The sequence below is a fragment of the Aliidiomarina sanyensis genome (assembly GCF_003987175.1).
GTDB lineage: Bacteria > Pseudomonadota > Gammaproteobacteria > Enterobacterales > Alteromonadaceae > Aliidiomarina > Aliidiomarina sanyensis.
Map to the genome: position 1 here is coordinate 1 of NZ_PIPM01000008.1, position 57,012 is coordinate 57,012.

The window sequence follows — 57,012 nt, forward strand, 5'->3', positions numbered from 1 at the left end:
TGCGGTTCAGCTAGTGATTCCCCTTACCGGGCTCACAGAGGACTCTCACCTCCAAGTCATCCTGTCAGTACCACCTGTACAGGAATAGCACCCGTCAGGGCGCAACGCGCCGTGCCCGGCGCACAACATAAAAAGCGCATCGAAACGATGCGCTTTTTTATATGGACCGCGGTGGATGCCATTATTCAAGGATCACCTTGACGTCACCTACGCCAACATCCGCATGAATGGAATACTCCCCTTCCCCGCGACCTGAAGCCCGTTCAGTCACAATCGCCCGGGTACTCTGATGCTCAAGAGCCCCTTGAATACTCGCAGCACCCACACCCGCATTGACGGCGATCTGTCCAGCGGACTCACGGGGAGCACGGACTGTCACATCCCCAACCCCCATATTCACATCAACACGTGTTGCACCAACTCGCGCATCAAGCATCCCGACTCCCATGTCGACCTCAAGATGACCATGTGCGGGCAAACTTAAGTAAAAGGTTGCTTCAACATTATTTTCTTGAAAAGAAATACGTACCCGATCACCTCGGGTTTGAATGGTTACGTCCATGTCACTCACATCTTTCGTGCGACGAAGCATACCACTTCGTTTACCTTCAAACTCCACCCGCAACGTGGCTTCCTCACCCTCACCTTGCGTGATGTACACTGATCCCACGGCATTATGGACTTGCACATGTGTGATCCCTGCCATTGGGATGGTATGTTCCACGCTCTTCGTATTGGCATGCACCACCGTCGCTGCCAACATGGATACGACAGCGAAACTGGCAAGAATCAATAACTTTAATGCTCTCATCTGATATTCCTCTTCTTCGTTATGTACCAGAGGCCCTGGCGTAAATCCGAATGGGCCATTGACTAAATAAAAGCAAAACGCATACCAATAAGCTTATCTCATTGTAATGTAATGATTTAATCTTGAATACTCGATAAGACAGCGATCCAATTATGGCTTAAAAGACGAAAATGTGATGAAATTCTTACTCCACTTTGCAAAACACATCGCCTTTTCAATGACAAACACCTGGTCGTTACAAACACTCGCCTACGCTCGCTCTCCTTATCGCCAGAAATTTGCGATTCCCCGTCAACCCGGTTTAGTGAAACACGCGGTGGGTACAATAGAGTTTCTTCCTGAATTTAATCATGAAGATTTTGTCCGCGGCTTAGACGATTTTAGTCACTTATGGATTCACTTTATTTTTCATGAGACGGTCAAAAAAGGTTGGAGTCCTTTGGTGCGGCCACCTCGGTTGGGAGGCAATGTACGCAAGGGTGTATTCGCCACTCGCTCGACGTTTCGGCCTAATCCGATTGGTCTTTCGGTCGTTGAATTGATTGATATTGAGTATCGTCCCAACTTACGTCTGAAGGTGCGCGGCCTTGATCTCCTCGATCACACCCCCGTGATCGATGTAAAGCCTTACCTTCCCTATGCAGATGCATACCCAAACGCGCGAGGAGGCTATGCAGACCACCGTCCAACCACCGGATTACGCACTGAGTTTAGCACCGAAGCGCTGCATCAAATTGCGCAAGAACAGATTGAGTTCCCTCATTTAAAAGCGTTCATTGAGGAGGTTTTGGCGCAGGATCCCCGTCCTGCATATCAAAAAGATGCTCATCTGGCCAAAGATTACGGAATGCATTTGTATCATTTCAATATAAAGTGGCGCGTCGAGGACAATCTGAATTACGTATTTTCAATCGAAGCAGAGTAACCCGGTCATTTCTTCCACAAAACTATTGGTTGCCTTGCGTCTCCCCTGCTAGAATGCCCGCTTTACAACAGGACATCAGGACGAGAATCCCCGCCATGCGCACGAGTCAGTACCTACTTGGAACCGTCAAAGAAACCCCTGCCGATGCAGAAGTTATTAGCCATCAACTGATGCTCCGTGCGGGCATGGTCCGCAAGGTGGCCTCGGGCCTATATACATGGACGCCGACGGGCTTACGGGTACTTCGCAAAGTTGAGCAGGTTGTTCGTGAGGAAATGGAAAAGGCCGGAGCCATCGAAATCTTAATGCCAATGGTTCAGCCGGCTGACTTGTGGGAAGAGTCTGGTCGCTGGGAAGACTATGGTCCAGAACTTCTACGCTTGAAAGATCGGCATCAACGTGACTTCGTATTGGGACCGACCCATGAGGAAGTCATCAGCGAATTGGTTCGCAAGGAAATCAGCAGCTACAAACAGTTGCCGATGAACCTGTTCCAGATCCAAACCAAGTTCCGTGATGAAATTCGTCCTCGCTTTGGTGTGATGCGATCACGTGAATTCATCATGAAAGATGCATACTCATTCCACACCACGCAAGCGTCACTTGAGGCGACATATCAAGCGATGTACCAAGCGTACTGTAATATCTTCACGCGACTAGGCCTCGATTTCCGTCCTGTGATTGCCGATACCGGCTCGATTGGTGGAAGTGTATCCCATGAGTTTCACGTGCTCGCAGGTTCTGGAGAAGACGATATCGCATTTTCGGATGATTCAGATTATGCCGCGAACGTTGAGCTTGCAGAAGCCATCGCGTCCTTAGATGCGGCACCTGCTGCAGCACGTAATCTGGAAAAAGTGGCGACCCCGAATGCAAAAACAATTACCGCACTCGTCGAGCAGTTTAATTTGCCGATTGAACAAACCGTCAAGACACTCATTGTTCACGCGGCAGACGACGACGGAAAGCCAAGCAAGGACTTGGTTGCTCTCATTATCCGCGGCGACCATACGCTGAATGATATCAAAGCAGCAAAGCACTCGAAGGTGGGCTCACCCTTGCAATTTGCCAGCGACGAGAAGATTCGTGAAGTAATCGGTGCTAGCCCAGGCTCGCTCGGCCCGGTCGGTCTCGGGATCCCGTGTATTGTGGATCGCAGCGTTGCGTGTTTGGCTGATTTCGCAGCCGGTGCGAACGAAGATGGCTTCCACTATTTCGGGATTAACTGGGGACGGGATCTTGCCCTTCCAGAAATCGCCGATTTACGCAATGTCGTCGCAGGTGATCCGAGTCCAGACGGCAAAGGGACCCTTGGGATCGCTCGCGGTATTGAGGTTGGCCATATTTTCCAACTCGGCACCAAGTACAGTGATGCGATGAAAGTCGGTGTCTTGAATGAAGATGGCAAACATCAAAATCTGATCATGGGATGCTATGGGATTGGTATTTCACGGATTGTGGCTGCGGCAATTGAGCAGAATCACGATCAATACGGAATTAAATGGCCTGCGTCCATGGCACCATTTGATGTCGTCGTTTTACCGATGAATATGCACAAATCAGCGCGCGTTCAGGAAGTTGCAGAGCAACTCTATGCTGATTTACGCGCGGCTGGTTTTGATGTGCTCTTTGATGATCGAAAAGAGCGACCCGGTGTGATGTTTGCGGATATGGAACTGGTCGGTATTCCGCATACCATTGTCATTGGTGAGCGGAACCTCGATGAAAAAGCAGTGGAATATAAAAATCGCAGAACCGGCGAAAAAGAAACCCTGAAAATTGAAGCAGTCATTGAATTCCTGCGACAAACAAAATAAAAAAGAATACAAAAAACGCCATTCAACTGAATGGCGTTTTTTGTGAAAGAAATCACATCAACTAGGGATTAGCGATCTTCACCCGCTAGTGGATCGACGTAGTGTAGATGCATGTCCCACGGGAAATGAATCCAAGTGTTTTGATCGATATCCGCTTCGTATTCATCCACTAACGGAAGTCCTTCCGGTTTTGCGTAAACCGTGATGAATTTCGCCTTTGGTAGTCGCTTGCGTAAAAAACGCAATGTATTTCCAGTATCCACCAAGTCATCCACGACCAAAAACCCCGCACCATCTTCGGTACATGAAATATCTTTGAGCATTTCAGGCTCTGCGCTTTGCGTTTGATGGGCATAGCTTCGAACACACACACTTTCAACCACCCGCAAATTTAATTCACGTGCGATAATAGCACCCGGCACGAGCCCACCACGACTCACGGCGATCACCCCACGCCACTGTTCCGCAGGTAGCTGTCGACGAGCGAGCTCCCGTGTAGCGCGATGAAGCTCTTCCCAAGAGACAAAATATTCGTGTTTTTCATGCAATCCCATGAGTTCTCCTTTTGTGATAGGATTCGCCGCGTGGTGCGTATACGAAGTAGCGATCAGTATATCATCCGCCTCGCATTAAGTGCGCGGCTCGCAAATAAAAGCCCTTGATATAAAGCAAGAAACATTTGGAAATAGGAAACAACCATGCCAAAAGCTCTGTTTATTGACGCCCAAGGCGGCGAATACGAACTCGATGTTCCGGTCGGCCAGACCCTCATGGAAGCTGCAACCGACGCGATGCTCGACGGAATCATCGGCGAATGTGGTGGCGTCATGTCATGTGCGACCTGCCACGTTTACGTCGATCAAAATTGGCTCGGTAAACTCCAACCCGCAGATGATATCGAAGAGAGTATGCTGGACGTAGCACGTGAGCCAAAAGATAACAGCCGTCTGAGCTGTCAAATCACCATGAGTGAAGAGCTCGATGGCATCGTTGTTCACATGCCGCGCTCACAGTTCTAATCTGAGCCCTCGGCATCCTCGACCGCAACCATGGTGCGGTCGTGGTACCCAGTGATCACTGCAATGAAGCCCGCGAGCTCATCATCGAGCGTTGCGTCACCGGTGTCCACTCGCAAAGGGCGTCCTTCGAGAGCCTGAAGTTTCCGCTTTGTCGCCACCACATCAATATGCTCGCGTCCAACCATACGAATCACCTCGGGCGTAAGTTGCTGATTCCCGCGGCCGAAAATATGGCCTTGCCCACCGATCAGTGTGACCACTAAATACACCCGCTGACCCACAGCTCTCGCCTCCGCGACAAGGGCCTCAAGTTGCGAACCCGTTACATCCTGAGCAATCACCGCGCCGCGCGAGATGACATCCACCCCGAGCAGCGTGTTGGGTAAACCCAACTCATCCATGATGAAAGCCACCGTGGAACCCGAGCCCATAATGTACAAAGCGTCATCATCCATGCGCTCAATCACATCTGCAGCGATGTCCGCTAACACGAGTTCATCACTCTCGCGACCGCCAATCTTTACCGCTTGCATATATTCAAGTTCCCCAGGAACCTGAAGTTCTCCAAAGCGCTTCGCGCGCACGGCCCCCCTCCGATAGGCCTCCTCGTCGAGGTCCATTACATCAGCACTCCGCAAAGTTGTCAGTTCACCTTGCAATAAGGCACGCAAAACTTTGCCTGCAGCTGCGGGCGACACCGCATAGACCGCAGAGTGAATCTTTACGCCTGCAGGAATTCCAACCGCAGGCAGCTGCTGTTCCCCGAGAGCTCTTACCACGTCGCGAGCGGTTCCATCGCCACCGGCAAAAACCAACAAATCGAGATGCTCCGCACACAACGCTCGCACGGCCGCTTGGGTATCTTCCGCTTCGGTTTGAGTATTCTTTGGCGTGTAGACTACATCATAGGCAAATCCAAGCGCACGCAAGACATCTGCTCCCATGTTCCCAGCAGCCGTTGCAAAACGAATCCTATCTTTAAATAGCAACAGGGGTTGAAGCGCGGTCTTAACACGCTCAGGAGCACGCAACTTAGCACCACGTGCCAGAGCCTCTTGACGCGTCACAGGCCCGTCACTCCCTTTGAGCGCGACTGAGCCACCAATTCCAGCATAGGGATTGATCACTAGTCCTAGTCGAAACTCATGCACAGCATCTTTCCTTTTCAATACGTTCGGGAGGGAGGATACAGGACTGTCCACTTCGTTTAGCCCGCTCGTGTTCCACCGCACGCAGTTTTTGGGCAGCTTCGAGCAGTTGCGCGTGGGTCCAGCGCTCTTGTCCTGTTGCCTCGAGAAGTTTCGGCAGGAATTGCTCAACACGTGGCGGAAGTCCGTTTAACCAGCGTGCCAATGCACAATCAAGGACCCGATTCGTAAATGCCACCCGATCAGGAGGACAATCACCACTAAGATTATCGAGGCTCACTTCAAAGGCGACCCCTGCGGCCAAACTCAGGATCCATTCCATTGCTTGTGGTTGCACTTCCACTGCTTCAAATGCCGCTTGCTGGCTTGGCGTGCGCCCATCCGGTGCATACCAATAACCATAGTCAAGAAGATGGCGACGAACTTTTCCGGCAAGCATCCAATGGGCAATTTCGTGCAGACTCGAACGCACGTAATCATGCGCGAAGAAAATACGATGGTAGGGATAGCGATTCGAATTAGGCGCATACAAGGGTTCTGTAGCTCCCCCAATCAGAACCGTCTGCTCACTGTCTTGAAAGCATGAATTGAACAGGCGGATCATGTGATCCGCCTGTAATGGGGTGCTATGCGTCTGACTTACTTCAGTCGACGTCATGCTGCCATTTCACTCCTAATCGTAAACTTGAAATTCGAGCCCGTCAGTCCACCATTCGGGTGCTTCTTCACCCTTTAGATAATGATCGAAGAACTCGAGCATCTTGATGGTGTAGTCGATTTTATTCGCAAACTGCTGTAAGTGATGCGGCTCACCTTCATAGTGCAACATCACCACAGGTTTATCCAACCGACGGAGCGCTAAATAATACTCGATTCCTTGCTCCCATGGAACGGCCTCATCTTTATCGCCGAACTGAATTAGCATGGGAGTATTAATCCGATCTGCAAAAAACACCGGGCTATTTTTTATATACGGGTCAAGGTCCTCAAACATGCTGACTCCAAGTCGACTTTGTCCCTTCTCGTACTGAAATTGACGTGCCAGTCCGGTGCCCCAACGAATTCCGCTGTATGCGCTCGTCATATTCGAGACCGGCGCACCCGACACCGCTGCAGCAAACATGTCCGTTTCGGTGACAACAAAAGCGGTTTGGTAACCGGACCAGCTGTGGCCATGGAGACCGATGGCATCCGGATCCGCAACGCCCATTTCGATGATCTTCTCAACGCCAGGAACTAAGGATTCGGTCGCGCTTGGGCCTGGAGCCCCGAGACGGAAATGAACATCCGGCAGAAACACCACATACTCTTGGCCCACATAGAATGGGAAATTCGGGCGGTGATTTACCCGCATTTGGTTCCAATGGTAGAGACGTTGTGAGAATTTCTCGTAGTAATATACCAACACAGGATAGGTCCGATTGGGATCGTAGTTATCCGGCTTGATTAACACCCCTTGAAGTGGCTCACCACGGGTCGACTCCCACTCCACCAATGAGGCATGCCCCCACATGAATTCATCACGCTGTGGATTCACGTCCGTCAATTGGCGCGCTTCGCTCATATCTGCACGTGCTGTCCAAATATCTGGGAAGGTACGAAAGTTTTCTTGTGTATAGAACAACGTTTCACCATCATCACTTCTCGCAAGATAACGCCACGTCGACTCACCATGAATCAATTCTCGCAAGCTCGCGCCCGATGCGTTGACCGTTAACTGGTGGAACCCACTGGTTTTGTCTCGCTCATTATAGGCACGTAAAAGAATGGGCTGGCCGGTCTCAATCACATCCAGATCCCCAGTATCCGTGAGGCGATACTGCTGCTGTTGATCACGCCCAATCCGAGTTAAATTCACCGCCTGATTGTGTGCACCGGCTGCTAGAGGAACCTGCCAGATATCGAAGCGGTCGTACATCCACACCGCATCGCCATCTGCTAAGAATCCGCCAACCCCATAGTTTACTGGTTGCATTGGACGATCATTTTCCTCATCGACCCAAGAAACACCCGCATTGGTGGCCAATGCATGCACGCTGCCATTTTCAACATCAAATGCATTTAATTGAGCGTCTTGAATGAATACAACGTATCGGCCATCTGGAGACAACGCACCGCGCTCAAAGGATGGAAGTCCACTGGCTACTTTTTGCCGTGCCCCCGTCCGAAGATCCGAGACATACAAGTCATGATAGAAACCATCCCACGTGATCGCTCGGCTGTAGGGTCGGCTATCTCGGATCAGCATATGACTCGGGTGATCAGTCGGAATCGCGTTCTCACGCAAGTCGGTCGTCAATGTGATCAGCTGGTTATTTTCAATGTGCAGCACCGACAAAGTCGTGGCCCGATTTAAGTTCCGCTGGGACTGACGTTGATGGGGAATAATCATGTCATCATCCCCATGCCACACTTGCAGCCGACGGTCACTCCGCAGTCGTTCGATGTCAAACAAGTCGTCCACTGTTTGTGGACGTTGGGCGCTCTCAGGCGTCTTCTCCGGCGTTGGACGATGCCCAATGAACAAACGAGCGCTATCGTCACTCCAGCGCTGCGGGCTGTGCTCCGACAGAATGTGCTGTTCGAGCATCACGTTAAGCTCATGAGCCCCTGTGCCTTGCTGCCAAAGCCACAAGCTTTGTGGTGTTTCTCGGTAGTCACTCTCCTTCGATGCGACATGAAAGGCGAGCTTTTCACCATTTGGTGCAAAACTAAACCGATTGTATTGCGCATCGTCACTCTCGTGCAGTGTGGTTCCACGATGATTTTCGGTGTTGTATAACACGACCGCTGTGGTTTGCGTGGTCGTTGCATCCTCGCCCTCGCCTTCTGTTTCTTTGCGAATTTGCTGATATACAAAGCGCGAACCATAGGGCGCGACCGTGAATTGACTCACATTTTTGATTTGCGTCTGTTCCTGTGTCGCCAGATCAATCAGGCGAAGCAATCGCCCCTCCGCTGAACCGGCCTCCTTGCTATAATCCTCGTCGTGCTGCAGAAGCAAAAAGCGACCATCGCCAGTAAAGGCTGCATGACTGACCTGATCAAACTGACGTTTACTTGCGCCCTGCACATCGACCACTACCGCATGATGATACAAAGCCCGGAGTTCTTCACGACTCTCAGCGCGTTCACTCTCTAGCAAAGTTGGCTGACGGGTAAAAACAACCCAGTCACCATTCGCACTCACCTTTGGATCAAATGCGCTGGCTACTGAAATCGTAGTTCCATCCGCGACTCGAACAACAATCCCTTCACGGTCACCAAAATCAGGAGTCGCAGAAAAGGCAATCGTCGCACCATGTTTATCCATTTGGCGCTGTTCAATTTCACGGAATTGCATGACGTCGGTCAACGCAAGAGGCCGCGCTTGCTCTGCGAGCACAGGGGCGGTAACTGTGGCTGTAAGACCTGCCACAAGGGCAAACGGGAGACTATACTTAAACCATCGCTTCATGAGGAAACCCTTATTGCTTTATTTCCTCCATTATTACGATCAATTGCTCGAGATACCACGCTGTTGACCGTCTTGACCACACCACTGACCGAGATTCAACGTTCTGAGGATTGGACGCGCCGTGTGTACCGAGTCATCAGAATAGCCGCAAGCATACCCACGGCGGTAAAGAGTGCCGCAAGTTCAAATGTCTGCGTCGCGCCAGCCCCCTGTTGCCACAACAGTCCGGCAAACCAAGCCCCAATCGCACCACCGCCCCCCATGCCAATGCTCACATAGAAAGCTTGCCCTCGGCTGTGCTGTTCATTGGGAAAGTACTGATGAATAAATCGCATGGCCGCACTGTGATGCAGCGCAAAACTAAACGCATGGAGTAATTGAATCAAAATAAGCCAAACCAGGACATCGGCAACATGAGCCAGCATAAACCAACGCAGTGCAGTAATTCCCAAACACAGGGCGATAACATTGGCGACATCAAATCGAACGAGCAACCTTCCTGCGACAAAGAACATCCCCACTTCGGCGACAACCCCAAGCGCAATCAGCGCACCCACTGACATTGGCGCATATCCTAATCCCGTCAAATACAGCGCGAAAAACGCGTAAAACGGCGCAAAACTCACTTGTAAACAGAGACTTGATATCATGAAAAATACAAAAGGTTTCCGACACACACGCTGCCAAAATGCCTCAGAAGGTGCGGCGTCAGGAGCAATCACCGACCGTTCCGGCTCCTGTAAACGGAGTGACATCCAGGCCAGCGGGAGTAACATCACAGCGGCTATCCAAGGATATGCTTGGGCACCGCCCCAGGCTAAGAGCTCCGCAGCAAAAAGCGCGACGACGATAAAACCGAGGCTGCCACCCAGTCGGATACGACTGTACAAATGGTGGTGCGGACCGAGCGAACTGAGCGTAACGACTTCCAATTGAGGGAGAATGGCGGACCAGAAGAAGCTAATCAAAGCCAAGCCGAGCGCAACACTCCAATAACTCGACAACTGACTCATAATCACGAGCAGGCCAACCGAGAGAAAAACACCCAGTTGAATGGCCGGAAGGAGACGACCGAGCCGGTCCGAAAGCGATGCCCAGACCGGTGGACCAATAATTCGACAAATCGTTGACAGCGCGATCAGCTCGCCGATTTGACGTGAGTCAAATCCAAGACCGTCCAAATACACGGCCAAGTACGGAACAAGCAAAGCGAGCACCGCAAAGTAACCAAAGTATGACCAACTCAGTCGACGACATTGGCGGCGAAACGATGTACTAAATTGCCGGTCCTGAATTCCCAGCATGATTTAACGCAGAATAGGTGTGGGCGTTGTGACGTCGCCATTTTGAGCACGTTGACGAAGCATGTGGTCCATGACCACGAGCGCGACCATCGCTTCGGCGATCGGCACCGCACGAATTCCGACACAAGGATCATGGCGTCCCTTGGTGATCACCTCTTGGGGCTTCCCAAACCGGTCAATCGTTTGACCTGGAATTCGAATACTCGAGGTTGGCTTCAGAGCGAGCTCAGCGACTAGCGGTTGACCTGTGCTGATTCCCCCGAGGACCCCACCTGCATGATTCGATAAAAATCCCTCCGGTGTCATGGCATCTCGGTGTTCTGAACCGCGTTGTTCAACCACATCAAATCCCGCACCAATTTCGACTGCTTTAACCGCATTAATCGACATCAGAGCTTTCGCAGTATCCGCATCTAAACGATCAAAAACCGGCTCACCTAAGCCAGGGGGAAGTCCGATCGCTTCCACACGAATTCTTGCGCCAATCGAATCGCCCTCTTTCTTTAAGTCACGGATCAGTGCGTCCAACGCGACAATCTTTTCAGGATCTGGAAAAAAGAAATCATTTTCTCGAACCACGCTCCAATCAAGCTGTTCGGCTCGTACGTTGCCCATCTGTACCATGGCTGCTCGGATTTCGATGCCTTGTTCTATCAGCCACGCCTGTGCAATCGCTCCTGCTGCCACGCGCATGGCGGTCTCTCGTGCTGAGGAGCGACCGCCTCCCCGGTAATCACGGTGGCCATATTTGTGTTCATAGGTATAGTCTGCGTGTCCAGGGCGAAATAGGTCCTGAATATCCGAATAATCTTTACTGCGCTGGTCGGTGTTTTCAATCAACAGGCCAATGGGTGTTCCGGTGGTTTTCCCTTCGAAAACCCCAGAGAGAATTTTTACCGCATCGGCTTCGCGACGCTGAGTGGTATAACGATTGCTACCTGGCTTGCGACGATCAAGATAGGTTTGAATCATGGCTTCAGTGACCGCTAAACCGGGAGGGCAGCCATCCACGATCGCACCCAAAGCAGCACCGTGGCTTTCCCCAAAGGTCGTCACACGAAAAAGCTCACCGAAGGTATTCGCACTCATATTCTGTTGTCCTGTGATTCAAAAAGTTAAAAGGTTTCCGCTATCGTTGATGGTCGCCAGAGAATTCACGTGCGTGGGCTTCAAGTTGAGCTTTGCTTAGCGCAAAAACACCCTCCCCACCCCGTTCAAAACTCAGCCAAACAAATGGAACCTCGGGCCACAACGCTTGCATATGCACCATGCTATTGCCCACTTCACAGATCAATAAACCATCGTCGTTCAGATAATTCGGGGCCTCGAGCAAAATATGTCGCACTAAATCTAAGCCATCATCGCCCGCTGCAAGCCCTAGCTCCGGCTCATGATGGTACTCGGGCGGGAGATCATCCATATCCTCAGCATCTACATACGGTGGATTGGTGACAATTAAGTCGTAGCGGCGGCCAGAGAGACTTTTAAACCCGTCTGATTCGATCGCCTCAACCCGATCGCTCAAGCCGTGCTCTTCAATATTCATCCGCGCGACATCGAGCGCATCTACGCTGATATCGACTGCATCGACGACCGCATCTGGAAAAGCATAGGCGCAAGCGATAGCAATACAGCCTGAACCCGTGCAAAGATCAAGAATATGGTCAGGCGGTACGGTCAGCCACGGTTGGAATTCTTGTTCTATTAGTTCAGCGATCGGAGAGCGAGGAACCAACACACGTTCGTCAACATAAAAAGGTAAGCCAGCAAACCATGCCTTGTGGACCAAGTAAGCAGCCGGCACCTTATCGCGAATGCGACGAGCCAACAAAGCGGCTAATTGGGTTTTCTCCTCAAACGTGAGGCGGCAGTCTCGATACGCGCGAATCTCATCAAAATGCAACGAAGTCACCTCAGAGAGTAACAACAGCCCCTCTTCCCACCCATCGTTGGCCCCATGGCCAAAGTAAACATCGGCACCATGCAGAGCGGAAGCAATGTACCGTTGCCAATCGGCAATGGTGAGTAAATCATCGGTAAGTTGAGAAAATTGATGTGTCACACAGAATCCTTATCGAGAGCACCTAAATCGTGGCTAGCGCAAAAGCACCGTATGAAGCGCTTTAGGGTAGGCTTTTGACGTTCATTTGCCTATTATAACGACCTGAGCCAAGCTATCACCCTTTATTCACGTGAATTTCCCATGAGACGGCCCGAAAAATCAAGCAAACGCACGTCACGCGCATCGAAATACACCCTGAGTCCCGAAGAGCGGGACGAGTTTCGGGCAGCCCTAGAGAATGTCAAGCCGCTGGTCGATGACCATATGACACATCATCACCCAACACGAGTCACCCCCGCGCAACGAGCTCGGCGTCGCAGCGCACAGGCGCACAATCGACAACATGCGACGGACCCGTTTTCCGATGCGTTTATGCCAGCCTTGCCTGAAGGAATTCTAGCTTGGGTTGCCGACGATGAACCAGCCTATCTCACCAAACAACTTCGGAGAAATGATTTTCTCCCCGGCATGGTGCTCGACCTCCATGGCTACACCCGCGAGCGAGCTCGCAGAGAACTCGCAGAAGCCATTACGGCGTGCGTCCACGAAGGCCTCAACTGCCTGAATGTAATTCATGGGATTGGTCATGGTGTATTGCGCCAGCATGTGCCGGGCTGGCTGATGCAACATCCGGATGTTCGTGCATTCCATCAAGCCCCGTTGGAATGGGGAGGACAAGGCGCATTATTGGTCTTGCTACGAATTGCAGACTGAGACTCGTCGAACCGACATCAATCGCGCGGAGGCGCTTGCATTTCCTGCAGTTTTCCAAGCATTGCGAGGGGTTCTACGTCCATCACGGCGAGCCCTGCCGTTGGAAACAAGGGGGGCTGCACGGACGTGTCTAGGTAGCCAACAAGGTAACATACAAAAGGCATATGCGAGACCACGAGGACAGTCGCGGCGGGTTCAATCTGCAAGCGCGCCAACAATGCGCCAGCAAAGGCTTCAGGATCTCCTTCCGGAGTAATTTCTGAGGATACTTCCACCACTTCAGCAGCAATGTGAGCGGCAACTGCATTCCACGTTTGTTGCGCACGCACGTAAGGACTCGTAATCACGAGATCAATTTGGCCTACGTGCGCTTCCAACCATAACGCGATTTGTTCAACCTCACGCCGCCCACGTTCACTCAACTCACGTTCGGCATCCGGCTGCAAGTAACCTCGTTCGAAACGTGCAGGGAGCGCATCACCATGGCGCATGACAAATAATTTCATTTAATCACCCTGCGCATCTGTATCGCCTGATGCACGACGCTGGCGGTCAGGCCGGCCACCGGTCACTTTATCTGCACGTCCATCGGCTTTCGCTTGTTCGGCGCGGCGACGACGAATCTCTTTTGGATCAGCAATCAATGGGCGGTATATTTCAATGCGATCGCCGGCACGAGGAACGTCCGTAAGCTTGCAGGTTTTATTCCAAATCCCAACCGCTTGCGTGTCAAGATCGATCTCGGGAAAAAATAACCGGATGTTTGACCGTTCAATAGCCTCCGCGACCGTGACACCTTGCGGTACGGATACATTCACAATCTTCTGTTTTTCCGGTGTCCCGTAAACAACCTCGAGACTGATCATGGACTCACTCAACGCCCGACTCCCGAATCATGCTGTACCATAAACCTGCTTTGCTCGCTGCGCGAACGCATCAACCATTCGTGATGTCACTTCATTGAATACTTTCGCGAAGGCAAAATGGAGTAATTTACTGGAGAACTCGAACTCAAGCTCCAGCGTCACTTTACACGCATCAGGCCCAAGCTCCTTGAAGGTCCAGCCACCTCCAAGCCGTTTGAAAGGCCCTTGAACAAGCTCCATATCAATTCGATGCTCGTTGACCAGCGTATTTTTCGTCGTAAACGCGTGTCGAATCCCCGCCTTGCTGATCGATAACTCAGCCACCATATGGGTATCGGATTCTTCCAGGATTCGCGCGGCCGCGCATCCGGGAACGAACTCTGGATATGCAGCAACGTCATTGACCAAATCGTACATCTGACGACAACTATAATGTACCAGGGCGCTTCGTTGAATTTGAGGCATGCTTACACGTCTCTCGGCTTTAAATGCTTGGCGGTTACAAAAGTGCCGCATTCTAACTTTTTTGAACAATCCCTGCATCTTTTGTGATTTTTCTTTTCAGTATGCAAGCGATGCGTATAATACGCGGCATGAAACAGAAAAAAAATCACTCAAACACCATCGCTCTGAATAAGAAAGCCCGCCACGAATATTTCCTTGAAGATAAATTTGAGGCTGGGATTGAATTGCAGGGCTGGGAAGTTAAAAGCATCCGAGACGGAAAGGTAAACATTTCCGACAGTTACGTCATCTTAAAAGATGGCGAGGCCTATCTTTTGGGTTCACAAATACAGCCGTTGAATCAAGCCTCTTCGCATGTGGTCTGCGATCCAGACCGCACTCGCAAATTGCTTTTAAAGAAACGCGAGCTGAACTCCCTCATTGGGAAAGCTGAACGTGAAGGCTATGCGATTGTTGCCACCGCAATGTATTGGAAAAAATGCTGGGTCAAGGTAGAGATTTACCTAGCAAAAGGGAAAAAGACACACGATAAGCGCGATACCATTAAAGATCGCGATTGGGCGCGCACGAAAGAACGGATGCTTAAGCATCAGGTCCGGTAAGGACAGCAGCGCGCCGTCTCGATGGTGCGATGCACGCTTTTAAAACAGCTCATCGCACCAGCAACTCCCCTGAATGTTCTGCCACTCACCCATACCATCGCATGCAGCGCTCGCTATGCAAGACCACGCACTCATGCGAAACGCTTCGTTACAACTCCCGCCAAATTCCTGAACCTGAACTGTCTCACCACTGGTGCGTTGCGGAAACGTTACATGGCCCATCATCGCTGGAGACGATTGCGCAATAGGAAAGGCATGCATTGAGGCGGCACAGGTGCTCGCAGCTCGCCACGAAAATGCAACTGGGAGCTCCGTATACACGGCAGTATTTTTTCCGCTATGCAACCTGACCTGAAGTTCACCTTGCCGCAATTCTCCCGCGGCAACCTGCGCCTCGATGGTGCATTCAAATTGCCCACCAGAATGTGGTGGAGCCGCACTGTCGAGACAATCAGTCGTCATGCCTGGAAAGACTGATATCGAAGCATCACAGCCATGCACGCATAGGTCTGTGATGACGTGAATTGAGGCTTGAAACTGGCCTGCCGATTTGGACTGAACACAGCCAACACAATTCCAAGTTTCCACCGTGGGTGCTTCGGGTGCCCGACACCATTGATTGTCAAACCAACATGCATGCAAGGCATCGAAGAGTGAACCCGCTCCCGCGTGGGCAAATCCGATGGACGAAGCCACTCCACCCTGCATCAAGAGGTTTTGTTTTACTTCAATCGAATCTGCTACGACACGATCACCAGAGAACTGAGCACTTTGGACTTGGTTGAACACGCCTTCAGGGGCTCCAATCTCCTTGGTGGTCATAGATGACGGCATCAACACACGTCCTTCAAGATCCATCGTTTCTAGCACGGAAATTTCAGCCTTGTGTGTCTCAATACTGCCAATGTTGCCGCGATTTGCAGAGATTACACGTCCATTTGCATCGATCATCTGTGCGGTGGTGAAGCTAGCTTCGCCTGCATGAACCTGCGCTTGATACCACGCATCGCGAATATTCGCTTGCTCCACGGTTAATTCGCTGATCGAACTTACCTGCCCAATCACTGAGGTCGTTTCGAACTGATTCCCGTGGGCTGCCATTGCTGTTGACTGTCCTGCAAACACGGACTGTGCTTTCATCTCAACGAAGTGTGCAGATGCAAGATCCCCTTGTGTTGCCCAAAGCGTTCCAATATATGCGAGGGCGTTTGCTGAAACTGCCCCTACCAAAACTAAGTCATGGAGCTGCATGGATAAATCGGTCAACATGGAAGATGAGTATTCGGGCTGAGGTTGAAAGCGCTCAAGGAAGCGTAATATCTCAGGATTACTGTCATCGTCAGGGGACGGTACTGCAACGTGGAGGAAATCCCCGTCCAATTTACTTCCCAGAATAAAGGGCTGAACGCGCGCCTGCAGTGCATCATTTGAAAGTCGGATTTTCAGAGCCGGTGCGGGCTCTGTTGTAACCTGCACATCACGCACATATGCGGCAATTTCAGTCCCTTCCATGAGATCCTGAGATGTAGGCCACTCATCGTAATGCGTGCGAAAGTGAAAACTCCAGAGGCGAGCGCGATGAATTGTTTCGATGAGTATTTCAAACCGCTCTGCCATGAGTCGTTGATGCTGGGCGGCCATCAATGATAATGCACCGCCCATTAATCCAAGCAGCAATCCAAGTACTGCGATGAGCATGTAGCCGCGATTGTATCCTTCACCACGTCGCATCGAGCTGTCCTTGCACCTGAAATAACCACTCAAGAAAAGCGGGTTGAAGAATATCTCCATGCTGACGGGCCTCGATTAACGTCGCAGTTGCAGTGCGTAATTGAGTAACCGCTAGGTTGTGCCACGCCTCCTGTAGATCGGGCTCGAGCTTTACAACCTGTAGGAAGGCGCGTTCAGCGGCCGGTAGCCGCTGATGCCTCAGATGAATTTGACCGAGCAGGAACCACGCCCGAACGCGTTTTGGTTCACGCTTCACCAACTGATTCAAATAGCTCTCAGCACTGACAAAATCACCTTGATGATATGCTTGCAAAGCTGCTAACTCCCATGCCTGCATCGTGTCTGCTGGTGCGCTACGAACTGACTCGGTGCTCGCACACCCGAGGATTGACATACTCATCAAACAGACCACAAGCACCGCACGGGATCCCGTGAGCGCCTTATTCCATTGGAAGATAAGACCTGCGCGAAGCACCTCACGCGGTCTTCGTTTCCTTAGTGATAGTTGGTTCATGACACATCCTTGTTTATCGAACATAAGTATTCATTCCGTGTTTAACTCAATCCCGAGCGTCACCCTTGGTAAAATATTCTCGAAGGGCGCGATACCGAACGACATCTTCGCTCGCCACCTCGAAAACGCTCGCGGCCTTCCAACACACCCGAATTTGATTTGCGGCGACATTGAGATCTTCTCTGACCATATTTCCTTGCGCATCAATCCATAGAAGATTCAAAGCCTGTTTCATGCCGATGGTATGGATGATTCGGCAAGGGTATAGCCAGACTCCTTGCTCCTCTGAGGTCCGCCCAAACCACCCGCCCAACCGCGAAAAGAACGTACACGCGCCTTTGATTCTTAGTGAGATCTCCGACGTCACCTTGGCCTCACTGCCACCACAGCTTACCAATCAACACCGCTATCACTGGGAGTAACGTTGCCGGGAAAATAAATATGACTAAGGGCATTAACAGCTTGACCGGTAACTCCTGGGCTCGCTTCTCGACATCTTCTGCAATCATCAATCGAAAGTTATCTGCTTGCTCATTGAGGAGCTGAACGACAGCGCCTCCTTGCGTGTGTGCTTGCACAATGACTCGCGTAAACAAGGTCACTTGTGGATGGTTACAACGCACCTGGAAATCCTCGAATGCCTCGGTCAACGAGGCTCCCGCCCGATGTTGTCGGACGATCTGCGCAAACTCGAATGCGATCGGTTGATCTGAAAAATGATGCGCGATGTGCTTCAACGCATGGAGTACCGTCACTCCAGCCCCCATTTGTAATGCAATCATATCAAGACCACCTGGTAGGCCATACACCACAGCAATCCGATGACGCGCCTCATTGCGCGATCTCCGAGCATCCCGTATTGCACGTGACGTGCCCACAATCAGTAAGCCTGTGCTCAGGCCTACAAAGCTCAATATAAGAATGGGAACTTCAGTCATAGGGGTACCGGAATTCGGAGCATTCGTTGAATCCAGCCATGCCCTATGACAATCAATACCACAACCATTCCTCCTGTCATCCATCCAAATGGATGATGGGCTAGTTGTTTCATGACCTCGGGTTCGATCCAAAAGAACGCAAGGAACAGGACGAAAGGGAGCGCTGACATCACCTTTCCTTGTAACCGTCCTTGTGCGCTAATCGTCTGGATTTTTCGGTGAAGAAAGCGTTTTTTACGTAAGGTTTGCGCACATGTATACAACATTTTGGCTTGCTGAGAGCCCGTTTGGGTTGCCAATAAAAGGGTCATAATCATACGTCGGACATCCACTGAATTCATGCGAGATTCCATCGGTTTAAACGCCGACTCGAGGGCAAGCCCAAGTTTCAATTGGCGTACGACGACCGCAAACTCCTGTCCGAGCGGCGCAGGCATATTCTGACTTACAAAATGCAAACTGCGTTGCATGGTGCTTCCCGTAGCAATGCTATTAGCGAGCAACATAAAGGCATCAGGCAGCTGACCAAGGAATAACTCCAACCGCCTCCGTTTGAACCACGAAATGGCAATCCATGGCGCAACCACCCAAAGCGCCAGTAAAACCAACAGAATCAACCCGCTCCGTTGACTTAAAAAACCGAGTAAGAGCACCAAAGCGCATCCCAAGAGCCAAACTTGAATTAACGATCGCAACGGAATGAACAACCAAACATCCGACAGTTTTCGTTGGAGACGAAGCGCGTAGTCTGACACATACGCTCGATATCCTGTTCTGAGAATCAGACCGATTCCTACACTCCAGAGCGTAAATGCGAGTGTAAAAAACAAGGTGCTGATGTGTTTTGCCATCTGCGTGTCAGTAAACATCTTCGGGTGTGTCCCCAGGTTGAGCGGAGAACGCGCGAAATACTGCCTGCTCCTCCGCACTTAAATGCGCAATAAACTCAGGCATCTCACCAGAAAACTGATATGTTTTCTGACGTACATTAAATCGGACAATTTCAGCAAGCTGAATTGTCTCACCAACGAATCCGCGCAGCTCCACGATGGAATCAATACGTCGTTTTCCCTCCAAGTCTCGGGTAATTTGAATAACGAACTGGATCGCAGAACAAATTTGCTGGCGAATCGCCACAAGTGGAAGTTCAAATCCGGCCATCAAAACCATTGTTTCCAACCGTTGCAGCGCTTCTCTCGGAGCATTAGCGTGGAGCGTTGTCATCGAGCCTGCGTGACCACTATTCATGGCCTGTAACATATCAAGCGCTTCCCCGCTCCGGCACTCACCCACAACAATTCGATCAGGGCGCATTCGCAGCGCGTTGATGACTAATTGTCGAATTGAAACTTCGCCCATCCCCTCTTGATTCGCCTGACGAGACTCAAGCCGAACCCAATTATCGAGTGGGAGATCCAGTTCCGCAGCATCTTCGATGCTAATCACGCGCGCCTGAGGCTGTATCTCATTGGCCAAGCCGTTCAGTAACGTGGTTTTCCCAGTTCCTGTTCCGCCGCTCAGGACTACATTTTGCTTTTGCACCACGGCTTTAGCGAGCAGCCACTGAACGTTTGGGCAAAACATGCCGGTTTCCACCAACTCATTCAGATTTCGTCCTCGTTTTTGAAACTTGCGTATCGTAAGCATTGCGCCATCCACCGCCAATGGCGGAAGGACAATATTGACTCGCGAACCACATTGAAGTCGCCCATCGAGCATCGGACTGCTCTCGTCAATCCGCCGCCCAAGTGGCTGGACAATTCGCTCAATAACTCGTTGTAATGCCTGTTCGGATTCAAACGAAGCCGGTATACGACGCATAACCCCCTCAGACTCCACGAAGATACGTCCTGCTCCGTTCACCATAATCTCTGAAATTTGAGGGGTCCGAAGCAGCTCTGAGAGCGGGCCAAGTCCGAGCATGTGATCCAGAACACTTTGAATGAGTGAGTTTCGATGCGAAGACGCGCTACCGGGTTCAAGAAATGGATGACCCAGCCTCTCACGTTCCCCTATCTCACGCAGATGATTTTGTACAAAACGACGCACGAGATCTGTAATTTCGGTATCACTCATCGTCTCAAGGGAAATGCGGTGATGCTCGATATACGCTTCCACAGCTTGGGTGGTCTGTTTTAGCAGGGCATGATCAACAGAAGCCATGTGTCAGTCGCTCCCGAATCGATGGTCAATCCCGACCATCCCGAGACAATTTAGCCCCATGAATTTGGCCTGCAGTCGGCGATAATCCCTGCGTTGGTTGGCAAGACGCTCATCACGCGCGGCAACATCCACCGCGGTGACAAAAATAAGTAACTCCGTATCTAAATTCTGTGTTTCAACTTGCCCCGTCAAACGACTCGCTATGCGCACTTGCTTCGGCTGTGGCAGCCCATTCTCGCGGTAAAATTTTTCTGAACTCACTAAACCAGCAATCACCGCAGTTTCTCCCTCTAGACTGACAACTTGCGTCGTTGCTCGTCGGCTTCGTAAGCCTGGGACACCCTGCACGGTAACACTTTGGTCTGGATGACTAATCTCAGAGAACAATGACGTCCGAATATGTCCATCCGCGAGTAACTCGGGTTGCACCTCCAGTCGAATTCCGTAGGGCTTGAACGTGACATCCATCATGCCTTGAGCATTCGTTTGTGGAATGGGAAGCTCACCACCGACAAGAAAGTCGGCAGATTCTCCGTTTTCAACGCGCACGCGCGGTGTTGCTAAAATCCGGCCATGTCCGCGCTCTTGCAACAGTTGTAAAGTTGAACTCAGGGTTCCGGCCCATCCCAAGTAGCCACTTGAACTTGAAATTTCAGGGGATTGCCCAAGCACGTCACGTCTCAGCGCGGCACTTCCCGCCCAATCCGAGACAAATGCCAAACTCGGCCCTTGAACCTGAGTATCCCACTCCAACCCAGACTGAGAAAGGAATCGCCGACTGACTTCCACTACATGCAACTCAAGCTCGAGGATGATGGGCGTTTCCAGTCGCTGAGTAAGCCCTTGGAGCTCGATAAAGTCATAGGCATGTGCTAATTCAACAAGACGCTCATAAGCGGAAGGAGAGACCACGCCATCGATAAACAAACGTGTTCGTTGCCATGCCCACACTAGCTCATTATCTTGGCGCCGAATCTGTTCTAGGTGCTCCAGAACCGTCCGACTTGAAGATGGCATAACCGTCACCTCGAGTTCCGTGTAACTCTGGTCTCGATGCCATAAAACGACCCCGGTGGAACCAACACTCAAAGGAAAAACAACCAACTCCCCATCGGCATTCGCTTGCACATCAACCCGTTTAGGTTGTGCGACAGCGACGCGCGTTACTTCATGCTGAGGCACGTAAACATGAATCCTATCTTCGAATATCTGAAGGGATTCTTGAGGATTGTTCTTATTCTGAGCCAGTGCATTTCCTATGGTGAGTAGGAAACAGAGGGAGAACATCCATGTTCGCATTGCTTTCCTCCTGGAAATAGAAACTCGATAAATGGTGCGGGTTCGCCGAATCGGTCGATGGGTGGGGTCGTTACCGGTGCAGCCACCCAAAATAGCTGCCCCTCCCTCGACAAGCCTTCAATCCCTAGTCGATCCGCTAACGACATCGCCACCGTCAGATAGCGAGGTGCACGGGGTTGATCTGAGCGATCCGTCTCGCCGTCATAGGCTACAATGGGATAAGACCCGATCCGCTGCATCATTCCCTGATGCGATTGATGATAAAGCAGCAAGACGGTCTCCTCATTTAAGTACCCAAGGTGCGTTTGTTCAGGCGTCAAAGCAACGGTATATTTCACCGTCTCGGATAATTCTTGTGGCGCTGTGATTTCTCGAAAATATGCCCACACCAACGGGTGGCCAGGCTCGATTGTTTGTCCGTGAATCAATGTCAGTTCCAGCCCCATCAGCGCATCGACATCGGCCGCATAGATCACGTCTGAGGGAAGAGAATGTCGAGGGAGTGCACGGTACTGAAGGTCACTCAGCGCAATCTGGGTTCCAGAATACTGCGGCTTTCTGAAGACTAAAACGTCCACGGTTTCCTCTGGTGGATTATTGAGGAACCAATCTTCCTGAAAATCTCTTTGCATCTGTTCGGTATATCCGCGTACCAGAGACCATGCGACAAATGCACATAACAAACCAACCCATAGCGGCCAGAGTGTGACGATACGCGTGCGCCAGATCATCGATCATCTCCTTGAATACGCGTCATCTGGACTTCTCCCGTCGCTAGCTGCCATCCATGAATTACCGTTGGAGTAGCCCCGTGGGTTTGGATGATGAATGCCCCCCGAAAGACCTCATGCGAGTGATAAGTGCCCTGTGTACGTGCACGATGAAGTTCCCGTCGAAAGACATGCATGATGGGACCCGCCACAATGTCCTGATGGATGATATGGTTTCCAAATGAGGTCAAGTCGAGCGAGATCGGTTTGCGCTCCCCTCCTTCGCCAACCTCGAGCACACTCTCAGTCCAAAGCACCCCAAGTGCGTGCGACTCAACGCTGATTAACCGACTTGGTAGCAGGCAGTCACTTCGACGACCGCGACTGTCTGCTTGACTTGCGTACTTGAGACAGGGTAATCCACTCAGTGCCTCAATCGCCGTGCTCAAATCACTATCAAGTCGCCAACTCCGCACCTTTAATCCCAAAACACGCGTTTGCGACAGGATTTCCTGTGCCCCAATAGAACTGGGGATATAATTCGGCTCGGCTCCAGTGGCTGAACTCCACGCTAACCATAAAAAAATAAACAGCACGCAGACTCGTATCGCTTTCATGGTCATGAGCAGTCCCGTTGTTGACAGAGCTTTTTCTCGGGAACTACATCAATGTCCACATGACCAAAACGTAAATTATTCGGTGCAAATTCACGTGCAAATGGCAACCACGCCATGAGCTCTTGAATGTGATGAAAGCCAATCGTTTGAAGCATCTGGGTAGACGTCAAGGCTTGCGGTCGGGTTTGCAAAGCCGCTTGTGTATGAGGGCTCCAGTCATCGGACAGCGCAGAAAAGAACAGCGTTGGGGGTGTATCTTCGGTTGCCGACCAACCTGCAAGCGAGCGGTTTGTCGTTGGTAATGAGAAATCTCGTTGGACGGATAAGATAGACCATATGGGATGAAGAACAGTCGCCGTTGGATAGGCAGCGTCCGTCGTGACCGATGTATTCCCATCTGTCACATTCAATCCAGATACCTCAGAAAGCCAATCTCTATCCAAACTCGGTAAATTAAACGCACTTCGCAGTGGCGCCTGCTGCAATTGAAGTTGGAGATGCTGCCCTTGGTGGTAACGTTGTTGGAGCGATTGCAAAAGAGGTGGTATCAATCCGATCAAGAGTACGCCGGTCACCGCAATCACGAGCACACTTTCCAACAACGCTTGTCCGCTTGCATTTGGCTTCATGCGCGAAATCCCCCGCTCGTGGAATGTAAACCCCGATGCACTTGAAGCCCGAGTAGTCGCCGTTCAAAGGGGGAAAGTGTGGAACTTCGTGCTTGCCAGAGGCCATTCCATAAGTTTGCTCGCTCTCTATTTCCGTCAACCCGAGGCCAGAGGGAGGAAGGCCGTTCATAAAACACTTCACTTCGCGCTGCTGCCCAGATGGGAACTCGTTCGCTCGCTAAGTTGCTTTGGGGGACTCGAACAACAACCGTAATTGAAGGGCTCGGGTTGTCTGTCTGTTCGATTTGATAATAATGTGGAATTCGATGCGATGCACCCAGTGGAACGGCGCGCCGCGCTGCCGCCCGACTCGCTCGCGGATTGCGCTGATAACTCGCGCCAAAACCGGCTGGCCGCCCCGTAATTGGCGGACGGTGACTGAGGAAACTGCCCCCTGCACCGAATCGGTGTTCCCAGCTAAAGAGCAATCCACGCTCATGAAAACTCACCGTATCAACCGACTGCCACTGCATCTGCCGGTCACGCAATACAGGTTTCGTACCTCCCGCTTTCTGAGCATAAATAAAACCAGCGTCAAACCATCGATACGTTCGCTCCTTTGTAAATCCATCACGACTTAAAGCGGCCATGTGCGCGTAACCTGCTGCAGCCTGATCATCACTCACACGTGATTGAAAGCGAAACCATAGATAATGCAAATCAATTAAAGTTTGGTGATTGAGAAGGAATAGCTCGGCTTCTAAATGGCTTTCATTCGCAATGACTTGGGCCGTGCTCAGACTCGTTAGCCAAGTCGCTTGATGAAACGTCCATTGGGCATGTTGAAGCCCATCAAGAACAAACTGTTGAAAGCGAACCAGCGCTCGGGTCCCTTGGGTCAAACCCGGTTGGATACGCTGCATCATACGAGCAAGCGCAGCGGTCACCTGATTTACGTAAGGAATCCAAGCACTATACAGCGCTGTTCGCAACGACATCTCGCGTGCCATTTCAAACCAACTTAAAAGCGCATGTAGCTGCCCAATTGCAACCTCATTCGCAAGCATGGCACGATTCGTAATGGCTTTAAAATTCAGATCCCGCGCGGCGAGAACTGCGAGTGCATGGGCCGTATGGTCTGCGACATGTTGGATCTCCGTTTGGCTTTGTGCCTGCCGAGCAAGATCCGTCAAAGCAAACAACGCCCACGCCATCCCACTAAGAAGCAAGACAAACAACACCACAACAAACCCTTTCGATCGTACGTACGAAGCAGATGGACCGCTTACGCCAGCTGCTCGCGGCTCCACGACGCGGCAATGATCAGTTGCCACTGTTCGTTGCATTGTCGTAGTTGCTCAAGTTGTATTCAGGATTTGCCCGATTCACTGCCGCATTAGCGGATTCACCCGCACTTTGTAGCTGTTGACTTGCTGATTGCCCAGAAATCTCTTGTGCGACTCCCGCAACTTGATGACGGACCGTTTTTCCAAAGTAAGAATAGACCCCTATGGCAGCCACCACGACGAGCGCAAGAATGACAATATACTCGGTCATTCCTTGCCCGTGAGAACGCTGGGGGCCGATATGAGTGCATCGATTGAATTTATTTTTAACAGGAAGAACCATCACACCACTCCTTGTGCAAACGCGTTATATCGTTCTCACAGGCTAGGGAGCAAATACGGATGTTGCAATGGTTTGGGAGGGATTTACTCGATTGCCAAATATTTATGCATTTGGACCGATAGGCGCCAGTTCCTGGCAATGCATGTTTTGATGGCTAGTTCTGTCGCTCGAGGCCGCTGGCTGATCGGCTGAAGTGCGATGATGGTCTCTGGCTTCACGGGGCAGCGAATAAGCAATTCATCCAAGGCTTCGATATGTTTTTCCATGGCAATTGGATGCTTCACCTCATTGGCACGGCGCATTGCACTTGCAAGAACATCCAAGCCACCAGGCATCTCAAGCTTGGGCGATACCGTCACCCATGTATTGTCACTGGTTCGGATTTCAAAGGTACCGCTGGTTTCAATTTGCAGTCGGTACCCTGCCTCCTCAAGGACTTCAGCCAAGGGACGTAAGTCATACATGCAAGGCTCGCCCCCAGTGATCACCACATGCTTCGCAGTGAAACCTCGTTGCTTAAAGGTATTTACGATGTCGTTCGAACTCTGAACGGCGTAACGGGTATCTGCCGAGGTCTTAACCAATATTTCGCCCGCACTCGTCTGATCTGACGGCTGCAACGTCCACGTGTGCTGAGTGTCACACCAAGGACATCCCACAGGGCAGCCTTGTAACCGCAAAAAAATAGCAGGCTGGCCGGTAAAGACCCCCTCACCTTGAATTGTCTCAAATAACTCATTTACTGGATACACGCCGGGCGCAAAGCCAGCAACCTGCTTCTGCAGGATTGTCTTGAGTGGTTCGTTCTGTTCCGGGGCCTCAGGGCGTGTTGTGGTCATGAAGATCCTATATCGGGGTGCGCTTCTGTCAGCATCGAGATTCAGGTACACTGAGAATAGTCGTGATTATACAAGAGTAGAGCCACATGGAGCAAAAAACTGCTGTCGTCATTTATTCAGGAGGCATGGACTCCTTTACTGTTTTAAACCGTGCGATTGCAGACGGCTATCGTGTGTTTGCGCTGTCATTCCATTATGGACAAAGACACAGCAAAGAACTTGAGTACGCAGCGAACGTCTGTGAAAATCTAGGTATAAACCATAAAGTTGTCGATATTCGCGCGATTAATTCGTTGCTCGCCGGCTCATCACTCACCGACGATATTGATGTTCCAAATGCGGCGTATGCAACAGAAAATATGACATCCACCGTGGTGCCAAATCGCAACATGATTTTGTTGTCCTTGGCAATTGGTTATGCCGTTTCAATCGACGCAGATGAGGTGCTCTATGGAGCGCACTCAGGAGACCACGATATCTACCCTGACTGTCGCCCCGAGTTTGTCGAGGCGATGAACCAAGTGAGCTTGATTGCTAACTACAAGCCTATCCCTGTGCGTTCGCCTTACTTATATCAAAGTAAAAATGACATTCTTGCGGACGGGCTAAGTTTAGGACTCGATTACAGCCAAACATGGACTTGTTACAATGGCCGCGAGCGCGCATGTGGAACCTGTAGTGCATGTCGCGAACGGCTGCAAGCTTTCGCCAGTTTGGGCACCCATGATCCGCTCCCCTACGAAAATTAGAGGAGCACGATCCGCCACGTCAATCCGTTTATCGACGTTTTATTTGGTCCACAAGAACTCGGGCTTCTTGCCAGCGTTTTGTCGACTGCAACTGCTCAAGCCCGCTCGTATCTGTCGTTCCACCTAACAGCTTAATAGCATCCCGCTGCGGTGGCGAAAAGCTGACCGTCTCGAGCACCACGCGCGCTTCACGGGAGTCATTGCACACTAACAGTAAATCGCAGCCGGCATGAATTGCAGCCTCAGCCCGTTTGGTGACGTTTCCTGCCACATGGGCACCGGCCATCAACAAATCATCACTAATGATCAAACCCTCAAAACCATATTGACCTCGAAGAATCTCCTGAAGCCAGTATGGCGAGAATCCAGCAGGTTCAGGTGCAACCTGAGGATAGATGACATGGGCTGGCATCACCGCTTGAATATACGGTGCAAGTTCAGCAAAAACGCGGCCATCATGGGCAAGGATTTCATCCAACGAACGATCATCCACTGGCACGTCAATGTGAGAATCAGCGACGACCGTCCCGTGCCCCGGGAAATGTTTGCCGGTCGCCTTCATACCTGCTTCATGCATTCCGCGAATAAAGCCATGGGCAAGCGCGACAATTTCCTCTGGATCATCAGAGAACGCGCGATCGCCGATCACAGTGCTCGGACCATCCACATCTAAAACAGGCGCAAAGCTGTGATCCACGCCACACACTAACAATTCTTTTGCCATCAACCATCCGAGCTCGCGAGCCAACATTGTGGCTTGTGCGCGGGATGAGCCAGCTTGGCGAATCTGAGCCATTGCAGGTATCGCCGTGAAACCTTCACGAAAGCGCTGCACACGCCCACCTTCATGATCAACCGTGATGAGGATATCCCGTTGCGCAGCTTTACGTATCGCTTCGGTCAGTGTGCACAGCTGTGCGGGTGACACAAAATTGCGGGTAAACAAGATCACGCCGACAACGGCGGGATGCTGCAACATGTCGATGTCTTCTGAACGGAGTTCAGTGCCTGGTATATCAAGTATCAACCCGCTCATCGCTGCGACCCTTGCATCAATTTCTTCACAATGTGTCCTTTAAAGTATTGCTGTGGAAACAAATAGTAACAAAAGTTCTGGCGGTAAAGGGATTTCAAACCGCACAAAAATTAACTATTCTGAACTTATGTTGGGTTTTCGTTATCTGACCTTTAGGGTCTTCGGAGATACAAATGCCCGTGGGCATCGTATCTTAAATTAGATGTACTGTAGAGAGTGAAGTTATGTTTAAGAAACTCCTCGTCCTAAGTTCGATTCCTCTGCTTCTTTCTGCCTGTGGCGGGAGCGAGAGCGCATTCACAGGGCAACCACCCCTACTCGGTAATGGGCAGTGCTCCGTCACAGCACAAAATCAACAGCTCAAAGATTTTATGGAGGAGCGCTACCTGTGGAATACCGATATTCCCAGTAACGTAAACCCAGCAAGTTTTAACTCCATCTATGCGATGTTAGACGCATTGCGCGCTCCCCAAGACAACTTTTCGTTTATTTTAACGGAGCAAGAATATCTCGACCGCTTTGTCAACGCGGTGTTTTTTGGATTTGGATTTGGCCGCCGAGACAATGTCGCCGAAGGAGTGATTGAAGTCCGTTACGTCTACGCGAACTCGCCCGCTGAAAATGCCGGATTAAATCGTGGTGATCGCATTACTGCTGTGCAAGGAACTCCGATGAGCGAGTGGTTTCAGCGCATCAGTGCGGGTACAGCGACTTGGGAGACTGTATTTGGTCCAAACCAAGAAGGGGTCGAGCGACAAATTGAGTGGGTCGAGCCAGACGGCACTGAACGTTCTTCCACCGTTCGCAAGCGCGAAGTCGAGACCAACACCGTGATGGCAACTGAGCGTTTCGATATCAATGGGCGTGATGTGGGATATTTTGTCTTCGATAGCTTTATCGAGCGTTCCGAAGTCGATTTGAATAATGCGTTCGACCAGCTCATTGGGGTAGACGACCTCATTATCGATTTGCGCTACAATAGCGGTGGCTTGGTGCGTGTTGCCAATCAATTAGCGTCCCAAGCAGCTTGGGATAACGTTCAGAATGAGATTTTCGTCACCTTCCAGTACAACGCCAATTTTGCCTCGCAGGATGTACTCTTTAGTTTGGGGCCAGGAATTGAGCGCCTCAACCTGAATCGAGTGTATGTGCTCACAACACCTCAGAGTTGCTCATCATCAGAACTCGTGATCAATAGCCTTGACCCGTACATTGATGTGGTGACGATTGGGGCCCCAACGTGTGGCAAACCCGTTGGACAACAACCGCGACAGATTTGCGACAAAATCGTTTATGCGATTACGTTCCAAACGGTTAATGGGATTGGGTTCGGTGATTTCTTTGACGGCCTTCCTGTGACCTGCGCTGCACCGGATACGATCGTGGGCGACTGGGGAGATCCCAACGACCCGCTACTCTCAGGCGCGTTCTATTATATTCAGAATGGTCAATGCCCGGCTCAACTCAGCGATCAGGTTGACGCCCAAGTGTTTGCTGATGGTGATGTAAGTCGGATACCGACCCGATTACCGCTCACTCAAGACCCACTATTGACGAAATTCGAAACACAACATTAAGTTGACAGAGCGAATAGACAAAGGGATCCGCTCGGATCCCTTTTTTGTGCTTACGTGTCTTGATAGATAACCGAGCCGTATTACACGACATCACGCGGTTCAAACCGCCCCTGCTGAATCGGCTCGGGAGCAAAGCTATCCACTGCGATCGCACGCATTCGTAAGCGCTCGCAACGGGTCAGTTGCGCGGCTTCTTCCGAATCAATGAGTCCGTTTTCCAAAGCCTGCTCAACGAGGACCTCGCCCGCAAGGTCAGACGCTAATTCACCCGCCTTCTGAGCTTTCTTCAAGCGCTTGTAGACCGGCTCTAGCTCATGCATCGCCAAGAATGCGAGTTCCATATGGCCAGTCACATCCGTTTCATCTTCACGCCAGTAGCTCAAAAACGTGTGGCGCTCGCGCGTGATGCCAGGCGTCATCATTGCCTCCGCAATCGTGCGAGCATGCTCATCAGCTGGACGTTGGTAGTGATTGCCAAATGGAAAGACCAAAAATTTCAAAAGACGCCCCAACCATGGTTTCGAGAAGTTCTGGAAAAAGCCCGAAAATGCTTGGCCAATCCCATGTAAATGATGGGCCATTGCATAATGAACAAATGGCAGATCCGCCTGCTGTCGACCATCGTCTTCAAACCGTTTTAAGACCGCTGATCCCATATACAGGTGACTTAACACATCTCCGAGTCGCGCTGAAATCATTTCTTTCCGTTTTAATTCGCCGCCAAGGGTCAGCATTGAGACGTCTGCACAAAGCGCCAATGCGCGACTCATCCGACTCAATTGTTGATAGTACCGAATTGTTTCGCCTCCCACGGGCGCGTTGGCAAATCGTGCACCCGATAATCCGTGCCAGAATGCACTGAATGCATTTCCACAGGCAAAACCAATGTGTTTTAACAGGAGTGCATCAAACTCACGCAAACCCTGCTCTTCATCCTCATTTGCCGCCGCTTCCATCTCTTTGAGTACGTAGGGGTGACACCGCGTCGCCCCTTGACCAAAGATCATCAGGTTGCGGGTCAGGATATTTGCTCCCTCCACGGTGATTGAGATAGGAATTCCTTGGTAGCCCGATGCGAGGTAGTTCAAGGGACCCATTTGAATGCCTTTGCCTGCATGAATGTCCAATGCATCATTCATCACATGCCGTCCCATTTCCGTCATGTGGTATTTAGTCATCGCGGTAATCACCGAGGGGCTATACCCCTCACAGAGCGCAGTGACGGTTAACCGTCGCGTGGACTCGATGCTGTAGTTCAGCCCACCAATTCGCGCCATTGCCTCTTGCACACCCTCAAATTTTCCGATCGGCAAACCAAATTGCTGACGCACATATGCATATGCGCCAGTGAAACGCTGCGCATTGTGGCCTGTCGCTGTTGCCAGTGCTGGCAGTGAAATGCCTCGACCTGCGGAAAGACACTCGACTAACATGCGCCACCCTTTGCCCGCATAATCAATTCCACCAATAATCCAATCTGCTGGAATGAAAACATCGCTGCCCGACGTCGTTCCATTCATAAACGCCTGATTGAGTGGCCAGTGACGATCGCCAATCACAACACCCGGATGCGACGTTGGAATCAATGCACAAGTAATGCCGATATCGCGTTTATCACCTAAAAGCCCCTCTGGGTCTTCTAACTTAAACGCTAATCCTAGAACACTTGCGACCGGTGCAAGGGTGATGTAGCGTTTACTCCACGTCAGCCGAATTCCCAGGACCTCCTGCCCCTCGAAGACATCTCGACAGAGGATACCGCGATCCGGAATACTCCCTGCATCAGAGCCAGCTTCAGGACCCGTTAGGGCAAAACAAGGGAGTTCTTCACCACGCGCTAACGCAGGTAACCAGCGCTTCTTTTGTTCTTGCGTGCCATAATGTGTGAGTAATTCACCAGGCCCAAGAGAGTTCGGTACCATCACCGTGACAGCGACACTGAGAGAGCGAGTTGCAATCCGGGTGACGATATACGAGTTTGCAGCGGCAGAAAAATCCAGCCCTTCATATTCTTTGCCGATGATCATGGCAAAAAACTTATGCTTCCGCAGAAAATCCCATACTTCACTTGGAAGATCCCGTTGATGCTGGGTAATTTCAAAGTCGTCGAGCATCGCGAGCAGTTGCTCAAGAGGACCATCAATAAACGCCTGTTCATCTGCGCTAAATGTTGGGGGCTTGGTTGCCAATAAGGAAAACCAGTCAGGTTGTCCAGAAAACAGCTCACCATCCCACCATACATCGCCAGCCTCCATCGCCTCCCGCTCCGTCACTGACATCGGGGGCAAAATACGTTTGAAGATACGAAATACGGGACGGGAAATAAGGCTCCGACGAATATCAGGGATCCCGAAAACAATCAGCACGGCGACTAGCAAAATAAGCAAAAACGACATTACTGCATGCTCCTATAATGGATAGGCACGATGTGAATCATCATCGTGTTCTCTTAAAGATAGACGAAAACTAAGGACGTGGATCAGGCGCAGCAATCCCTGCTGCAACGAATGGGAGTAGTTTAGCGAGGGTTTCTTCCGCGTGAGCTTCCTCACCGAAGTCTGACGCAGCGATCTCGCGAAGCGCCTGTCCAGATACTTGCGCAAATAGCATTGCTCCGAGACTAAAATGGAGCCGCCAGAAAAGTGTGTTCGCGCACAAACTCGGATTAGCCGTCTGAATCATGGCAAAAAATTGCTGCACGGTATTGCCATAATGCGTCATGGTGAACTTCCGCAAGTGCCCCTGTATTTCACTATATGCATAACCGAGCAATCGTAAGTAAATAACCGGGCCGTCTAAGCGCACCTGCTTCAGCGCAAGCAGCGGTGCATTCACGCATGCTAGGACGTCTACCGTATTGTAGGTGGCTCCGTTTATTTCTGCTCGGCGTGCTAATTCCGTCAATTGAGCGTCGAGCGCAGGCATGAACACGCTCTGATACCTTGCCATAACCGCCTGTATCAATGCTTTCTTCGAACCAAAGTGATAATTTACCGAGGCCAAATTAACATCGGCTTCACTGGTAATTTGCCGGAGTGACGTTTGCTCAAAACCATGTTCCGCAAACAACATCTCGGCGGTGACGATAATCTTATCTTTAGTCCGCAGTGCTTTCGCCATGCTGACGCCTCTATTTTAAACGCTCGTTTTATACACTCATCAACTGTACATTAGTCGCGGAGCGCCAGCAAGGCTTGCGTTTAAAGTGCGGCCGACGTATCAAGCGGTGCAAACTGCTTCACTAAATCATCAACTGCTTTCATTTGCGCTAAATAGGGTTCAAGTTTTGCTAAAGGTAACGCACATGGACCGTCACACAATGCCTTATTCGGGTCTGGGTGGGCTTCTAGAAATAACCCCGCAATTCCAAGCGCCATTCCTGAGCGCGCTAACTGGGCGGCTTGGGCTCGACGTCCGTCCGCGGAATCAGCGCGACCACCAGGTCGTTGAAGTGCGTGGGTGGCATCAAAAATAACCGGGGCCATCACTTTCATGTCATCCATGCCCAGCATATCCACGACTAAGTTGTTGTAACCGAACGAGGAACCCCGCTCACACAACATAATGCGTTCATTACCCGCTTCTCGGAATTTCGTAATAATGTGTCGCATTTCATGTGGTGCCAGGAACTGTGGTTTTTTCACATTGATGGCGGCACCGGTTTTCGCCATCGCAACAACCAGATCCGTTTGTCGCGCCAAAAATGCCGGGAGTTGAATGACATCCACAACCTCAGCAACTGGTTGCGCCTGATATGGTTCATGCACATCCGTAATCACCGGAACACCGAACTTTTCTTTGATGTCTCCAAGGATTTGAATCCCCCGCTCCATTCCGGGTCCACGAAACGAATGAATCGAAGAGCGATTCGCCTTATCAAATGAGGCCTTGAAAACATACGGAATACCGAGCTTGCTGGTGATCTCCACGTACGCAGCCGCGACTTCCATCGCAAGTTCAGCACTCTCAAGGACGTTCATTCCAGCAAATAAAACAAAGGGTGCGTCATTCGCTACATGAATTTTGTTTTTTTGTGTTCCAATCTCGACCGAACGAATACCTGACATGGTCTCTCTCTCTTACGCTGAATGTTGAATCTGAACTTCAGCTTTAATGATGGCTTGAATGACAGTGCGGTGTTTACGAATCGCATTTCGTAGTTCGGGCATAAACCACCCATCCGCTTCATCTTCAATGTGCTCGAGCGCAACCACAGGATTGGCCCCTTGATGAATCTCGCCATAGAACGCAGCGATGAACACGAGTACCTGAACTTCAGGCTCAAAGCCAGCTCCATGCTTCCCGTCGGGAAATCCCGTTCCGTCGAAACGCTCAAAGCGGGCCTCCAGAGCCTTTAACACCCACTGAGTCGCGGCACTCTTATCATGCTCCAAGCCGTTAAATGCGCGGCGTACCCGCTCAAAGCAGACCCGCATATCCACGTGATCTTGCTGAATGCGCACAGAGAAAATTCGCGCCGCGCGAGCTACAATACTGGCCGCGCACGCCAAGGTATTTTTCTGATCATCACGCACATCTAACTCATTAAGGAGCAGCTTACTGATTCGAGCCGCTGGATGTGCTTGCTCAGACTCATGCTCCAACAAATCCCGCTCGAGTAAAACAAGCCGTCTCAATGTTGCTGCCATAAATGTTTGAACATCGGACTGACGCATCACATTGTTCAAAGCGAGTTGTACTTGTTCTGAGAAGAGAACGAGTAAATCTTGCTCACGTAAAGTGAGTGGTCGTGCAAGACCTGTAAGACAAAGCAATCCCCCCCAAGGACGACATGCGCTAGGGCAATACACCAGGGCGATTTCATCACTGAAATACGGTTTACCCGTCTCGATAACGCTCTCAAGTTCGACTAATGCCGCTCGACTCACCGCTGATTTGATTGGCCGTCCTTGGAGTACATCCGCTTCGTCACCAAAGGCTGCTCGAACCAAAAACTCTTCAAATTTATGTCCTGGGTCCACTTCAGCGTACAGCACTTGACGTGCGCCACCAATCAACCAACCGAGTTGCTGCACTAACCCCTCAACAAAATGATCCATCGATTGTTCGGAGAATAAATCGGTGGATGCACTTAAGATTTTTTCAAGACCCCGACGACTATGCTCAATCGACATAATATCGCGATAGGAACGCAAGCTAGACATCACCGCAGTAAAGAGCTTCTGCGCAGTCAGCTCAGTCTTTGATTTGTAGTCATTGATGTCGTAATTAATAATAACCGTGCGCTCGGGCGCTTGACCTGGCTGGCCTGTGCGTAGAATGATGCGCGTGAAATGATTGTCGAGATCCTCACGAATGTACTGGGCCACTTTTAAGCCCGCGTCATCCGTTTCCATAACAACATCGAGCAAAATAATGGCTGCATCCGGGTGCTCTCGCATGAGCATGCACCCTTCCTCGCCGGACTCCGCACTATGAAACTCAAGACCGCGGCCAAGAAACTTGAAATCACTCAGTGCAAGACGGGTTACCGCATGCACTTCGGGCTCATCGTCGACAATGATAATTTTCCAACGCTCATTCAGCGCATCCAGTGCTGTTGAGGGTTCATCGGCAAAAAGGAAATGGTCGCTCATTCTCGTTTTTACACTCCTTTAAACTAAGCTTTTGCTTATCGTCCGCCATGAGGATACAACGTCCTTGATGTATCTTTTCGTCAGTTTTATAGCTCAACAGAACTCAACTCTCAGCAAAACGAGCACAGGTGACTCGCTCCAAATTAGCATAATCTAGCGCGGTATAAATCTGAACATAGCCAAGTTTTTGCAAAACTTCACGAAGTTCACTCCCCTGTTCCGCTCCATGCTCTAACATCAGCCAACCACCCTCTGTGAGAAAGTCTCGGCTTTCCCGAGCGATATGAATCAGATCTGCGAGGCCCGAGTCTTCTGCGACCAGTGCAGAGTGAGGTTCGAATCGGACATCCCCTTGCTTCAGGTGTACATCATCGGACGCTAAATACGGCGGATTGCTCACGATCAAGTGAAATCGATGATTACGAGGAATGGCAGAAAACCAATCGCTCTGCAAAATATTCACTTGTGAAAACCCAAGTGACTGCGCATTCTGGCGCGCGAGAGCAACCGCATCTTCGACATAATCGACCGCCGTGATTTCCCAGTTCGGTTGTTCACTCTGGAGTGCCAACGCAATTGCGCCGGTTCCTGTTCCAAGTTCCAACACAGTCGCATCAGGCCGCTCTACTTTTTCCAACGCCTGTGCGACCAACACTTCTGTATCGGGTCGCGGAATCAGGGTGCTTGGATTCACAGCGAGGGGCAATGACCAAAACTCGCGAAGACCTGTGAGGTGCGCCACTGGGTGTCCATCGATTCGCCGAGCGACGAGAGCGAAATAGCTATCTGCTTGCACCGGAGTGAGCATGTGTTCAGGCCATGTGAACAAGGTGGTTCGATCGCAACCGAGCACATGCATAAGCAACAGTTGCGCATCGAGCAATGGTGTATCGGGAACGGCCGCTTCTATCTGTGTTCGACCGCGCATCAATGCCTGCGCGATTGTCCAGCGACTCTCATTCATCCCGAGTGCTGCTCAGAGAGCGCCGCGAGCAAATCAGCCTGATGCTCCTGGATGATCGGCTCGAGCACCAGATTCAAGCTCCCCTCCAATACCTCATCTAAGCGGTATAAGGTGAGATTGATTCGATGGTCGGTCATGCGGCCTTGGGGATAGTTATAGGTGCGAATACGCTCCGAACGATCACCACTTCCCACCAAACTGCGGCGCGTACTTGCTTCTTCAGCGGCTCGTTTCGCCTCTTCAGCAGCTTGCAGTCGCGCCTGTAAGACCGACATCGCCTTCGCTTTGTTCTTGTGTTGCGAACGCTCATCTTGGCATTCCACAACAACACCCGTTGGTAGGTGCGTGATACGAACCGCAGAGTCGGTCCGGTTGACGTGCTGTCCCCCTGCGCCCGATGCTCGATAGGTATCAATTCGCAGATCAGCAGGGTTGATTTCTATTGCTTCTGCTTCAGGGATCTCGGGCATAACTGCGACCGTACACGCAGACGTGTGAATACGACCTTGCGATTCTGTTTCTGGGACGCGCTGAACCCGGTGACCACCTGACTCAAACTTCAATTTTCCATACGCGCCATCCCCTTGGATGTGCGCGATAATCTCTTTGTATCCGCCATGCTCTCCCTCATTGGCAGAAACGATCTCCACCCGCCAACCGGACCGCTCCCCAAAGCGACTGTACATTCGGAACAGATCACCAGCGAAGATAGCCGCTTCGTCGCCACCGGCTCCAGCACGAATCTCAAGGTAACATGGGCGATCATCATTTGGGTCTTTCGGTAGCAATAAGATTTGTAATCGCTCGGCCAACGTCTCTTGGGTCTCTTTCGCAGACTTCAGCTCTTCATCAGCCATTTCCCGCAGCTCTGGATCACTTTGCATTTCCTTCGCCGTTTCAATATCTTCAACCGCTTGTTGATACTGACGAAAGCATTGGACCGTTTCTTCCAGTTGCGCATATTCCTTCGAGAGCGCCCGAAACTTGTCTTGTTGGGTAATTATTTCTGCGGAGCCAAGCAGATACTCGAGCTCTTCATGTCGCTCCAGCAAGCCTTCAAGTTTGCTGACCAACGATGCTTTCAACATGTTTTAATCCTGCGATGAGTCGTTAAATAGTTTCTGATAAGCCGCCAGGGCAGAAAAGTCGTTTCGCCGACCCGCGGCTTGAATCGCGAGTGTCGGTGTGTGCAACAGTGAGTTGGTAAGCCGTTGAGATAGCTCTTGAATCACTTCCTCAGGATTTCTCCCTGCGGCTAGTTGAGCAAGTGCACGATCGCGCTGTTTATGGGCGATCGCCTCACACCGACTGCGATATTGTCGCAGCAAATCCACGCTATTTAAGCTCTGCATCCACGCCGTAAACTCCGCGACGTGGCGCTGAATAATATCGCGCGCTTCCGTGGCGGCTTGCTGTCGCTGCTCGAGATTACGACTGACAATGCTTTGCAGGTCGTCTACCGTATAAAGGTAGATATCTTCGAGGTCATTGACTTGCTCTTCAATGTCGCGTGGAACCGCTAGGTCAATAAACAACATTGGCTGATGACGCCGCTCTTTTAGGGCCGCCTCAACGGTTCCTTTACCAATGACTGGCACAGGGCTTGCTGTCGAAGAAATAATAATATCTGATTTCGGTAGCAGGGACTTCAAGCTTGATAATGCGTACGCCTCGCCCCCCACCAAGTGCGCGAGCTCTTCTGCACGTGCAACCGTTCGATTCGCGACACGAATGGTCTTAACGCCCTGGTCCCGCAAATGGCGAGCCGCAAGCTCTGCGGTTTCACCGGCACCCACTAGAAGAACGTTAGCTTCATGCAAACTGCTAAAAATATGTTTTGCGAGATTCACTGCGGCAAAGGCCACAGACACTGCATTCTGACCAACCTCGGTTTCCGTCCGAATCACTTTCGCTGTTGCGAATGCCGACTGAAATAAGCGCTCAAAAACCGACCCTACGGTTCCCGCCTCTCGTGCCTGCTGAAATGCTTGTTTCACTTGCCCGAGGATTTGCGGTTCACCGAGCACGAGGGAATCGAGCCCCGCTGCCACAGACATCAAATGGGCCACCGCATCTTGATCCGCATGATGGTATAAATATTGTGTTAATTCGGTCGCGGAGACTTGGTGGAAGTTTGCGAGCCATTCGATAATCGAGGCAAGCTCAGAGGATTCCGCATGACAATACAGCTCCGTACGATTGCACGTGGAGACAATGACGGTTTCACTCACCTTCCCTTGCTGGATAAGTGACTGCAAAGCCATCTCCAGCTGCTCTGGTTGAAACGAAACTTTTTCACGAATACCGACGGTCGCAGTCTTGTGATTAATGCCTAATGCAAGAATTGTCATGAATGCTGTGTGCGAAACCCTGTTAACCGATGTGCGTTTCTGTTCGATGCGGCCATGCACCGACGGAAATACCGAGGCCGTATTGTATGCGATGCGCCGTTTTAATGAAAGCAATGGCGCAACGACAAACTGGCAATCCGAACCGACATGATGAACAATACGGTCATTCCATCCCATTGGCTTTGCCAAGCCAAGGATATGAGAGGCTAGTTTTCATGACGCAAACGTCCCAGAGGTATTTCTCCCGATTCATACTGGTGCTGGTAAGTCTACTTGGCATGAGTGGTTGTACGATTACTCCCCCGCCAACAGCGACCGCCGAGCCGCCCGAACATGCGCGTCATCAAGCTTGGCTCGCCCAAATCCACTTTTGGAATATCCAAGGTAATGTTGCATTCTTTAACGACGCAGACCAACAAAGGGATGCAGCACGTTATACTTGGCGCCAACAATCCAACCCTGCAGAGACCACGTTCCGGCTTTATCACCCGCTGCGTGGTACCTTAGCTCGGTTAGAGCAGGATAGCAGCGGAAGTACATTCACAAATCAGCAAGGCGAACCCTTTCATGCTGAAAATATCGATGCACTGCTTTACCAACACACGGGCATGGCAATTCCTTTTCGATTGCTAACCGAGGGCATTACTGGGCTTGAGCCCGCTCTTCCAACCGTAAATCGTGAATGGTACGAGGATGGAACGCTGGCCCGCTATACCGCCGATGCAACCGTCTTCGATTGGGATCCTCAAGTATGGCAGGTCCATCTGAGTGACTACCGAGTTGTGGTGCATGACGGTCGTTCATTTGTCTTGCCGCACTTGATCGAAGCGAGTCAATACCCCTTGAGAGTTCGCTTGAGCATCAGCCAGTGGCGTGAGGTTCGGACACAATGACTCGCTTGACGCTGCCTGCTCCGGCGAAGCTGAATTTATTTCTCCACATTACAGGCCGTCGGAAAGACGGCTATCATGAGCTCGAAACCTTGTTTCAGTTTTTAACGCTCGCGGACCAACTGCACTTTCAATTAGTCGCGGAGGATGTGATTCGGGTCTCACCAAGTCTTCCCGGCGTAGCGCTGCAAGACCATTTGGTATTTCGCGCAGCTCAACTGCTTGCGCCATACCGTTCAGATGCCCGTGGTATCCAGATCGAGATCGAAAAGAACCTTCCGATGGGAGGTGGCGTAGGTGGAGGATCGTCAGACGCGGCAACGACATTGCTCGCGCTCAATTACCTGTGGGAGTTGAATTTATCCCTTGAGCAGCTCGCGATCCTTGGCTTGAAGTTGGGTGCCGACGTGCCAATTTTTGTTTACGGAGCTGCCAGTTTTGCGCAGGGTGTCGGAGAAAAGCTAACGCCTGTGACGCCCCCTGAAAATTGGTATCTACTGGTTCATCCAGGGGTGCATATCAGCACCGCGGCTGTGTTCTCGCACCCAGAGCTCCCTCGAAACACCCCTAAGTTAACTGCCAACGATCCGATAACCGATTGGCAAATACACCATAACGACTGTGAGTCTTTGGTCTGCTCTCTCTATCCACAGGTTGCCACGGCACGTGAGTGGTTGCTAAAATACGGTCCGTCCAGACTGACGGGGACCGGAGCATGTCTATTTACCTGTTTTTCTTCGGAAAATGAGGCGAGACAAGCACTGCACGCTTTACCGAGTACATTTCGGGGGTTTCTCGCCCGTGGCGTCAATCGCTCACCTGCACATGTGGCACTAGCCGCGTTGACGGAAGCGAGCACGGGAGCGTGATATCCGTCGTACCCACTCTCACACAATTCAAACTGGTCGAGGTTTACTGTGCCTGACATGAAGCTCTTTGCTGGCAACGCAACACCCGAGCTCGCCCGCAAGATCGCTGATCGCCTCTACATCAAGCTTGGTGAAGCTGATGTAGGCCGCTTCAGCGACGGCGAAATTAGCGTTCAAATCAACGAAAATGTTCGCGGCTCTGACGTCTTTATCATCCAATCTACCTGCGCACCCACCAACGACAATTTGATGGAATTGATCGTCATGGTTGATGCTTTACGTCGTGCTTCCGCAGGACGAATCACCGCGGTTATTCCATACTTCGGTTACGCTCGCCAAGATCGACGGGTCCGTTCAGCCCGTGTGCCGATCACCGCCAAGGTAGTCGCAGACTTCCTTTCCAGTGTGGGTGTAGACCGCGTCCTGACGGTAGACTTACACGCAGAGCAGATTCAAGGGTTCTTTGATGTTCCTGTTGACAATGTATTCGGCAGCCCCGTGCTTCTTGAGCATATGAAGCAACAAACATTCGAATCGCCTGTCATGGTATCCCCAGATATTGGAGGTGTCGTTCGCGCCCGAGCCATGGCTAAACTGATGAATGATGCGGACCTTGCCATCATCGATAAACGGCGGCCAAAAGCCAATGAATCGCAAGTAATGCATATCATTGGTGATGTAAATGGTCGTGATTGTGTGATGGTTGACGATATGATCGATACCGGAGGCACGCTCTGCAAAGCTGCCGAGGCGTTGAAGAAAAACGGAGCAAAGCGCGTTTTCGCCTACGCAACGCACCCTGTCTTCTCCGGCAACGCCGTTGAAAACCTCCGCAACTCAGCCATCGATCAAGTCATTGTCACCGACTCCATTCCCCTAAAACCAGAAATGAAAGAACTTGAGATTGTCACGCAACTCAGTCTCAGTGGTATGTTGTCTGAAGCGCTGCGGCGTGTTAGCAATGAAGAGTCTATTTCAGCGATGTTTGAGTATTAACCGCAATTGCTACGATGCGGTTAAACCGAAAGAAAGGGCGTCTTGATACAGACGCCCTTTTTTGTTACCACATAAGGTCGTCGGGAATTTGATAATCTGCGTAGGGATCGTCTTCGGTGGGCGAGTCAGAATGCTCTGCTTCAGTATTCAAAAGGACCACCACGTCCGGCATTCGCTGTTGAATCTTTTCTGCTACTTGGGCTGGCACAAGCGCGTATGCCTTTTGATCACGAACGATAGCAAGCTGACCGCGTGATATTTCGTTGTGGTGCTTTTGCGTCACATAAATACGCTTCACAATGGCGCCATCAGCGAAGTTGAAGGTTATATCCCCTTCGCCTGACACCCGATTCACATCAATGAGTTGTTTTACTTGTGCAGCGATCGCCCGTTGCTCGGATTCCACTTTCCGCTGCTGATTCAATGCCTGATCGCGGGCAATCTGCTGTTGACGTTTCTCTTCAGCGAGCCGCGTCGCCTCATTCACAACCACATGTTTTTTACCCGCCTGTTTTTTCGCGCGATGTTTCTCTTTATTCAAGGATTTTAACTTCTTAGCATCGGCTAACCCCGCCTTGAGGAGTTGCTCCTGTAATGCATTCTTCATGCGTTGTATCGTCCTAAAAAAATTCAGCTTGGGAATAACGTGTATAAACGAACGTAAAAAGAAGAGTAACAGCTCGTTTGGTTTGGGAAAAGCGATCGCACATCAAAGCAAGAACCACTACATCATTGCGTAAGTAAGAAAGATCCCAAACACAACGGCAATCCCCCCAAACAGCATCGCATGACGGGGCAAAATGTCATTCGCCCAGCCCATCAATGCGATAAATCGGGCACGTCCCATCAGGGCTACAGTCACCCCCGCGATCAATGAGATCCATCCGATAATTTGTAACGCGAGCGGAAACTGAGACTGGCCTGCCACCTGCAGCAGTAATAAACCGAGCAATATACGCACGGAAGCCGCAACAGCATGCATCCAAAAGGAACGGGCATGGGCACGTAGCAAACCAAAAATACTGCTTGGCTTCAGCAGAATTAAACCACCGACGGTGATCAAAAATAACCCAAACAGGATGATTGCAAATTCCATATCACACTCCGAAATGAACCAATTATCTTCATACTATAGCAAGTCCCCACGACTACTACGCCACCATCCATACAAACCAATAAATGCATTCACCTGGTAGACCATGGTCTGAATCGCAAAAATATAGTTTTGATTCGCAAGGTTCACCGCAAGCCATACAAAGTTTACAGCGATCCAAAGGAGCCAACTAAAAGAATAACGCAAAATCATCGTAGTCTGCGCGGTGACCCCAAGGACGAAAGCAACGACGTTAATTTGATACCAGGACAGGTCCCAACCAAGAAAGTGAAGCGCCACATCCGTGCTGCTCTCGAGGAAACTGTACGTCTGCAATTGCGCATTGAGCCATGGAAAAATCGCGAGCCCAAGAAAAATAAAGCCCGCCGTGACCCACCAGACCGATGTATTTGCTGAGCGCGGGCGCATATTTCCCTCACGGTCCTGATGTTTCCGCCACGTGACCAAGCCATACAGGTGCGTAAGAAAATAAAAAAGTGGCGCTAGCACTAAACCAGTCGCCCCCACGCGTCCTTGTACGATGGACTCACCCATATTCGCTGCGAGCCCAAGACCGTTTCCTGTTAGATTTCGGCGAAAAGCCAATGCAACGACACAGATGAGTCCAATCAAGGCGACACATAACATCAGCATATCAAGCGTGGTCCGCTCCGTTCCCCACCAAAAACCACTGCCTAACGCAGCAGCACCACAAAAAAACCAAACGAGAGCCCACGGACGTTGCCATTCACCAATAATTTTATCGAGCACCTGAATTCGCATATTTGCCCTAGAAGTCGTTATATCAAGTTGATTCCAAATATAAGAGATTGTGGCGAACGAGGGAACGCCTACACAGTTTTCGCTCCGTGACACCCTTTGCTATCTTTGACCTGACAGCGGACCAATTTATGTGTTCACAAATGGAGCCAACGACTAGGAGTCAGATAGCATATGAAGATGAAGCCGAGGAAGCTGATTGCATGGACTGCCATTTACATTGTGCTCGCTCTGCTCCCTTTACTGATTACTTGGGGGATGCGTGCGAAGTATCCACTAGAGAGTCGTTCTATGTCGTTTGAGATAGGGGTCGCATGTGGATTGCTCGGCTTAGGTGTACTCGGTCTGCAGTGCATTGTATCGGGCCGACACGCTTGGTTCGCAGAGGGTGCTGGGCAAGACAATCTCTTGCAGTTCCATCGACAAATGGGTCTTTTCGCGTGGTTACTCATTCTTGCCCATCCCATTCTAATTTTTCTCGGTGATTCGACATTGATCGACTATCTGTCCGTCTCCAATGAACCACTCCGAGCACTGGGTTTATATTTCATGCTCGCCGCTGTTACGGTCCTCATTGTCACGTCCTTGTGGCGCGTTCAGCTCGGCCTACAGTACGAATGGTGGCGGATTATTCACAGTGTATTAGCCTTCACCCTTATTCTTGCGGCCCTGTCGCATGCACTGTTGGTGAATTACTTCACTGGGAATCCGTTGGTGCAGGGCTCACTCATTCTGTTTGTCACACTGTGCCTCGGCTTCGTGCTTGAAACACGCATCTTTCGCCCCCTTCGGATGCGAAGACGCCGTTGGATAATCGCGGACAATCAAACAGTTCCCGGCCCCTCAAGTCAACTGACGCTCTCGGCAGTAGGTCACAATGGACTCGCCTTTAAACCCGGCCAATATGCCTGGTTTACCGTAGGAAATTCGCCTTTTTCTTTACAACAGCATCCGTTCTCACTGCACTCTGATCCAAATAACCCCGAATGGTTGCAAATTACCGCACAACATCAGGGAGACTTTACGAATTCGCTATCTGAGGAAAGACGAGGTACTCCTGTCTGGATCGAGGGGCCTTATGGTGTCCTCACACGAGATCCCGAAACGACTCAGCCCGCAATATTTTTTGCTGGCGGCATCGGAATTACGCCTATCCTCAGCATTCTCAAAGCATGCAAGTCTGAAAATAACTTCGCCCGTATGACGTTGATTTACGCCAACATAGATCGCGACTCGATTCTGTTTCTAGATGAGATCAACGATCTCGAACGAAGCCTGAATTTAGAGGTTATTCATGTGCTTGAGAATCCACCTACAGGCTGGGATGGTGAGACCGGTCGGATCGACGAAGAATTTATGAATCGCCATTTTGACACATGGCCGAAAGGGAGTGACTACTACATTTGTGGTCCAACACCTCTGATGGACGTTGTAGAAAAAGCGCTACGGAGCCGAGGCATCCCAATCAAAAATATTCATTCCGAGCGATTCGAGTTCGTTTGATTTATTAATGGATAACCACATTCGCAAAACGGAGCTAGTTATGATTCATATCGTCGCACGTAGGGTTGCTTATGGCATCGCACTTATTTTGCTGCTTTTAGCTATCGGCTTGACGTGGTGGGTTTTGCGGTGGTGAATATCCGTTAAACAAAGGCAATCCAGCGCCCTGCAACGATGGTGGCGAGCCAAATCATAATGGATGTAAACGCCGTCACTCTGAGAACAGGCGAGATGGCACCAGTTTCCAATAAAGTGCTCCATTGAGGAAGTCGATGCACGATGGCGACATTCATTAATCCAATGCCGATTAGCGCGATCTTCAGCAGAAATGCACTGTTATTGAGATAGGTCGTAGGCTGCACACTGAAGAGCATCACGCCACTGACGAAAGCAAGGCACAGCCCAATGGCGGCGAAGCGACTGCATAACCGCGCTAGATCAACTATGTGAGCCCGCTGCACCATGCCGAGGATTCGAAGATCGAGGAGTGCTATCGCGCCAATAAGAAAGCCCAGCCCAATAATATGGGCTGAGCTAACAATAGGATAAGCGATTGCCGACTGACGCATAAAGCTCGCCAGCGCGGTATCGCCGACACTGAGTAACAGTGCCGACAGCATTCCGATTAATCTTCCTGCAGAAGATGAGGATAGAAGGTGTAATCCGTCCCGTTAATTGTTGCGCGAACGGCTTTGATCAACTTTTCGTCTTCGTCAAGATGGCGATGGCCACGAATAAGAACTTCATCACCCACCTCAGCAACACCGTCCACGAATCCTGCATCTCGCGTTTGACGCGGGTTACCAAGATCCACCTGCCATGGTCCATCGGGGGTGTCGATCATCAACCGAGGATGTGGAGGGCCGATATAGATCTCGGTAATCGTCCCAGTCATTTCCGTTTGCTCTTCTTCAGCCCAGTTCCAGCCATGATGGGCTGCCGCAGTCGCAGCCCAGAACACTAAAGTGGCTACCACACCAACCACCATGGTCTTGATATGATTATTTAGCATCTATCTGTCCTTCCTTAATAAAGATTCCACACGAAAGTATGTCTTTATACGTGTCGTAAACGCCGACTCGATCGCTTTGAAGTATAAGAAACCCTGCTCGTCTCGCCAGTTCCGCTTGTGTGAAACACGGAGAATCACCTAAATTTTGCGGTAAAATTACACAACCTCCTCAAAAAGCAGCTTGTATAAACGCATGGACGCCCTACCTTAGCGGGTATGCTCAGCCCGTTGTTTAACCCAGCGTACGAGGAAGGAGAACCCGAGTAAAACAGGCGATGAAGGCTTGTTTCGTGTAGATGATGGTGATATTATGCGCCGCCCCTGAAAACAGGGTTTAGCGCCGCTTCTTGGTCGCGGGAAACGGTCCATTAATCTTCGGAGATTTAAGTAATGAGTCAACCTAATTACGAATTCAAAGCTGAAATCCGGACTGACTTAGGTAAAGGTGCGAGCCGCCGCCTGCGTCACGAAGGAAAAATTCCTGCCATTTTATACGGTGGAAAGGAAGATGCACTGTCATTGACACTGGATCATGACAAAATCATCAACGCTGCAGATCATGAAGGCTTCTTCAGCCACATTCTGACCCTGCACATTGGTGGCAAGAAGCAACAAGCTATCTTGAAAGACGTTCAGCGCCACCCATACAAGCCAAAAATCACCCACTTAGACTTCCAGCGCGTCAGCGCGAAAGAAGAGCTGCACACGAATGTTCCTGTGCACTTCCTTGGTGAAGAAGCGGTTAAGAAAGCCGGTGGTGTTGTTGTTCACCAGTTGAACGATATCGAAATCACCTGTTTGCCGAAAGACCTGCCTGAGTTCATCGAAGTTGACGTGTCAGGTTTAGAGATTGGTGACAACATTCACTTGAGCCAGATCGAAGCGCCGAAAGGTGTAACTTTTGTCGAGCTGACGCGTGGTGCAGACCACGATCCAGTCCTCGTGACCGTGAGCAAGCCAAAAGCAGAGAAAGTTGAAGACGAAGCGCCAGAAGCTCCTGAAGCTCCTGAAGCTGCGAATGAAAAGAAAGACGAAGAGTAATCATTTAGGTTTCTCTGATGTCAGCAGACATTCGCCTTATCGTGGGCCTGGGAAATCCGGGCCCCGAATATTCCGCAACCCGGCACAATGCCGGGTTCTGGTTTATTGAAGCGCTCGCAGCGCAATTTAAAGCGACTTTGAGTCCTGACGCAAAATATTTTGGGACCACAACCCGCCTTCCCCCTCCCTACGCCGAAACACGCCTACTCATGCCGATGACATTTATGAATCGGAGTGGTCAGTCCGTGGGTGCTATGGCGAGCTTTTTCAAAATCACGCCGGAGCAAATCCTCGTTGTGCATGATGAGCTTGACCTCCCACCCGGTGTCGCAAAGTTCAAACAAGGGGGAGGACACGGTGGACACAACGGCCTGAAAGATATTGCGCGAGCACTCGGAAACAATGTGAATTTTCATCGACTACGGATCGGTATTGGCCATCCAGGCCATAGCTCGCAAGTGACGGGTTATGTGCTGGGTAAAGCACCAAGCGATCAGCAACGCCTGATTGAGGATGCGGTGCATGAGGCGCTTCGAGCGGTCGAAATTGCAATGCAACAAGGCTGGGTACCTGCGAAGCAGTACCTTCACTCGTTCAAAGCAGGTCAATAAGCGACCTTTTTAAACACAGATTAAGTGGACAGCAATCATGGGATTTAAATGCGGAATTGTTGGCTTGCCCAACGTTGGTAAATCAACCTTGTTTAATGCATTAACCAAAGCAGGTATTGATGCAGCAAACTTTCCTTTTTGCACAATTGAACCAAATACAGGTGTGGTTGCCGTACCGGATACGCGTCTCGATGTACTTTCAGCGATCGTAAATCCGCAAAAAGTCATTCCCACCACAATGGAATTTGTGGATATCGCAGGATTGGTGAAAGGCGCATCCAAAGGTGAAGGCCTTGGAAACCAGTTCTTAGCCAATATCCGCGAAACCGATGCCATTGGCCATGTGGTTCGTTGCTTTGAAGATGAGAACATCGTTCACGTCGCAGGTCGCGTGAATCCCCTCGAAGACATCGATACCATTAACACCGAATTAGCACTCGCAGATCTCGATTCCGTCGAGAAAGCGATTCATCGCCTCGGTAAAAAAGCCAAAGGGGGCGAGAAGCAGGCCAAAGAAGAGATGATTGTCCTCGAAAAATTACTCCCTGCATTGTCTGAAGGCCACATGGCGCGAAGTGTCGAGCTGTCAGATGACGAGCGTAAAACCATTCGTTCGTTCAATCTTCTGACGCTTAAGCCCACGATGTACATCTGCAATGTGAGCGAAGATGGATTTGACAACAATCCGCATTTGCAAGCGGTGATCGACTTAGCGGCGACCGAAAACGCGATTGTCGTTCCTGTGTGTGCAGCAATCGAGTCGGAAATTGCCGAGCTTGAAGATGAAGATAAAGCTGAGTTTCTTGATACGATGGGCCTTGAAGAGCCGGGACTCAACCGTGTAATTCGTGCCGGGTATGAACTTCTTAATTTACATACCTACTTCACGGCTGGCGTCAAAGAAGTGCGCGCATGGACTATCAAGAAGAAATCAACCGCACCGCAAGCTGCTGGCCGAATCCATACGGATTTTGAAAAAGGCTTTATTCGTGCTGAAGTCATCGGATACGAAGATTATGTCACCTGCAAGGGTGAACAAGGCGCCAAAGATGCGGGCAAATGGCGCCTTGAAGGAAAAGAGTACATCGTAAAAGATGGCGATGTTATTCACTTCCGCTTTAACGTTTAATTAACGGTTGGAACATACACAAAAGCTCGCTGGCAATCCGCGAGCTTTTTTATTTGCTTGCGTCCGATTCGATCACGCTTAGTGCCCGACTACCTCACCGTGCATTGCCGCGAGTAACGAGAGTAAGCGGTTCTGCGCACGAACGGATACATTCGAATCATCCATAGCGCGCTGCAATGCCTCGACTAGGGCGTTAAAGTCTGTGTTGGTGAGATTCATGCCCGTATGGGATGTCACCATATCATCTCCGCTATAGACACAATCACCGCCTGAAATTTCACAGATTTGCTCCACGAGTTTCTCGTGCAAACGAATCATATCGACATTTTCAAAGTGATGTCGAATCCGCGGATCCTCAAGGGAGTAAATCAGCATATCTTCCATTAATTGCTCAATACCCGCAGTTTCTCCGAGATCATGATAAAGAGAACGCTCCTGAGCATTGACCGTAGAGAATGCGAATAGCAACGCCAGCAATCCGAGTTTAAAACAATTCATATAGAACTCCTCGTCAAAATGACGCTTGGATACTCAGGTAATAGCCGCGCTGGCCTGATTCTCCAGCAATACTGCCCAAATCAACATAGGCCCCAACGAGCGCGACTTGTTTCGATGGAAACCAAGCAACCCATGCCGAGGTCCAATCATCTTCGTGAGCAAAACTTAAGTTATCGGGCTTTTGACGATACTCCACCCCGACTGCCAATGCTCGGTTTACAAACATTCCCAATGCTAGTTCAGCCTGAAGTTCATGCTGGTCACGGGTATCACCACCAAACCCAAGCAATCCCCCTTGATTGGCGCGTGTGGCACGGACCGTACCATTCGCTAGCCAGGTCCGATCAAACGGACCGGCAAGCCACACACGACTCACTGCAAGGTATACATCCCAATCAGCGTCTCGAGCAGAGCCTACCGCTTCAGGGATTGCATACTGGGTGTTCCGTTTGTATTGGGTTCCCACGCTGATCTGTGGCATCGCGCCATAAATTAAATCGCCGGTGAGACGATACTTTGCGCCAAGAATATCTTGCCTCAGTTCAGCCCCAAGATTCTCAAGATTAAACATTTGACGCGCAAACGACACCTCAAAGCGATTTCCGTAGCTCACCGAAACACCTGTAACATCCAAGCGATAATCATCGACCTGCGCCCGGCTCAGCGTTGCTGTCCCGCCCCATTGCTCGTCCTCGGTGTAACCGGAAATGACCGCCCAGGGGACCAGCCCGCCGCCAGCACTACCCTCTATTGTGGTCACACCACCAGTCGCCAAAAGTCTGCCACCACTTGCTTGGGCTGGAAACGCAAAAATCGATGCAACACAAGCAATTGCTCCAACCATCACGACCCATCGTGTCTTCATAGATTGCTATCCTTATGTCGTTCTTCGTGCGCCTGATACCATGTTAAAAACTCATCCGCTCCACGCGGCTTGCTAAAGAAGTAACCCTGTAAGGTGTCACATCCCCAATCACTTAATAGCCGCGCAGCCGCCTCACTCTCCACGCCTTCAGCCACGACAGAAAGACCCAAGCGATGCGCCATTTCAATGGTTGAGTGAACGATCGTTTGATCGGCAGGGTTGTGTTCTAAATTCATCACAAAGCTTCGATCGACCTTCAATTCAGTGGCATGCAAGCTTCGCAACTGCAGCAAAGAACTGAATCCCGTTCCATAATCGTCAATTGAGATTCCAAAGCCAAGAGCCCGCAGTTCGGTTAATACGTCGCTTACCCGCTCCGATTGCTCAATCATTGCGTTCTCGGTCACTTCGATCACAAAGGCATCTGACGGAACGCCAAGGCGCGTGATCACATCGTGCAGCGCAACAATGACCTCACTTTCTAACAGGTCGCTGGCTGAAAAATTGACGGAAAGTGATGTTTGCACCCCCTGAGAACGCCAAACGGCAATCGTTTCCAAGGCTGTGCGACAAACCCATTGGGTCAACTCGTGGATGAGGTCGGATTGTTCTGCAATCGGAATAAATTCATCCGGTCCCACCCACCCCAAATCCTCACTTTGCCAACGTAACAGCGCCTCAACCCCCAGACAATGACGGGTTTTTGCATCGACTTTAGGTTGGAAAACAAGACTCAGCTCATTGTTCGAAATAGCAGTTGGCAATGCATTGGATATTGCCAGTGCACGCATCGCGCGGAGTTCCATCCCCTCACGGTAGTCACCGTAAGCTTGTTTGGCGCGATGTGCAGAGGCCCGTGCGAACTGAGCGTTGCGGATCAATCCATCAAAATCTTTAGCGTCCCCTGGCGCATGCGTTCGGCCTGCGTTAAAGCGGAGTGCATAATGCACGGTACCGAGTCGTACTCCACGATTGAAGGCTTCGAGTACCCGAACAAAACACGCGTCGCGCGAAGACTCGCCATCCTCGATTAGGAGAACAAATTCATCGCCTTGCAAACGGTACAAGGATTCCTGAGAGGACATCTCCTTGGCAACCCGTTCACTCAAAGCGACTAACATGCGATCGCAAATCGATGGGCCATACATACTGTTTAGTTGACGAAAATTCTGACAGTTCACCAGCACCAATGTGAATGATTTCTTCTCAGAGCACCATGCGTCGACTGCTTGTTTCAAACTTAAAGCATTCGGAAGCCTTGTGAGTTCATCGTGGGTGAGCTGGTGGGATATTTTCGCTTCACGCTCAGCAATTGCGGACTGCATTTTGTTGAAGCCCTGTGCAAGTTCACCAAGCTCATCCGTTCGCTTTATTGCAATGGGCTCCGCATAGTGTCCAGAGCGGATCCGCGCCGCGATCCGTGTGAGCTCACGAAGTGGCTGCGTCACCTGCCGACCTAAAAGAATCGCAATGGAAATGGCGGCAATCAGCGTAACGCCAGCAATCAGCCAGAGCGAGCGTTTTAAAAGTGTAAACGGTGCCTGAGCATCTTCCAGCGAAGACGCCAACAAGACGTAAAGTGCTGAGTCGGCCTCGTTCGACTGACCAAACTGGGTCATGGGAAGCCAACGAGTATTGAGCTGGAATTGATCTTGCCAATCGGAGAGTTGAGTCGACTGATGTGTCAAAAATTGTGTTAAATCACGCTCCATCATCTCGTTTTTTGACGTAATCACAATCTGTTCTGAATTCCCTGGGGCGTAAACAAAACTGACATGACTCATGGTAAGGCTCTCGAGTTCGCGCGCCAGCTCCGAATCAACTGCGAACCCAAAAAGCACATAAGCAATCACATTCGGCGCCCGAACCGGAACCACCACAGCCTGAAATAACTCGCCCTCGGCGCGGAGAATTCCGGATGCACGTTCCGACCACCGACCAACCATCTGTTCCGCGGTAAAATCCACATCATGAGATGACACGAGGATATCGCCTTCGGGGCTCAACACTGTCATCAGTTCGGCCTCGATGCGTTGACCGTGATTTACCAATGCAGAAATAATTGTGTCATCGTCGGCACTGGCTATTGCTTGGCGAAAGCCAAAGTCGTCTGCAAGAATCCCGGCTCCCTGTCGAAGCTGCTGCTCACGAAGCTCAAGAAGCTGCGAGAATACCCGTTCACTGACTTCAAGCTCTCGATCGGAATTTCGTAGCACACTCACTTCGGTTGACCAAAGGGTTGCGGAGATGACAGTAACCAGCGTCACGGCGACTAAGCCCGCCAATAAAATGACCAAGCGCTGTTGATAGCTAATGGTCATGTTGCAACCTCCGCCGGAAGCGTTGCTCAAGCCGAGACGCCTCCCGTTCCGGGGGGCGTGTCACCGGCACAGTCAAAACATCGTCCTCGAGGTGCTCTGCAACAAGGAGCGGGCCATACCCCGCAGCACTCATCCACGGATGCCAAAAGTACCATGCAAGCTGAGGTTGCAAAGTGATCCCTTCAACCCGCCCGTTCTCTATCGAACGGTACGTTTGGCCCACATCACTCACAATAATATGGCCAATCATGTCATCATGAATGTTGCATCCCACGGTAACAAAACCAACCTCAGGAAAGTCTATTTTCGGCGCTTCACCGCGAGCAAAAAGTTGAAACTCAAAAGGACGAACTTCCGAAAAGGAATACACATGATGGCGAATACTATCGCTGTTGGGAAAGGTTACCGAATCCCCCGGGCGAATCACGAGCAACTGAGGTGAAAACTGCCGTTCAATTTGGTCCATAATATGGATTTGCGACGCCTCACCCGTATCCGCAGATACATCGGCTTGCTCTGAGATACCAAAAATAACCACATCCGGCAGCGCGTCCCCGTTTCCATCGGTAACACGCATTGAACTTGCGAGTGCGCTCAGGGAGCTCGCAAGACATAATCCTAGCATTAAGCAACACCACAAAAGAATCGTAAGACCCTGGTGACGAGCTCGCAATGGAGTCCGTGAGTGACTCAGGTGCATGCGTACGTATCCTGTTCTGCGCGATTGCTTTATCGCAACGGTTCTGATTGTTATAGTTTCATCATACAAGGTTCATGAAATAAAGCATCTAACTTCATCGGGTAATCGGCGAGTCCAGCGAAAGCTTGAGGAAACCGACGAACAAAGGGACGACTATCATGGCAAAAGGGTATCGCGTTGAGAAAGATAGCATGGGCACCGTAAACGTTCCCGAAGACGCACTGTTTGGGGCACAAACTCAACGGGCGATCGATAACTTTCAGCTCAGTGACTTACAGCTTCCATTCGCTTTCATCCGCGCAGTGGCTCTGATTAAATATTGTGCCGCAGAGGCGAACGAAGCACTCGGTCAACTCGACAGACGTCGAGCGGATGCAATCATGCAAGCAGCCCTCGAAGTCTTTGAAGGCCGTTGGCAAAATCAATTTCCAGTCGATGTGTTCCAAACCGGCTCTGGCACCAGTACCAACATGAATGTGAATGAAGTGCTCGCAACGCTTGCGGCCAAACAAAGCGGCCTGGAGGTCCATCCAAACGACCATGTAAACCATGGGCAAAGTAGTAACGACGTGATCCCCACCGCCATTCAAGTAAGCGCAGCGCGTCGCTTACATCGAAAATTGTTCCCCGCACTCAAACACCTTGAGCAGACGATTCAAGAAAAAGCACAGCAGCTCAACGGCATCGTAAAAACAGGTCGCACCCATTTAATGGACGCAATGCCTTTAACGTTCGAGCAAGAACTGGAGACGTGGGCAGCACAGTTAAAACAAGCCCGCGAGCGATTAGAAACGCTGATGCCCCAGCTGTTAAGTCTACCGCAAGGCGGGACCGCTATCGGCACGGGCGTCAATGCTCACCCTGATTTTGCGCACCATTTTTGTGACGCGATGCAACGCTTTACCGAAATGCCTTTTACGTCGGCCAACAACAAGTTTGTCGGCATCGCCGGGCAAGATATCGCCGTTGCAACGTCAGGTGTGTTGACGTCTTTAGCAACGGTTATGATGAAGATCGCGAACGATCTCCGGTGGATGAATAGCGGACCACTTGCAGGCCTTGGGGAAATTGAGTTACCCGCCTTACAGCCAGGATCCAGCATCATGCCGGGCAAAGTAAATCCCGTAATCCCCGAAGCAGTGGCGATGGCATCCGCACAAGTCTTCGGTAACCACACCTCCATATCACTGGCTGGGCAGAGCGGTAATTTTCAATTAAATGTCATGCTGCCTTTAATTGCTTACAATTTCTTGCAAAGTATTGAGTTGATGACCTCGTCTGCTTATGCACTTGCCGATCAGGCGATTAGCGGATTTACCGTTCATCAGGAAAAATTAAACGAGGCGCTTGCACGAAATCCGATTCTTGTGACCGCTTTAAACCCCGTGATTGGTTACAACAAAGCGGCCGAAATCGCAAAGAAAGCCTATCAGGAAAAACGACCTGTACTTGAGGTCGCCATGGAACTAACCGATCTTTCTGAATCCGAACTCACCACTCTGTTGGATCCAGCAAAACTAACCAACCATCGTTCGCGTAACCGCGATTCATAACCTTGTTCTGTGGCTCAAACGCTTAGAATCCGAACGATGGAGTAACAATAGGATGGGATGTATGAAACAAGCTGATATTCTAATTACTGGCGCAAATCGTGGCATTGGACTTGCGCTCGCACAACAATATGCAGATGCAGGAGCTCACGTTTTCGCCGTCTGTCGCAAGCCCTCGGCCGCTCTGCGTCATAGTGGAATCACTATCCTTGATGGCATCGATGTGACTGCACCGGATGCTGTCACGCGCATTCGCGAGGCTCTCGATGGCCGAAAAATAGACGTTTTGATTAATAATGCCGGAATTCTTACGCGGGAGAACATCAATGATGCTCCAGCCCCGGCCATATTGAAGCAATTTGAAGTGAATGCACTTGCCCCGCTTCAGCTTACCCTTGGCTTGCTTCCCAACCTTAAGAAAGGCAGTAAAGTGGCTCTCATCACCAGTCGTATGGGTTCAATGGAAGATAACGGCAGTGGTGGCTATTACGGATATCGCATGTCAAAAGCAGCCCTAAATGCCGCGGGCGTCTCTCTTGCTCATGACCTCAAGGACAAATCAATTGCTGTCGCTCTGCTGCACCCGGGTTATGTCCAGACCGACATGGTGAACAACACCGGCGATATCAGTGCAGCGACCGCGGCATCGCGTTTACGCCAACGGATCAGTGATCTCAACATCGATAACTCAGGCTCATTTTGGCATAGCAACGGCGAAGTCTTGCCGTGGTAAAAACAGCAGATTTGTGCGAGAATTGTTGCTCTTTTCACCACATCTGCGCTTTTTTGAGCAGTCAGCGGGGAAATACTGCTTTTTTTCCGAAAAGGTGTTGACTGCGCAACAGTGGATTCGCATAATACGCGCCGCTGAAACGCACAGATTTGTATTGATAAAACGGCTACGTAGCTCAGTTGGTTAGAGCACATCACTCATAATGATGGGGTCGCAGGTTCGAATCCCGCCGTAGCCACCATCAATACAAAAAGCTTTCGATATGAGATGCGGGAGTGGTGGAATTGGTAGACACGCTGGATTTAGGTTCCAGTGCCGCGAGGCGTGAGAGTTCGAGTCTCTCCTTCCGCACCACTCAATTCGAAAGTCTCGCAGCGTTGCTGCACTGAGCGAAAAAACTGTTGGGGTATAGCCAAGTGGTAAGGCAGCGGGTTTTGATCCCGCCATTCCTAGGTTCGAATCCTAGTACCCCAGCCATTTTTTTGTTGACTGTTCTTGCCAACGAGCTCCATCTACGAGTAGCCTAGGCAGAGAAAAGTATCGACAACTTCAGCAATAAAAGTATCTGCTGGGGTATAGCCAAGTGGTAAGGCAGCGGGTTTTGATCCCGCCATTCCTAGGTTCGAGTCCTAGTACCCCAGCCACTTTTAACCATGCTGTTTCCTGTATTGCGGTGGTGGCGGAATTGGTAGACGCGCTAGCTTCAGGTGCTAGTGTCCGAAAGGACGTGTGGGTTCAAGTCCCACCCTCCGCACCAATACAGAAAAACAAAAACCGGCAAGCGCCGGTTTTTTTGTGCTTATTGAGCCGCAGAAACGCCATTTCTCCTTATTTTGAGGTGAAACGTCCGCCGGCAAAGGTTCCCACCCAACCTCGTAGCGCTGGAATTGGCCCTCGGCTTGATGCCAAGAGAGCAAACGCAGCGCGCCTCAGCCGAACCATACCCCGGTGCTCGCTGCGAAAGAGCCGTGAAATTCCGTCAAGCCCGTGTCCCATTACATTGTTTTCTAATTTCCGCTGCATGAGTGTGCGAGCGAGGACATCTGAAATCGTCTCATCATTCGCAGATCCCGCCGCTGAAAATATGGCTTGGACATCCCGAAAACCAAGATTAACGCCCTGCCCGGCCAATGGGTGGACCGCATGCGCTGCATCACCAATTACGCCGCCCGCGCGTTGCCCAGACCAAGGTGTGAGTACTTGCTGATGGCGCAACGGAAATGAGCCCATTTTGACCAACTTAAACTCACCAATCTCACTCGCGAACCGCTGCTCAAGTGCTTTTTGTTGTCCCGCGGAGTCCAGACGCTTAATGCCATTCAATTGAGGCTCGGCTGCATACACGATAAGGCAGGCATGGTGCTCGGCAAGGGGCAAGAGCGCATGCACTTCGTCTCCTGCAAAAATTTGCCACGTGCGAGCGGGCACAGGTTGGGGCATTTTCACCAACGCAAGCAAACAGTGTTCCCTATACGTCCGGCCGCTCGTTCCCAGCCCCAACGCATGACGAACCGGTGATTGTGCGCCATCGGCACCTAACAGTGCGCGATAAGGAATCGCCGTTCCGGATGCCGTTCGAACAACGAACTCCGTTGTCCCATTATCACCACCTGATTGGTGTTCAAGCGCTGCAAAACGTTCATTGTGAAAACGGACGAGCGGATGCCGACGACATTGTTGTTGCAGTGCCCTTTGCAAAACTCGGTTTTCTAGCATGTAGCCAAGTGCAGGTCCATTTGCATCACCAAACTCGAGCCACGGACCACCCTGCTCTTTTACCGCAAGTTCATGGAATACTTGATGGCGTGCTTGCAGCAAATCCTCCCAAATACCGAGACGTTCGAGCAGAGCAATGTTGTCTGCAGTTACCGCAGAAATTCGCAAATCATAGGGTTCTTCTGGTTGGTAT

General features: G+C 50.8%; 57 protein-coding genes and 5 tRNA genes (1 of these 62 only partly in view). 21 read left to right on the top strand and 41 right to left on the bottom strand.

The features are described from left to right. Nucleotides 1-181 precede the first annotated feature (181 nt). A complete protein-coding gene (locus tag CWE11_RS08185; protein ID WP_126777139.1) occupies nucleotides 182-811 on the bottom strand; it encodes a hypothetical protein in 630 nt (209 codons plus the stop codon). Nucleotides 812-986: 175 nt separating this feature from the next. On the opposite strand from CWE11_RS08185, the gene tsaA reads away from it, so the two are divergent. Further along, nucleotides 987-1,736 (top strand): tRNA (N6-threonylcarbamoyladenosine(37)-N6)-methyltransferase TrmO, encoded by a 750-nt coding sequence (tsaA, locus tag CWE11_RS08190; protein WP_420808392.1) that lies wholly within the window; start codon nucleotides 987-989, stop codon nucleotides 1,734-1,736. A 95-nt stretch (nucleotides 1,737-1,831) separates the two neighbouring features. Next, a complete protein-coding gene (locus CWE11_RS08195; RefSeq protein WP_126777140.1) occupies nucleotides 1,832-3,553 on the top strand; it encodes a proline--tRNA ligase in 1,722 nt (573 codons plus the stop codon). Between the two features lie 68 nt (nucleotides 3,554-3,621). On the opposite strand, the gene gpt is transcribed toward CWE11_RS08195, so the two are convergent. Continuing rightward, a complete protein-coding gene (gpt, locus tag CWE11_RS08200) occupies nucleotides 3,622-4,107 on the bottom strand; it encodes a xanthine phosphoribosyltransferase (RefSeq protein ID WP_126777141.1) in 486 nt (161 codons plus the stop codon). 144 nt (nucleotides 4,108-4,251) lie between these two features. Here gpt and CWE11_RS08205 point away from each other — a divergent pair, with 144 nt between their 5' ends. Beyond that, complete coding sequence (locus CWE11_RS08205) at nucleotides 4,252-4,572, top strand: 2Fe-2S iron-sulfur cluster-binding protein (protein WP_126777142.1); 321 nt, start codon at nucleotides 4,252-4,254, stop codon at nucleotides 4,570-4,572. Here CWE11_RS08205 and CWE11_RS08210 read toward each other — a convergent pair. The 6 genes from CWE11_RS08210 to prmB all read right to left on the bottom strand — a co-directional run bounded on the left by CWE11_RS08210 (nucleotide 4,569) and on the right by prmB (nucleotide 12,543). Further along, nucleotides 4,569-5,723 (bottom strand): ATP-NAD kinase family protein, encoded by a 1,155-nt coding sequence (locus CWE11_RS08210; protein ID WP_126777143.1) that lies wholly within the window; start codon nucleotides 5,721-5,723, stop codon nucleotides 4,569-4,571. The two genes, CWE11_RS08205 and CWE11_RS08210, sit on opposite strands and share 4 nt — an antisense overlap. Further along, complete coding sequence (locus CWE11_RS08215; protein ID WP_126777144.1) at nucleotides 5,716-6,378, bottom strand: elongation factor P hydroxylase; 663 nt, start codon at nucleotides 6,376-6,378, stop codon at nucleotides 5,716-5,718. The genes CWE11_RS08210 and CWE11_RS08215 overlap by 8 nt, the downstream gene beginning before the upstream one ends. Before the next feature lie 15 nt (nucleotides 6,379-6,393). Continuing rightward, nucleotides 6,394-9,177 carry a S9 family peptidase gene (locus CWE11_RS08220; RefSeq protein ID WP_126777145.1) on the bottom strand — a complete coding sequence of 928 codons (2,784 nt, stop codon included), beginning with the start codon at nucleotides 9,175-9,177 and terminating at the stop codon, nucleotides 6,394-6,396. A gap of 95 nt (nucleotides 9,178-9,272) precedes the next feature. Continuing rightward, nucleotides 9,273-10,481, bottom strand: a complete 1,209-nt coding sequence (locus tag CWE11_RS08225; protein ID WP_126777146.1) for an MFS transporter — start codon at nucleotides 10,479-10,481, stop codon at nucleotides 9,273-9,275. 3 nt (nucleotides 10,482-10,484) lie between these two features. Continuing rightward, nucleotides 10,485-11,570, bottom strand: a complete 1,086-nt coding sequence (gene aroC, locus CWE11_RS08230) for a chorismate synthase (RefSeq protein ID WP_126777147.1) — start codon at nucleotides 11,568-11,570, stop codon at nucleotides 10,485-10,487. A gap of 40 nt (nucleotides 11,571-11,610) precedes the next feature. Then, a complete protein-coding gene (prmB, locus tag CWE11_RS08235; RefSeq protein ID WP_126777148.1) occupies nucleotides 11,611-12,543 on the bottom strand; it encodes a 50S ribosomal protein L3 N(5)-glutamine methyltransferase in 933 nt (310 codons plus the stop codon). A gap of 141 nt (nucleotides 12,544-12,684) precedes the next feature. Here prmB and smrB point away from each other — a divergent pair, with 141 nt between their 5' ends. Beyond that, nucleotides 12,685-13,257: an endonuclease SmrB gene (gene smrB, locus CWE11_RS08240; protein WP_126777149.1), complete on the top strand. Its 573-nt coding sequence runs from the start codon at nucleotides 12,685-12,687 to the stop codon at nucleotides 13,255-13,257. Between the two features lie 17 nt (nucleotides 13,258-13,274). Here smrB and sixA read toward each other — a convergent pair whose 3' ends face one another. The 3 genes from sixA to CWE11_RS08255 are packed head-to-tail and all read right to left on the bottom strand — an operon-like array spanning nucleotide 13,275 to nucleotide 14,588. After that, a complete protein-coding gene (gene sixA / locus CWE11_RS08245) occupies nucleotides 13,275-13,763 on the bottom strand; it encodes a phosphohistidine phosphatase SixA (protein WP_126777150.1) in 489 nt (162 codons plus the stop codon). Then, nucleotides 13,764-14,135, bottom strand: coding sequence for an RnfH family protein (locus CWE11_RS08250; protein ID WP_126777151.1), 372 nt, complete (start codon nucleotides 14,133-14,135; stop codon nucleotides 13,764-13,766). A 15-nt stretch (nucleotides 14,136-14,150) separates the two neighbouring features. Further along, on the bottom strand, nucleotides 14,151-14,588 hold the full coding sequence (locus CWE11_RS08255) for a type II toxin-antitoxin system RatA family toxin (RefSeq protein WP_126777152.1): 438 nt from the start codon (nucleotides 14,586-14,588) through the stop codon (nucleotides 14,151-14,153). A gap of 128 nt (nucleotides 14,589-14,716) precedes the next feature. Between CWE11_RS08255 and smpB the strand changes: the two genes are divergently transcribed. Further along, on the top strand, nucleotides 14,717-15,190 hold the full coding sequence (gene smpB / locus CWE11_RS08260; protein ID WP_126777153.1) for an SsrA-binding protein SmpB: 474 nt from the start codon (nucleotides 14,717-14,719) through the stop codon (nucleotides 15,188-15,190). 39 nt (nucleotides 15,191-15,229) lie between these two features. Here the strand turns inward: smpB and CWE11_RS08265 are convergent, their stop codons facing one another. From CWE11_RS08265 to queE, 12 genes are all read right to left on the bottom strand, one after another. After that, nucleotides 15,230-16,921, bottom strand: a complete 1,692-nt coding sequence (locus CWE11_RS08265; RefSeq protein ID WP_126777154.1) for a hypothetical protein — start codon at nucleotides 16,919-16,921, stop codon at nucleotides 15,230-15,232. Next, entirely contained in the window at nucleotides 16,908-17,435 is a 528-nt protein-coding gene (locus CWE11_RS08270) for a tetratricopeptide repeat protein (protein WP_157981324.1), read from the bottom strand. The genes CWE11_RS08265 and CWE11_RS08270 overlap by 14 nt, the downstream gene beginning before the upstream one ends. A 374-nt stretch (nucleotides 17,436-17,809) precedes the next feature. Then, nucleotides 17,810-18,373 (bottom strand): type II secretion system F family protein, encoded by a 564-nt coding sequence (locus tag CWE11_RS08275; protein ID WP_157981326.1) that lies wholly within the window; start codon nucleotides 18,371-18,373, stop codon nucleotides 17,810-17,812. Next, complete coding sequence (locus CWE11_RS08280; protein WP_126777157.1) at nucleotides 18,370-19,242, bottom strand: type II secretion system F family protein; 873 nt, start codon at nucleotides 19,240-19,242, stop codon at nucleotides 18,370-18,372. Before CWE11_RS08280 ends, CWE11_RS08275 begins: the two co-directional genes overlap by 4 nt. Continuing rightward, nucleotides 19,232-20,536, bottom strand: coding sequence for a TadA family conjugal transfer-associated ATPase (locus CWE11_RS08285; protein ID WP_126777158.1), 1,305 nt, complete (start codon nucleotides 20,534-20,536; stop codon nucleotides 19,232-19,234). The genes CWE11_RS08280 and CWE11_RS08285 overlap by 11 nt, the downstream gene beginning before the upstream one ends. Nucleotides 20,537-20,539: 3 nt before the next feature. Beyond that, nucleotides 20,540-21,835, bottom strand: a complete 1,296-nt coding sequence (locus CWE11_RS08290; RefSeq protein WP_126777159.1) for a pilus assembly protein N-terminal domain-containing protein — start codon at nucleotides 21,833-21,835, stop codon at nucleotides 20,540-20,542. Beyond that, entirely contained in the window at nucleotides 21,793-22,566 is a 774-nt protein-coding gene (locus CWE11_RS08295; RefSeq protein ID WP_126777160.1) for a CpaB family protein, read from the bottom strand. The genes CWE11_RS08290 and CWE11_RS08295 overlap by 43 nt, the downstream gene beginning before the upstream one ends. Next, nucleotides 22,563-23,168: a hypothetical protein gene (locus CWE11_RS08300; RefSeq protein ID WP_126777161.1), complete on the bottom strand. Its 606-nt coding sequence runs from the start codon at nucleotides 23,166-23,168 to the stop codon at nucleotides 22,563-22,565. Before CWE11_RS08300 ends, CWE11_RS08295 begins: the two co-directional genes overlap by 4 nt. Further along, complete coding sequence (locus CWE11_RS08305; protein WP_126777162.1) at nucleotides 23,165-23,791, bottom strand: hypothetical protein; 627 nt, start codon at nucleotides 23,789-23,791, stop codon at nucleotides 23,165-23,167. Before CWE11_RS08305 ends, CWE11_RS08300 begins: the two co-directional genes overlap by 4 nt. Continuing rightward, a complete protein-coding gene (locus tag CWE11_RS08310) occupies nucleotides 23,788-25,116 on the bottom strand; it encodes a hypothetical protein (protein ID WP_198675626.1) in 1,329 nt (442 codons plus the stop codon). The genes CWE11_RS08305 and CWE11_RS08310 overlap by 4 nt, the downstream gene beginning before the upstream one ends. After that, nucleotides 25,094-25,327, bottom strand: coding sequence for a pilus assembly protein (locus CWE11_RS08315; protein ID WP_198675627.1), 234 nt, complete (start codon nucleotides 25,325-25,327; stop codon nucleotides 25,094-25,096). Before CWE11_RS08315 ends, CWE11_RS08310 begins: the two co-directional genes overlap by 23 nt. Nucleotides 25,328-25,482: 155 nt before the next feature. Continuing rightward, nucleotides 25,483-26,238, bottom strand: a complete 756-nt coding sequence (queE, locus tag CWE11_RS08320; protein WP_126777165.1) for a 7-carboxy-7-deazaguanine synthase QueE — start codon at nucleotides 26,236-26,238, stop codon at nucleotides 25,483-25,485. Nucleotides 26,239-26,324: 86 nt separating this feature from the next. Between queE and queC the strand changes: the two genes are divergently transcribed. Then, complete coding sequence (gene queC / locus CWE11_RS08325) at nucleotides 26,325-26,987, top strand: 7-cyano-7-deazaguanine synthase QueC (protein ID WP_126777166.1); 663 nt, start codon at nucleotides 26,325-26,327, stop codon at nucleotides 26,985-26,987. A 28-nt stretch (nucleotides 26,988-27,015) separates the two neighbouring features. Here queC and nagZ read toward each other — a convergent pair whose 3' ends face one another. Beyond that, nucleotides 27,016-28,023, bottom strand: a complete 1,008-nt coding sequence (gene nagZ / locus CWE11_RS08330; RefSeq protein ID WP_126777167.1) for a beta-N-acetylhexosaminidase — start codon at nucleotides 28,021-28,023, stop codon at nucleotides 27,016-27,018. 224 nt (nucleotides 28,024-28,247) lie between these two features. Between nagZ and CWE11_RS08335 the strand changes: the two genes are divergently transcribed. After that, entirely contained in the window at nucleotides 28,248-29,600 is a 1,353-nt protein-coding gene (locus CWE11_RS08335) for a S41 family peptidase (protein WP_126777168.1), read from the top strand. 80 nt (nucleotides 29,601-29,680) lie between these two features. On the opposite strand, the gene CWE11_RS08340 is transcribed toward CWE11_RS08335, so the two are convergent. The 7 genes from CWE11_RS08340 to hemA all read right to left on the bottom strand — a co-directional run bounded on the left by CWE11_RS08340 (nucleotide 29,681) and on the right by hemA (nucleotide 38,512). Continuing rightward, nucleotides 29,681-31,996, bottom strand: coding sequence for an acyl-CoA dehydrogenase (locus CWE11_RS08340; RefSeq protein WP_126777169.1), 2,316 nt, complete (start codon nucleotides 31,994-31,996; stop codon nucleotides 29,681-29,683). A 70-nt stretch (nucleotides 31,997-32,066) separates the two neighbouring features. After that, on the bottom strand, nucleotides 32,067-32,720 hold the full coding sequence (locus CWE11_RS08345; RefSeq protein WP_126777170.1) for a TetR/AcrR family transcriptional regulator: 654 nt from the start codon (nucleotides 32,718-32,720) through the stop codon (nucleotides 32,067-32,069). A gap of 80 nt (nucleotides 32,721-32,800) precedes the next feature. Then, nucleotides 32,801-33,667: a 3-deoxy-8-phosphooctulonate synthase gene (kdsA, locus tag CWE11_RS08350; RefSeq protein WP_126777171.1), complete on the bottom strand. Its 867-nt coding sequence runs from the start codon at nucleotides 33,665-33,667 to the stop codon at nucleotides 32,801-32,803. 12 nt (nucleotides 33,668-33,679) lie between these two features. Then, nucleotides 33,680-35,197 (bottom strand): DUF3369 domain-containing protein, encoded by a 1,518-nt coding sequence (locus CWE11_RS08355; RefSeq protein WP_126777172.1) that lies wholly within the window; start codon nucleotides 35,195-35,197, stop codon nucleotides 33,680-33,682. 103 nt (nucleotides 35,198-35,300) lie between these two features. Further along, entirely contained in the window at nucleotides 35,301-36,161 is an 861-nt protein-coding gene (gene prmC, locus CWE11_RS08360; RefSeq protein WP_126777173.1) for a peptide chain release factor N(5)-glutamine methyltransferase, read from the bottom strand. Beyond that, nucleotides 36,158-37,246 (bottom strand): peptide chain release factor 1, encoded by a 1,089-nt coding sequence (gene prfA / locus CWE11_RS08365; RefSeq protein WP_126777236.1) that lies wholly within the window; start codon nucleotides 37,244-37,246, stop codon nucleotides 36,158-36,160. The genes prmC and prfA overlap by 4 nt, the downstream gene beginning before the upstream one ends. 6 nt (nucleotides 37,247-37,252) lie before the next feature. Then, complete coding sequence (gene hemA, locus CWE11_RS08370; RefSeq protein ID WP_126777174.1) at nucleotides 37,253-38,512, bottom strand: glutamyl-tRNA reductase; 1,260 nt, start codon at nucleotides 38,510-38,512, stop codon at nucleotides 37,253-37,255. Nucleotides 38,513-38,727: 215 nt separating this feature from the next. On the opposite strand from hemA, the gene lolB reads away from it, so the two are divergent. Genes lolB through CWE11_RS08385 form a run of 3 tightly spaced genes read left to right on the top strand, consistent with a single transcriptional unit; the run spans nucleotide 38,728 to nucleotide 41,267 of the window. Continuing rightward, a complete protein-coding gene (gene lolB / locus CWE11_RS08375) occupies nucleotides 38,728-39,405 on the top strand; it encodes a lipoprotein insertase outer membrane protein LolB (RefSeq protein WP_275540960.1) in 678 nt (225 codons plus the stop codon). Beyond that, on the top strand, nucleotides 39,402-40,271 hold the full coding sequence (gene ispE / locus CWE11_RS08380) for a 4-(cytidine 5'-diphospho)-2-C-methyl-D-erythritol kinase (protein ID WP_126777176.1): 870 nt from the start codon (nucleotides 39,402-39,404) through the stop codon (nucleotides 40,269-40,271). The genes lolB and ispE overlap by 4 nt, the downstream gene beginning before the upstream one ends. Nucleotides 40,272-40,319: 48 nt before the next feature. Further along, the gene (locus CWE11_RS08385) at nucleotides 40,320-41,267 is read left to right on the top strand and encodes a ribose-phosphate pyrophosphokinase (RefSeq protein ID WP_126777177.1); all 948 of its coding nucleotides are present in this window, start codon (nucleotides 40,320-40,322) and stop codon (nucleotides 41,265-41,267) included. 64 nt (nucleotides 41,268-41,331) lie between these two features. On the opposite strand, the gene CWE11_RS08390 is transcribed toward CWE11_RS08385, so the two are convergent. From CWE11_RS08390 to pnuC, 3 genes are all read right to left on the bottom strand, one after another. Then, a complete protein-coding gene (locus CWE11_RS08390) occupies nucleotides 41,332-41,874 on the bottom strand; it encodes a DUF2058 domain-containing protein (RefSeq protein ID WP_126777178.1) in 543 nt (180 codons plus the stop codon). A 117-nt stretch (nucleotides 41,875-41,991) separates the two neighbouring features. Beyond that, nucleotides 41,992-42,363, bottom strand: a complete 372-nt coding sequence (locus CWE11_RS08395; RefSeq protein ID WP_126777179.1) for a hypothetical protein — start codon at nucleotides 42,361-42,363, stop codon at nucleotides 41,992-41,994. 33 nt (nucleotides 42,364-42,396) lie between these two features. Further along, nucleotides 42,397-43,143, bottom strand: a complete 747-nt coding sequence (gene pnuC / locus CWE11_RS08400) for a nicotinamide riboside transporter PnuC (protein WP_126777180.1) — start codon at nucleotides 43,141-43,143, stop codon at nucleotides 42,397-42,399. 171 nt (nucleotides 43,144-43,314) lie between these two features. Between pnuC and CWE11_RS08405 the strand changes: the two genes are divergently transcribed. Continuing rightward, a complete protein-coding gene (locus tag CWE11_RS08405; protein WP_126777181.1) occupies nucleotides 43,315-44,643 on the top strand; it encodes a ferredoxin reductase family protein in 1,329 nt (442 codons plus the stop codon). A gap of 143 nt (nucleotides 44,644-44,786) precedes the next feature. Here the strand turns inward: CWE11_RS08405 and CWE11_RS08410 are convergent, their stop codons facing one another. Then, on the bottom strand, nucleotides 44,787-45,263 hold the full coding sequence (locus tag CWE11_RS08410) for a DUF6644 family protein (protein WP_126777182.1): 477 nt from the start codon (nucleotides 45,261-45,263) through the stop codon (nucleotides 44,787-44,789). Between the two features lie 5 nt (nucleotides 45,264-45,268). After that, complete coding sequence (locus CWE11_RS08415) at nucleotides 45,269-45,655, bottom strand: hypothetical protein (RefSeq protein ID WP_241971759.1); 387 nt, start codon at nucleotides 45,653-45,655, stop codon at nucleotides 45,269-45,271. A gap of 390 nt (nucleotides 45,656-46,045) precedes the next feature. Between CWE11_RS08415 and CWE11_RS08420 the strand changes: the two genes are divergently transcribed. The 3 genes from CWE11_RS08420 to ychF are packed head-to-tail and all read left to right on the top strand — an operon-like array spanning nucleotide 46,046 to nucleotide 48,436. After that, nucleotides 46,046-46,696 carry a 50S ribosomal protein L25/general stress protein Ctc gene (locus CWE11_RS08420; protein WP_126777183.1) on the top strand — a complete coding sequence of 217 codons (651 nt, stop codon included), beginning with the start codon at nucleotides 46,046-46,048 and terminating at the stop codon, nucleotides 46,694-46,696. A 17-nt stretch (nucleotides 46,697-46,713) separates the two neighbouring features. After that, entirely contained in the window at nucleotides 46,714-47,307 is a 594-nt protein-coding gene (pth, locus tag CWE11_RS08425) for an aminoacyl-tRNA hydrolase (RefSeq protein WP_126777184.1), read from the top strand. A gap of 37 nt (nucleotides 47,308-47,344) precedes the next feature. Then, entirely contained in the window at nucleotides 47,345-48,436 is a 1,092-nt protein-coding gene (gene ychF, locus CWE11_RS08430; RefSeq protein WP_126777185.1) for a redox-regulated ATPase YchF, read from the top strand. Between the two features lie 78 nt (nucleotides 48,437-48,514). Here the strand turns inward: ychF and CWE11_RS08435 are convergent, their stop codons facing one another. From CWE11_RS08435 to CWE11_RS08450, 4 genes are read right to left on the bottom strand one after another with little or no spacing between them, the layout of a single operon-like run. Then, a complete protein-coding gene (locus CWE11_RS08435) occupies nucleotides 48,515-48,934 on the bottom strand; it encodes a group I truncated hemoglobin (protein ID WP_126777186.1) in 420 nt (139 codons plus the stop codon). A 13-nt stretch (nucleotides 48,935-48,947) separates the two neighbouring features. Beyond that, nucleotides 48,948-49,799, bottom strand: coding sequence for a DUF3034 family protein (locus CWE11_RS08440; RefSeq protein ID WP_126777187.1), 852 nt, complete (start codon nucleotides 49,797-49,799; stop codon nucleotides 48,948-48,950). Continuing rightward, nucleotides 49,796-52,120: a putative bifunctional diguanylate cyclase/phosphodiesterase gene (locus tag CWE11_RS08445; protein ID WP_126777188.1), complete on the bottom strand. Its 2,325-nt coding sequence runs from the start codon at nucleotides 52,118-52,120 to the stop codon at nucleotides 49,796-49,798. The genes CWE11_RS08440 and CWE11_RS08445 overlap by 4 nt, the downstream gene beginning before the upstream one ends. After that, nucleotides 52,110-52,745 (bottom strand): cupredoxin domain-containing protein, encoded by a 636-nt coding sequence (locus CWE11_RS08450; protein WP_126777189.1) that lies wholly within the window; start codon nucleotides 52,743-52,745, stop codon nucleotides 52,110-52,112. The genes CWE11_RS08445 and CWE11_RS08450 overlap by 11 nt, the downstream gene beginning before the upstream one ends. Before the next feature lie 233 nt (nucleotides 52,746-52,978). On the opposite strand from CWE11_RS08450, the gene CWE11_RS08455 reads away from it, so the two are divergent. From CWE11_RS08455 to CWE11_RS08485, 7 genes are all read left to right on the top strand, one after another. Continuing rightward, nucleotides 52,979-54,373, top strand: coding sequence for a class II fumarate hydratase (locus tag CWE11_RS08455; RefSeq protein WP_126777190.1), 1,395 nt, complete (start codon nucleotides 52,979-52,981; stop codon nucleotides 54,371-54,373). A gap of 61 nt (nucleotides 54,374-54,434) precedes the next feature. Further along, on the top strand, nucleotides 54,435-55,103 hold the full coding sequence (locus tag CWE11_RS08460; protein WP_126777191.1) for an SDR family oxidoreductase: 669 nt from the start codon (nucleotides 54,435-54,437) through the stop codon (nucleotides 55,101-55,103). A 164-nt stretch (nucleotides 55,104-55,267) separates the two neighbouring features. Next, nucleotides 55,268-55,344: transfer RNA gene (locus CWE11_RS08465), tRNA-Met, on the top strand. 28 nt (nucleotides 55,345-55,372) lie between these two features. Next, nucleotides 55,373-55,457, top strand: a tRNA-Leu gene (locus CWE11_RS08470). Nucleotides 55,458-55,505: 48 nt separating this feature from the next. Then, a tRNA-Gln gene (locus CWE11_RS08475) sits at nucleotides 55,506-55,580 on the top strand. A 92-nt stretch (nucleotides 55,581-55,672) separates the two neighbouring features. Continuing rightward, nucleotides 55,673-55,747, top strand: a tRNA-Gln gene (locus CWE11_RS08480). A 26-nt stretch (nucleotides 55,748-55,773) separates the two neighbouring features. After that, nucleotides 55,774-55,860 (top strand) — tRNA-Leu (locus CWE11_RS08485). 71 nt (nucleotides 55,861-55,931) lie between these two features. Here the strand turns inward: CWE11_RS08485 and CWE11_RS08490 are convergent. Beyond that, on the bottom strand, nucleotides 55,932-57,012 hold the 3' portion of the coding sequence (locus CWE11_RS08490) for an FAD-dependent oxidoreductase (RefSeq protein WP_206750184.1). The gene runs 119 nt beyond the window's last position; only the last 1,081 of its 1,200 coding nucleotides appear in the window; the start codon falls outside the window, past its right edge; its stop codon occupies nucleotides 55,932-55,934.

Bases quoted from the DNA above. Each gene is read 5' to 3' on its own strand.
- CWE11_RS08185 (WP_126777139.1), bottom strand. From the start codon at position 811: ATGAGAGCATTAAAGTTATTGATTCTTGCCAGTTTCGCTGTCGTATCC.
- tsaA (WP_420808392.1), top strand. From the start codon at position 987: ATGAAATTCTTACTCCACTTTGCAAAACACATCGCCTTTTCAATGACA.
- CWE11_RS08195 (WP_126777140.1), top strand. From the start codon at position 1,832: ATGCGCACGAGTCAGTACCTACTTGGAACCGTCAAAGAAACCCCTGCC.
- gpt (WP_126777141.1), bottom strand. From the start codon at position 4,107: ATGGGATTGCATGAAAAACACGAATATTTTGTCTCTTGGGAAGAGCTT.
- CWE11_RS08205 (WP_126777142.1), top strand. From the start codon at position 4,252: ATGCCAAAAGCTCTGTTTATTGACGCCCAAGGCGGCGAATACGAACTC.
- CWE11_RS08215 (WP_126777144.1), bottom strand. From the start codon at position 6,378: ATGACGTCGACTGAAGTAAGTCAGACGCATAGCACCCCATTACAGGCG.
- CWE11_RS08220 (WP_126777145.1), bottom strand. From the start codon at position 9,177: ATGAAGCGATGGTTTAAGTATAGTCTCCCGTTTGCCCTTGTGGCAGGT.
- CWE11_RS08225 (WP_126777146.1), bottom strand. From the start codon at position 10,481: ATGCTGGGAATTCAGGACCGGCAATTTAGTACATCGTTTCGCCGCCAA.
- aroC (WP_126777147.1), bottom strand. From the start codon at position 11,570: ATGAGTGCGAATACCTTCGGTGAGCTTTTTCGTGTGACGACCTTTGGG.
- smrB (WP_126777149.1), top strand. From the start codon at position 12,685: ATGAGACGGCCCGAAAAATCAAGCAAACGCACGTCACGCGCATCGAAA.
- sixA (WP_126777150.1), bottom strand. From the start codon at position 13,763: ATGAAATTATTTGTCATGCGCCATGGTGATGCGCTCCCTGCACGTTTC.
- CWE11_RS08255 (WP_126777152.1), bottom strand. From the start codon at position 14,588: ATGCCTCAAATTCAACGAAGCGCCCTGGTACATTATAGTTGTCGTCAG.
- smpB (WP_126777153.1), top strand. From the start codon at position 14,717: ATGAAACAGAAAAAAAATCACTCAAACACCATCGCTCTGAATAAGAAA.
- CWE11_RS08265 (WP_126777154.1), bottom strand. From the start codon at position 16,921: ATGCGACGTGGTGAAGGATACAATCGCGGCTACATGCTCATCGCAGTA.
- CWE11_RS08270 (WP_157981324.1), bottom strand. From the start codon at position 17,435: ATGAACCAACTATCACTAAGGAAACGAAGACCGCGTGAGGTGCTTCGC.
- CWE11_RS08275 (WP_157981326.1), bottom strand. From the start codon at position 18,373: ATGACTGAAGTTCCCATTCTTATATTGAGCTTTGTAGGCCTGAGCACA.
- CWE11_RS08280 (WP_126777157.1), bottom strand. From the start codon at position 19,242: ATGTTTACTGACACGCAGATGGCAAAACACATCAGCACCTTGTTTTTT.
- CWE11_RS08285 (WP_126777158.1), bottom strand. From the start codon at position 20,536: ATGGCTTCTGTTGATCATGCCCTGCTAAAACAGACCACCCAAGCTGTG.
- CWE11_RS08290 (WP_126777159.1), bottom strand. From the start codon at position 21,835: ATGCGAACATGGATGTTCTCCCTCTGTTTCCTACTCACCATAGGAAAT.
- CWE11_RS08295 (WP_126777160.1), bottom strand. From the start codon at position 22,566: ATGATCTGGCGCACGCGTATCGTCACACTCTGGCCGCTATGGGTTGGT.
- CWE11_RS08300 (WP_126777161.1), bottom strand. From the start codon at position 23,168: ATGACCATGAAAGCGATACGAGTCTGCGTGCTGTTTATTTTTTTATGG.
- CWE11_RS08305 (WP_126777162.1), bottom strand. From the start codon at position 23,791: ATGAAGCCAAATGCAAGCGGACAAGCGTTGTTGGAAAGTGTGCTCGTG.
- CWE11_RS08310 (WP_198675626.1), bottom strand. From the start codon at position 25,116: ATGCAACGAACAGTGGCAACTGATCATTGCCGCGTCGTGGAGCCGCGA.
- CWE11_RS08315 (WP_198675627.1), bottom strand. From the start codon at position 25,327: ATGACCGAGTATATTGTCATTCTTGCGCTCGTCGTGGTGGCTGCCATA.
- queE (WP_126777165.1), bottom strand. From the start codon at position 26,238: ATGACCACAACACGCCCTGAGGCCCCGGAACAGAACGAACCACTCAAG.
- queC (WP_126777166.1), top strand. From the start codon at position 26,325: ATGGAGCAAAAAACTGCTGTCGTCATTTATTCAGGAGGCATGGACTCC.
- nagZ (WP_126777167.1), bottom strand. From the start codon at position 28,023: ATGAGCGGGTTGATACTTGATATACCAGGCACTGAACTCCGTTCAGAA.
- CWE11_RS08335 (WP_126777168.1), top strand. From the start codon at position 28,248: ATGTTTAAGAAACTCCTCGTCCTAAGTTCGATTCCTCTGCTTCTTTCT.
- CWE11_RS08340 (WP_126777169.1), bottom strand. From the start codon at position 31,996: ATGTCGTTTTTGCTTATTTTGCTAGTCGCCGTGCTGATTGTTTTCGGG.
- CWE11_RS08345 (WP_126777170.1), bottom strand. From the start codon at position 32,720: ATGGCGAAAGCACTGCGGACTAAAGATAAGATTATCGTCACCGCCGAG.
- kdsA (WP_126777171.1), bottom strand. From the start codon at position 33,667: ATGTCAGGTATTCGTTCGGTCGAGATTGGAACACAAAAAAACAAAATT.
- CWE11_RS08355 (WP_126777172.1), bottom strand. From the start codon at position 35,197: ATGAGCGACCATTTCCTTTTTGCCGATGAACCCTCAACAGCACTGGAT.
- prmC (WP_126777173.1), bottom strand. From the start codon at position 36,161: ATGAATGAGAGTCGCTGGACAATCGCGCAGGCATTGATGCGCGGTCGA.
- hemA (WP_126777174.1), bottom strand. From the start codon at position 38,512: ATGACAATTCTTGCATTAGGCATTAATCACAAGACTGCGACCGTCGGT.
- lolB (WP_275540960.1), top strand. From the start codon at position 38,728: ATGACGCAAACGTCCCAGAGGTATTTCTCCCGATTCATACTGGTGCTG.
- ispE (WP_126777176.1), top strand. From the start codon at position 39,402: ATGACTCGCTTGACGCTGCCTGCTCCGGCGAAGCTGAATTTATTTCTC.
- CWE11_RS08390 (WP_126777178.1), bottom strand. From the start codon at position 41,874: ATGAAGAATGCATTACAGGAGCAACTCCTCAAGGCGGGGTTAGCCGAT.
- CWE11_RS08395 (WP_126777179.1), bottom strand. From the start codon at position 42,363: ATGGAATTTGCAATCATCCTGTTTGGGTTATTTTTGATCACCGTCGGT.
- pnuC (WP_126777180.1), bottom strand. From the start codon at position 43,143: ATGCGAATTCAGGTGCTCGATAAAATTATTGGTGAATGGCAACGTCCG.
- CWE11_RS08405 (WP_126777181.1), top strand. From the start codon at position 43,315: ATGAAGATGAAGCCGAGGAAGCTGATTGCATGGACTGCCATTTACATT.
- CWE11_RS08410 (WP_126777182.1), bottom strand. From the start codon at position 45,263: ATGCTGTCGGCACTGTTACTCAGTGTCGGCGATACCGCGCTGGCGAGC.
- CWE11_RS08415 (WP_241971759.1), bottom strand. From the start codon at position 45,655: ATGCTAAATAATCATATCAAGACCATGGTGGTTGGTGTGGTAGCCACT.
- CWE11_RS08420 (WP_126777183.1), top strand. From the start codon at position 46,046: ATGAGTCAACCTAATTACGAATTCAAAGCTGAAATCCGGACTGACTTA.
- pth (WP_126777184.1), top strand. From the start codon at position 46,714: ATGTCAGCAGACATTCGCCTTATCGTGGGCCTGGGAAATCCGGGCCCC.
- ychF (WP_126777185.1), top strand. From the start codon at position 47,345: ATGGGATTTAAATGCGGAATTGTTGGCTTGCCCAACGTTGGTAAATCA.
- CWE11_RS08435 (WP_126777186.1), bottom strand. From the start codon at position 48,934: ATGAATTGTTTTAAACTCGGATTGCTGGCGTTGCTATTCGCATTCTCT.
- CWE11_RS08440 (WP_126777187.1), bottom strand. From the start codon at position 49,799: ATGAAGACACGATGGGTCGTGATGGTTGGAGCAATTGCTTGTGTTGCA.
- CWE11_RS08445 (WP_126777188.1), bottom strand. From the start codon at position 52,120: ATGACCATTAGCTATCAACAGCGCTTGGTCATTTTATTGGCGGGCTTA.
- CWE11_RS08450 (WP_126777189.1), bottom strand. From the start codon at position 52,745: ATGCTAGGATTATGTCTTGCGAGCTCCCTGAGCGCACTCGCAAGTTCA.
- CWE11_RS08455 (WP_126777190.1), top strand. From the start codon at position 52,979: ATGGCAAAAGGGTATCGCGTTGAGAAAGATAGCATGGGCACCGTAAAC.
- CWE11_RS08460 (WP_126777191.1), top strand. From the start codon at position 54,435: ATGAAACAAGCTGATATTCTAATTACTGGCGCAAATCGTGGCATTGGA.